The 56159-nt window shown below is 73.2% G+C and carries 50 protein-coding genes (2 of these 50 cut by a window edge); 24 read left to right on the forward strand and 26 right to left on the reverse strand.

Features of this window, described 5'->3' with window-relative positions:
• Both egtC and egtD read left to right on the forward strand, forming a co-directional pair.
• Window positions 1-416 carry the 3' portion of an ergothioneine biosynthesis protein EgtC gene (gene egtC / locus ACIBG6_RS32285; RefSeq protein WP_399226274.1) on the forward strand. The gene continues 337 nt to the left of window position 1, outside the view, so only the last 416 of its 753 coding nucleotides appear in the window; the start codon falls outside the window, past its left edge; its stop codon occupies window positions 414-416.
• Window positions 413-1378, forward strand: coding sequence for an L-histidine N(alpha)-methyltransferase (gene egtD / locus ACIBG6_RS32290; RefSeq protein WP_399226276.1), 966 nt, complete (start codon window positions 413-415; stop codon window positions 1376-1378). Before egtC ends, egtD begins: the two co-directional genes overlap by 4 nt.
• Here the strand turns inward: egtD and ACIBG6_RS32295 are convergent.
• The 3 genes from ACIBG6_RS32295 to ACIBG6_RS32305 form a co-directional block, all read right to left on the reverse strand.
• A complete protein-coding gene (locus tag ACIBG6_RS32295) occupies window positions 1273-2370 on the reverse strand; it encodes a 1-acyl-sn-glycerol-3-phosphate acyltransferase (protein WP_399226277.1) in 1098 nt (365 codons plus the stop codon). The two genes, egtD and ACIBG6_RS32295, sit on opposite strands and share 106 nt — an antisense overlap.
• Window positions 2367-3230 (reverse strand): GNAT family N-acetyltransferase, encoded by an 864-nt coding sequence (locus tag ACIBG6_RS32300; RefSeq protein ID WP_399226278.1) that lies wholly within the window; start codon window positions 3228-3230, stop codon window positions 2367-2369. The genes ACIBG6_RS32295 and ACIBG6_RS32300 overlap by 4 nt, the downstream gene beginning before the upstream one ends.
• Before the next feature lie 138 nt (window positions 3231-3368).
• Window positions 3369-4616 (reverse strand): extracellular solute-binding protein, encoded by a 1248-nt coding sequence (locus ACIBG6_RS32305; protein WP_399226279.1) that lies wholly within the window; start codon window positions 4614-4616, stop codon window positions 3369-3371.
• 278 nt (window positions 4617-4894) lie between these two features.
• Here ACIBG6_RS32305 and ACIBG6_RS32310 point away from each other — a divergent pair, with 278 nt between their 5' ends.
• Entirely contained in the window at window positions 4895-5110 is a 216-nt protein-coding gene (locus ACIBG6_RS32310; protein ID WP_384146145.1) for a dodecin, read from the forward strand.
• A 103-nt stretch (window positions 5111-5213) separates the two neighbouring features.
• Here ACIBG6_RS32310 and ACIBG6_RS32315 read toward each other — a convergent pair whose 3' ends face one another.
• Window positions 5214-5702: an HAD family acid phosphatase gene (locus tag ACIBG6_RS32315; RefSeq protein ID WP_399226280.1), complete on the reverse strand. Its 489-nt coding sequence runs from the start codon at window positions 5700-5702 to the stop codon at window positions 5214-5216.
• Window positions 5703-5813: 111 nt separating this feature from the next.
• On the opposite strand from ACIBG6_RS32315, the gene ACIBG6_RS32320 reads away from it, so the two are divergent.
• Genes ACIBG6_RS32320 through ACIBG6_RS32330 form a run of 3 tightly spaced genes read left to right on the forward strand, consistent with a single transcriptional unit; the run spans window position 5814 to window position 11484 of the window.
• A complete protein-coding gene (locus ACIBG6_RS32320) occupies window positions 5814-6875 on the forward strand; it encodes an MsnO8 family LLM class oxidoreductase (RefSeq protein ID WP_399226281.1) in 1062 nt (353 codons plus the stop codon).
• Between the two features lie 13 nt (window positions 6876-6888).
• Window positions 6889-9252 (forward strand): ATP-binding cassette domain-containing protein, encoded by a 2364-nt coding sequence (locus tag ACIBG6_RS32325; RefSeq protein ID WP_399226282.1) that lies wholly within the window; start codon window positions 6889-6891, stop codon window positions 9250-9252.
• A gap of 42 nt (window positions 9253-9294) precedes the next feature.
• Window positions 9295-11484, forward strand: a complete 2190-nt coding sequence (locus tag ACIBG6_RS32330) for a protein kinase (protein ID WP_399226283.1) — start codon at window positions 9295-9297, stop codon at window positions 11482-11484.
• An 11-nt stretch (window positions 11485-11495) separates the two neighbouring features.
• Here the strand turns inward: ACIBG6_RS32330 and ACIBG6_RS32335 are convergent, their stop codons facing one another.
• From ACIBG6_RS32335 to ACIBG6_RS32345, 3 genes are read right to left on the reverse strand one after another with little or no spacing between them, the layout of a single operon-like run.
• Entirely contained in the window at window positions 11496-12242 is a 747-nt protein-coding gene (locus ACIBG6_RS32335) for a succinate dehydrogenase/fumarate reductase iron-sulfur subunit (RefSeq protein ID WP_399226285.1), read from the reverse strand.
• Complete coding sequence (locus tag ACIBG6_RS32340) at window positions 12239-14185, reverse strand: fumarate reductase/succinate dehydrogenase flavoprotein subunit (RefSeq protein WP_399226286.1); 1947 nt, start codon at window positions 14183-14185, stop codon at window positions 12239-12241. The genes ACIBG6_RS32335 and ACIBG6_RS32340 overlap by 4 nt, the downstream gene beginning before the upstream one ends.
• Entirely contained in the window at window positions 14186-14911 is a 726-nt protein-coding gene (locus ACIBG6_RS32345) for a succinate dehydrogenase (RefSeq protein ID WP_399226287.1), read from the reverse strand.
• Between the two features lie 96 nt (window positions 14912-15007).
• Here ACIBG6_RS32345 and ACIBG6_RS32350 point away from each other — a divergent pair, with 96 nt between their 5' ends.
• Complete coding sequence (locus ACIBG6_RS32350; protein WP_399226288.1) at window positions 15008-15919, forward strand: LysR family transcriptional regulator; 912 nt, start codon at window positions 15008-15010, stop codon at window positions 15917-15919.
• A 123-nt stretch (window positions 15920-16042) separates the two neighbouring features.
• Entirely contained in the window at window positions 16043-18220 is a 2178-nt protein-coding gene (locus ACIBG6_RS32355; RefSeq protein WP_399226289.1) for a hypothetical protein, read from the forward strand.
• A 140-nt stretch (window positions 18221-18360) separates the two neighbouring features.
• Here ACIBG6_RS32355 and ACIBG6_RS32360 read toward each other — a convergent pair whose 3' ends face one another.
• Together ACIBG6_RS32360 and ACIBG6_RS32365 are read right to left on the reverse strand one after the other, a co-directional pair.
• Window positions 18361-20526, reverse strand: a complete 2166-nt coding sequence (locus tag ACIBG6_RS32360) for a putative bifunctional diguanylate cyclase/phosphodiesterase (RefSeq protein WP_399226290.1) — start codon at window positions 20524-20526, stop codon at window positions 18361-18363.
• The gene (locus ACIBG6_RS32365) at window positions 20523-21335 is read right to left on the reverse strand and encodes an SAM-dependent methyltransferase (protein ID WP_399226291.1); all 813 of its coding nucleotides are present in this window, start codon (window positions 21333-21335) and stop codon (window positions 20523-20525) included. Before ACIBG6_RS32365 ends, ACIBG6_RS32360 begins: the two co-directional genes overlap by 4 nt.
• 606 nt (window positions 21336-21941) lie before the next feature.
• Between ACIBG6_RS32365 and ACIBG6_RS32370 the strand changes: the two genes are divergently transcribed.
• The 3 genes from ACIBG6_RS32370 (at window position 21942) to ACIBG6_RS32380 (ending at window position 24061) form a co-directional block, all read left to right on the forward strand.
• Window positions 21942-22550: a hypothetical protein gene (locus ACIBG6_RS32370; protein ID WP_399226292.1), complete on the forward strand. Its 609-nt coding sequence runs from the start codon at window positions 21942-21944 to the stop codon at window positions 22548-22550.
• Window positions 22551-22565: 15 nt separating this feature from the next.
• On the forward strand, window positions 22566-23330 hold the full coding sequence (locus ACIBG6_RS32375; protein WP_399226293.1) for a hypothetical protein: 765 nt from the start codon (window positions 22566-22568) through the stop codon (window positions 23328-23330).
• A 167-nt stretch (window positions 23331-23497) separates the two neighbouring features.
• The gene (locus ACIBG6_RS32380; RefSeq protein ID WP_399226294.1) at window positions 23498-24061 is read left to right on the forward strand and encodes a hypothetical protein; all 564 of its coding nucleotides are present in this window, start codon (window positions 23498-23500) and stop codon (window positions 24059-24061) included.
• A gap of 102 nt (window positions 24062-24163) precedes the next feature.
• Here ACIBG6_RS32380 and ACIBG6_RS32385 read toward each other — a convergent pair whose 3' ends face one another.
• Window positions 24164-24682: a hypothetical protein gene (locus ACIBG6_RS32385; protein WP_329619790.1), complete on the reverse strand. Its 519-nt coding sequence runs from the start codon at window positions 24680-24682 to the stop codon at window positions 24164-24166.
• A gap of 417 nt (window positions 24683-25099) precedes the next feature.
• On the opposite strand from ACIBG6_RS32385, the gene ACIBG6_RS32390 reads away from it, so the two are divergent.
• Window positions 25100-25762: a class F sortase gene (locus ACIBG6_RS32390; protein ID WP_399226295.1), complete on the forward strand. Its 663-nt coding sequence runs from the start codon at window positions 25100-25102 to the stop codon at window positions 25760-25762.
• A gap of 65 nt (window positions 25763-25827) precedes the next feature.
• Here the strand turns inward: ACIBG6_RS32390 and ACIBG6_RS32395 are convergent, their stop codons facing one another.
• Entirely contained in the window at window positions 25828-26694 is an 867-nt protein-coding gene (locus tag ACIBG6_RS32395; protein ID WP_399226296.1) for a polysaccharide deacetylase family protein, read from the reverse strand.
• 104 nt (window positions 26695-26798) lie between these two features.
• On the opposite strand from ACIBG6_RS32395, the gene ACIBG6_RS32400 reads away from it, so the two are divergent.
• Window positions 26799-27260 (forward strand): universal stress protein, encoded by a 462-nt coding sequence (locus ACIBG6_RS32400; RefSeq protein WP_399226297.1) that lies wholly within the window; start codon window positions 26799-26801, stop codon window positions 27258-27260.
• A gap of 55 nt (window positions 27261-27315) precedes the next feature.
• On the opposite strand, the gene ACIBG6_RS32405 is transcribed toward ACIBG6_RS32400, so the two are convergent.
• Window positions 27316-28542, reverse strand: a complete 1227-nt coding sequence (locus ACIBG6_RS32405; protein ID WP_399226298.1) for a CapA family protein — start codon at window positions 28540-28542, stop codon at window positions 27316-27318.
• Between the two features lie 260 nt (window positions 28543-28802).
• Here ACIBG6_RS32405 and ACIBG6_RS32410 point away from each other — a divergent pair, with 260 nt between their 5' ends.
• From ACIBG6_RS32410 to ACIBG6_RS32420, 3 genes are all read left to right on the forward strand, one after another.
• On the forward strand, window positions 28803-29360 hold the full coding sequence (locus tag ACIBG6_RS32410; RefSeq protein WP_399226299.1) for a sigma-70 family RNA polymerase sigma factor: 558 nt from the start codon (window positions 28803-28805) through the stop codon (window positions 29358-29360).
• 22 nt (window positions 29361-29382) lie between these two features.
• Complete coding sequence (locus ACIBG6_RS32415; protein WP_399226361.1) at window positions 29383-29796, forward strand: PaaI family thioesterase; 414 nt, start codon at window positions 29383-29385, stop codon at window positions 29794-29796.
• 251 nt (window positions 29797-30047) lie between these two features.
• The gene (locus ACIBG6_RS32420) at window positions 30048-30551 is read left to right on the forward strand and encodes a hypothetical protein (protein ID WP_399226362.1); all 504 of its coding nucleotides are present in this window, start codon (window positions 30048-30050) and stop codon (window positions 30549-30551) included.
• Here the strand turns inward: ACIBG6_RS32420 and ACIBG6_RS32425 are convergent.
• The 5 genes from ACIBG6_RS32425 to ACIBG6_RS32445 all read right to left on the reverse strand — a co-directional run bounded on the left by ACIBG6_RS32425 (window position 30543) and on the right by ACIBG6_RS32445 (window position 35764).
• The gene (locus ACIBG6_RS32425) at window positions 30543-31748 is read right to left on the reverse strand and encodes a sensor histidine kinase (RefSeq protein ID WP_399226300.1); all 1206 of its coding nucleotides are present in this window, start codon (window positions 31746-31748) and stop codon (window positions 30543-30545) included. The two genes, ACIBG6_RS32420 and ACIBG6_RS32425, sit on opposite strands and share 9 nt — an antisense overlap.
• Before the next feature lie 69 nt (window positions 31749-31817).
• Complete coding sequence (locus ACIBG6_RS32430; protein ID WP_399226301.1) at window positions 31818-33551, reverse strand: cation acetate symporter; 1734 nt, start codon at window positions 33549-33551, stop codon at window positions 31818-31820.
• Between the two features lie 22 nt (window positions 33552-33573).
• Complete coding sequence (locus tag ACIBG6_RS32435) at window positions 33574-33963, reverse strand: hypothetical protein (RefSeq protein WP_399226302.1); 390 nt, start codon at window positions 33961-33963, stop codon at window positions 33574-33576.
• A gap of 129 nt (window positions 33964-34092) precedes the next feature.
• A complete protein-coding gene (locus ACIBG6_RS32440; RefSeq protein ID WP_399226303.1) occupies window positions 34093-34860 on the reverse strand; it encodes a LytR/AlgR family response regulator transcription factor in 768 nt (255 codons plus the stop codon).
• A gap of 31 nt (window positions 34861-34891) precedes the next feature.
• On the reverse strand, window positions 34892-35764 hold the full coding sequence (locus ACIBG6_RS32445) for an Fpg/Nei family DNA glycosylase (RefSeq protein WP_399226304.1): 873 nt from the start codon (window positions 35762-35764) through the stop codon (window positions 34892-34894).
• A 60-nt stretch (window positions 35765-35824) separates the two neighbouring features.
• On the opposite strand from ACIBG6_RS32445, the gene ACIBG6_RS32450 reads away from it, so the two are divergent.
• Genes ACIBG6_RS32450 through ACIBG6_RS32460 form a run of 3 tightly spaced genes read left to right on the forward strand, consistent with a single transcriptional unit; the run spans window position 35825 to window position 39629 of the window.
• Window positions 35825-36496, forward strand: coding sequence for a response regulator transcription factor (locus ACIBG6_RS32450; RefSeq protein WP_399226306.1), 672 nt, complete (start codon window positions 35825-35827; stop codon window positions 36494-36496).
• Complete coding sequence (locus ACIBG6_RS32455; protein ID WP_399226307.1) at window positions 36493-37863, forward strand: sensor histidine kinase; 1371 nt, start codon at window positions 36493-36495, stop codon at window positions 37861-37863. The genes ACIBG6_RS32450 and ACIBG6_RS32455 overlap by 4 nt, the downstream gene beginning before the upstream one ends.
• Before the next feature lie 53 nt (window positions 37864-37916).
• A complete protein-coding gene (locus ACIBG6_RS32460) occupies window positions 37917-39629 on the forward strand; it encodes an alpha/beta fold hydrolase (RefSeq protein ID WP_399226308.1) in 1713 nt (570 codons plus the stop codon).
• Window positions 39630-39654: 25 nt separating this feature from the next.
• On the opposite strand, the gene ACIBG6_RS32465 is transcribed toward ACIBG6_RS32460, so the two are convergent.
• From ACIBG6_RS32465 to ACIBG6_RS32475, 3 genes are all read right to left on the reverse strand, one after another.
• Window positions 39655-41007 carry a wax ester/triacylglycerol synthase family O-acyltransferase gene (locus ACIBG6_RS32465; RefSeq protein ID WP_399226364.1) on the reverse strand — a complete coding sequence of 451 codons (1353 nt, stop codon included), beginning with the start codon at window positions 41005-41007 and terminating at the stop codon, window positions 39655-39657.
• A gap of 213 nt (window positions 41008-41220) precedes the next feature.
• Window positions 41221-43200: a SpoIIE family protein phosphatase gene (locus tag ACIBG6_RS32470; protein ID WP_399226365.1), complete on the reverse strand. Its 1980-nt coding sequence runs from the start codon at window positions 43198-43200 to the stop codon at window positions 41221-41223.
• A 286-nt stretch (window positions 43201-43486) separates the two neighbouring features.
• Entirely contained in the window at window positions 43487-44704 is a 1218-nt protein-coding gene (locus ACIBG6_RS32475) for a DUF6777 domain-containing protein (RefSeq protein WP_399226309.1), read from the reverse strand.
• A 216-nt stretch (window positions 44705-44920) separates the two neighbouring features.
• On the opposite strand from ACIBG6_RS32475, the gene ACIBG6_RS32480 reads away from it, so the two are divergent.
• Genes ACIBG6_RS32480 through ACIBG6_RS32490 form a run of 3 tightly spaced genes read left to right on the forward strand, consistent with a single transcriptional unit; the run spans window position 44921 to window position 47872 of the window.
• Window positions 44921-45892 (forward strand): YndJ family protein, encoded by a 972-nt coding sequence (locus ACIBG6_RS32480; RefSeq protein WP_399226366.1) that lies wholly within the window; start codon window positions 44921-44923, stop codon window positions 45890-45892.
• Window positions 45889-46443: a DUF1990 family protein gene (locus ACIBG6_RS32485; RefSeq protein ID WP_399226310.1), complete on the forward strand. Its 555-nt coding sequence runs from the start codon at window positions 45889-45891 to the stop codon at window positions 46441-46443. The genes ACIBG6_RS32480 and ACIBG6_RS32485 overlap by 4 nt, the downstream gene beginning before the upstream one ends.
• Before the next feature lie 22 nt (window positions 46444-46465).
• The gene (locus tag ACIBG6_RS32490; protein WP_399226311.1) at window positions 46466-47872 is read left to right on the forward strand and encodes a lipase maturation factor family protein; all 1407 of its coding nucleotides are present in this window, start codon (window positions 46466-46468) and stop codon (window positions 47870-47872) included.
• Window positions 47873-48004: 132 nt separating this feature from the next.
• On the opposite strand, the gene ACIBG6_RS32495 is transcribed toward ACIBG6_RS32490, so the two are convergent.
• From ACIBG6_RS32495 to ACIBG6_RS32505, 3 genes are all read right to left on the reverse strand, one after another.
• Window positions 48005-48175, reverse strand: coding sequence for a hypothetical protein (locus ACIBG6_RS32495; protein ID WP_314614228.1), 171 nt, complete (start codon window positions 48173-48175; stop codon window positions 48005-48007).
• A 270-nt stretch (window positions 48176-48445) separates the two neighbouring features.
• Window positions 48446-49930 carry an SDR family NAD(P)-dependent oxidoreductase gene (locus ACIBG6_RS32500; RefSeq protein WP_317601346.1) on the reverse strand — a complete coding sequence of 495 codons (1485 nt, stop codon included), beginning with the start codon at window positions 49928-49930 and terminating at the stop codon, window positions 48446-48448.
• Between the two features lie 66 nt (window positions 49931-49996).
• Window positions 49997-50740 carry a (2Fe-2S)-binding protein gene (locus ACIBG6_RS32505; protein ID WP_399226367.1) on the reverse strand — a complete coding sequence of 248 codons (744 nt, stop codon included), beginning with the start codon at window positions 50738-50740 and terminating at the stop codon, window positions 49997-49999.
• A gap of 245 nt (window positions 50741-50985) precedes the next feature.
• Here ACIBG6_RS32505 and ACIBG6_RS32510 point away from each other — a divergent pair, with 245 nt between their 5' ends.
• A complete protein-coding gene (locus ACIBG6_RS32510; RefSeq protein WP_399226312.1) occupies window positions 50986-51978 on the forward strand; it encodes a DMT family transporter in 993 nt (330 codons plus the stop codon).
• Here ACIBG6_RS32510 and ACIBG6_RS32515 read toward each other — a convergent pair.
• From ACIBG6_RS32515 to panD, 3 genes are all read right to left on the reverse strand, one after another.
• Window positions 51859-53292 carry a transglycosylase family protein gene (locus ACIBG6_RS32515; RefSeq protein WP_399226313.1) on the reverse strand — a complete coding sequence of 478 codons (1434 nt, stop codon included), beginning with the start codon at window positions 53290-53292 and terminating at the stop codon, window positions 51859-51861. The two genes, ACIBG6_RS32510 and ACIBG6_RS32515, sit on opposite strands and share 120 nt — an antisense overlap.
• Window positions 53293-53676: 384 nt before the next feature.
• Window positions 53677-54072, reverse strand: a complete 396-nt coding sequence (locus ACIBG6_RS32520) for a GNAT family N-acetyltransferase (RefSeq protein ID WP_399226314.1) — start codon at window positions 54070-54072, stop codon at window positions 53677-53679.
• Window positions 54041-54466: an aspartate 1-decarboxylase gene (gene panD, locus ACIBG6_RS32525; protein ID WP_317601339.1), complete on the reverse strand. Its 426-nt coding sequence runs from the start codon at window positions 54464-54466 to the stop codon at window positions 54041-54043. The genes ACIBG6_RS32520 and panD overlap by 32 nt, the downstream gene beginning before the upstream one ends.
• Window positions 54467-55225: 759 nt before the next feature.
• Here panD and ACIBG6_RS32530 point away from each other — a divergent pair.
• Window positions 55226-56159, forward strand: the 5' portion of a protein-coding gene (locus tag ACIBG6_RS32530; protein WP_399226315.1) for a hypothetical protein. 362 nt of this gene lie beyond the right edge of the window; 934 of the gene's 1296 nt are visible here — the first part of the coding sequence; it begins with the start codon at window positions 55226-55228; its stop codon lies off the right edge, out of view.

Consider the following 56159-nt stretch of genomic DNA (forward strand, 5'->3'; position numbering starts at 1 on the left):
GCCACAACGGCGCCGTCCCGGGCTGGCCCGGCTCCCTGGCCGCGATGGCCGGCACGCTCCCGGCCGACGCGCTGCTGCGCCTGGAGGCGCGCACCGACTCGGCGCTGCTGTGGGCGCTCGTGCTGCACCGACTGCGGGCCGGGGACGCGCCGGGCACGGCCCTGGCCGACACCGTGCGGGAGGCCGCCGCCGCGGCGCCCGGTTCCTCACTGAACCTGTTGCTCACCGACGGCGCCACCATCGCCGCGACGACCTGGGGGAACAGCCTCTGGTACCTGACGGGCCCCGGCCGCGTGGTCGTGGCCTCCGAACCGTACGACGACGATCCGCGGTGGCGGGAGGTCCCCGAGCACACGCTCGTGGCCGCCGACCGCGGCGATGTCACCCTCACCCCGCTCAAGGAGCCGTCCGCGTGAGTCCGTTCCAGCTGACCCGTACCCTCGCCCCCGACGCCGCGGGCGCCGATCTGCGCGCCGACGTCCTCCACGGGCTGACCCGCTCCCCCAAGGCGCTGCCGCCGAAGTGGTTCTACGACGCCCGGGGCAGCGAGCTGTTCGAGGAGATCACCCGGCTGCCCGAGTACTACCCGACGCGGGCGGAGCGGGAGATCCTGATCGCGCGGGCGCCGGAGATCGCCGCCGCCACCGGGGCCAGGTCCCTCGTCGAGCTGGGCTCCGGCTCCTCCGAGAAGACGCGGTTCCTGATCGACGCGCTCCTTCCCGGTCTGGACGCCTACGTGCCGGTGGACGTGAGCGAGTCCGCGCTGACCGGGGCGGCCGAGTCGCTGCTCGCCGACCGGCCGGAGCTGCACGTGCACGCGCTGGTCGCCGACTTCACCCGGGGGCTCGCGCTGCCGGGGACACCCGGTCCCCGTCTGGTCGCGTTCCTCGGGGGCACGATCGGCAATCTGCTCCCCGAGGAGCGGCGGACGTTCCTGCGCTCGGTCCGGTCGATGCTCACGCCGGGCGACGCCCTGCTGCTCGGCACGGATCTGGTGAAGGACGAGGGGACGCTCGTCGCCGCGTACGACGACGCGGCCGGGGTGACGGCGGCGTTCAACAAGAACGTGCTGTCCGTGATCGCCCGGGAGCTCGGCGCCGACGCGGATCCGGACGACTTCGAGCACGTGGCGGTCTGGGACCGGGACCGGGAGTGGATCGAGATGCGGCTGCGCGCGCGGCACGCGCTCACGGTGAAGATCCCGGAGCTGGATCTCGTCGTGCCTTTCGCGGCGGGCGAGGAGGTACGGACGGAGGTGTCGGCGAAGTTCCGTCAGGCAGGGGTGCGGGACGAACTGGCGGAGGCGGGACTCGACCTGTCCCGCTGGTGGACGGACGACGAGGGCAGGTTCGCGCTGTCGCTCGCGACGGCACGCTGAGCGACGACGCGGGATCCGAGGGCGCGCGGTACGAGGGAACGCGGTACGAGGGAACGCGGCGCGAGGGAACGCGGCGCGAGGAGGCGTGGTGCGAGGGCGTGCGGTACGAGGGTGCGCGGCCTGGCGACGCGCGGTGCGAGGTCGCGCGGCCTGAGGGTGTGCGGTGTGGCGGCGGCTTCCGTGACGGCCCGCTGCGCCGCGGCGGCCAGGGACCGCCGGTCCGGGAAGCGCGTGCCGGATATCGGATCCAGGATCCGTACGTCGGCGGTGACTCCGCGCGTGGCGGCGAGCCGCCACAGGGAGGCGCCCAGGGGATCGTCGCCCACGAAGGCCGCCGCACCGGTGGGCCGGTAGTCGATCCGTACGGGCTGGACGTCCGCCCCGCCGTCCAGCGCGGCCTGGAACGCGGCGGGCCGGAAGCGGCCTCCTGCCCGGCCGCACCAGGTCGACCCCTCGGGGAAGACGATCACCCGGCCGCCGCCGGCGAGCACGGCGGCCATCGCGCGCACGGTGCCGGGCAGGGCCCTGAGCCGGTCGCGGTCGATGAAGAGCGTCCCGCCGAGCGCGGCGAGCGTGCCGAGGACCGGCCAGCGGCGGACCTCGGCCTTGGCGACCATCCGGCCGGGGAGGACGGCCGCGAGCAGCGGGATGTCCAGCCAGGAGACGTGGTTGGCGACGACGAGGAGCGGTCCGTCGGCCGGGGCTGCGGCCCCGTCGAAGCGGACGCGCACGCCGAAGGCGCGGACCACGGCCCGTACCCAGTACCGGACGAGGGCGAGCCGCACCGGCGCCGGCAGGAGCGCGGTGGCCGGCATGCACAGGACGCCGAGGAGGACCGTGCCGATCCCGGCGGCCAGCCGCACCGCGGCCAGCGCGGCACCCGCCGCGCGGGCCGCCCCGTGGCAGGCGACCGGGTCCGGGTGGACGGCGCAGCGGCCCGGGGTGCAGGGCGCCGTGGGGAGCCACGGCGAGGGCGCCGTGGTCCCGTTCACCGGGCGGGGGCGAGCGACAGGAAGTGGTTGAGGTAGCGCGGGTTGGTGCGGCGCAGGGAGAGCAGGACGTACAGGTCGGCGACGCCGAAGTCGGTGTCGTGGGCGGGGGCGCCGCAGACCCAGGCGCCGAGGCGGAGGTAGCCGCGCAGCAGCGGCGGGAGTTCGGTGCGGCCCGCGGGGCGGGCGATGCCGTCGGAGTTCCAGAGCTTGTGCGGGGTGACCCAGTACTCCTCGGGGGCGAGGTGCTTGGCCTTGACGGTGTCCCAGGTGGAGGCGGCGAGGGTGCCGCCGTCGGCGAGGGGGACCGAACAGCAGCCGGCGAGCCAGTTGTGGCCGGTCCGGGTCATGTAGCGGGCGAGGCCGGCCCAGATGAGAGAGATGACGGCGCCGTTGCGGTGGGCGGGGTGGACGCAGGACCGGCCGACCTCCACGAGGTCGTGGCGGACGGGGGCGAGCCGGGTGAGGTCGAACTCGCTCTCGGAGTAGAGGCGTCCGGCCACGGCGGCCCGCTCGGGCGGCAGGATCCGGTAGGTGCCGACGACGTCGCCGGTGGCCTCGTCCCGTACGAGCAGGTGGTCGCAGTACGCGTCGAAGGCGTCGGAGTCGAGACCGGGCTCCGGGCCGTCGAGCCGGGCGCCGAGTTCGCCGGCGAAGACCTGGTGGCGCAGCCGCTGGGCGGCCCGTACGTCCTCCTGGTCACGGGCGAGGCCGACCACGTACCGGGGCGTGGGCTGCCCGGGCCCGGGCTGGGGCTGGGCGGGGACGGATCCGGTCAGGGTGGGGACGGTGCCGGTGCCGGGCGCGAGGGGAACGGCCTGGGCTCCGGCGGGGACGGCGAGCGTGGGCGACGGTGCGGTCATGTCGGGCTCCTCCGGCGGGCGGAAGGTGAAGGGGCGGGACCGGGCCGCGTGAGCGGTGGCCCGGCTCCTTACTTCTTCCGTCACCGGCTGGATTCGACATGACCGTCCGGGGGCTCGCGGATGTGCGAACGCTGAATGCTATTCGGCGAGGGTGTCCGAGATCTCCGCCGAGGCCTTCGCCGCGGCCTGTGCCGGGTCCTCTCCCTGGAGGACGGCCGTCATGTACGGCTTGATGGGGTTGTCGGCCTCGACGTCGGCCCACTGCGGGGAGTTGGGGGTGGCGCGGCCGCGGGCGGCGGCCGCCGCCATGACGGCGGTCGCCTCCTGGCCGGAGACGACGGAGGCGAGGCCCTTCTTGTTGGGCACGTACCCCATGGCGCGGGCGAGTTCGGTCTGCCACTTCTCGCCGGCGAGCGCCTTGACGACGTCGAGGGCGGCGCCGCGCTGGGGTGCGTTCTCCGGGATGATGAGGTCGGAGCCGCCGGTGAAGACGGCGCCGGGCCGGCCGGCCTTCTTGCCGGGTATCGCGAAGAAGCCGAGCTTGTCCTTGAGGTCCGGGTTGGCCTTCAGGATCGGTGCGACGGCGCTGGTCGTGGCGATGATCTGGGCGACGTCGCCCTTGGCGAAGACGTCGGCCTGCGGCGGGTTCTGCTCGTCGGCGTTCTTGGGGCCGGTGCCGAGGGACTGGAGGTCCTTGTAGAAGGCCATGCCGCGCAGGGCCGCGGGGCTGCCGAGGGCGCCGGTCCACTCGCCGCCCTTGTCGACGGCGAGTTCGCCGCCCTCCTCCCAGATGAATCCGGAGAGGGTGTACCAGTCCTGGCCGGCGAGGTAGATGCCCTGGGAGCCGCCGCGGTTGAGCTTCTCGGTGTCGGCGAGCCACTCGGCGCGGGTGGTCGGCGGCTTGTCGATCCCGGCGTCGCGGAACAGGTCCTTGTTGTAGATCACGATGCGGTTGGCCGCGTACCAGGGAATGCCGTACTGGGATCCGCCGATGCGGCCCGGCTGGGCGAGACCGGGCAGCCAGTCCTCGCTGCCGAGGTCGCGGACGGACTCCAGGGTGAGGTCGTAGAGCTGCTCGGTGTCGGCGTACTGGGCGACCTGGGTATTGCCGACCTCGATCACGTCGGGTCCGCCGGAGCCCTTGAGGGCCTCGGTGACCTTCTTCCCGATGCCGGTCCAGTCCTGGATCGTGATCTTGAGGTCGACGCCGTCGTGCTCCTCCTCGTAGGCCTCGGTGAAACGCGTGAGGAAGTCCTCGCTGGCGCTGTCGCGCATGAGCCAGATGTTGACGGTCTTCGTCTGGCCCCCGCCCGGCAACATCCCGCAACCGGCGAGCGCGAGCGCGGTGGCGGCTGCCAAGGGGCATGCCAGATGGCGGTTCTTCACGTAGGTCACCTTCTGCGGTTCTGCACAGGTTCGTGCGGCATTGGGGGCTGACCCGACGTGGGGGGACCGAACGGGGTGTTCGCGCGGGTATGTGGCCTGGATTCTGGTCTGGACCAACGAAGTGGTCAAGTCCTTGACCATCTCGTTTCAGCCTCCGGACGGACGATCCGGAGGCTTACCTTCGGTAATCGAGCGCACGCCGTACGGAGGCCGTCCTGTCGCGCGCCGACCCGGCCTGGGGCACGGTGGAGGGACGCACCGAGAGGAGTTCGGCCCCCATGTCGAATCACACCTACCGCGTCACCGAGATCGTCGGGACGTCCACCGAAGGCGTCGACGAAGCCATCCGCAACGGCATCAGCCGCGCCGCGCAGACGCTGCGGGGCCTCGACTGGTTCGAGGTCACGCAGGTCCGCGGTCATATCGTCGAAGGCGCCATCGAGCACTACCAAGTGGGGCTCAAGGTCGGCTTCCGTCTGGAGGACGAGAGCTGACGGACGGCGCGGGAGCGCCGTCCTGGGAGCGGCCGAGGAGCGGCCCGAGGCCGACCGGCGGCAGGGCGCCGGCCGGGAGGCGGCCAAGAGGCGGCCGGGAGGATCAGGTCCGGCCCTCCCTCTCCTGTGCGTCCGTCAGCACCTCCGACGGGACCGCCCAGTGGGCACGCACGACGCGGAATCCGGCCGCCTCCGCCGCGTCGCAGACCAGCGCGTCGTCGTCGACGAGCATCCTGATCTCGCGGTCGGCGGCGAGCCGCCGCAGGACCTCCACCTTGGTCACCCTGGCCGGCCGGAAGTCCCGGTCGCCCCGCATGTGGATCCGGCCCTCGGGCAGCCCCTGCGCGGCCAGCCAGGCCACGGTGGCGCGCCGGCAGCGCTCCGGCCGCCCGGTCAGATAGACCACCTCGCACTCCTCGGCCGCCTTCCGGCACAGCTCGACGCCCTCCGCCAGCGGCGGATCGTCAGGCGCCGCCGCGAAGAAGCCGCGCCAGTCCTTGGGCCGCGCCTCCAGGAAGTGCTGGCGGTGGGCGGTCGCGGAGAGGGTGTTGTCCAGGTCGAAGACGGCCAGTGGCCGGGTGTCGCGTGTCACGGCCCCAGCGTAGGAGCAGGCGCGCGCCGCCGCCGCACGCGTTCCGGCCCACGCCGCGGGCACCACACCCCATGCCGGGAATCCCTGGCCGCTCAAGACGTTGGACCGTACGTGAGCACCTTCCTCGACGGCATCCGTTTCTCCGTCCTCGACCGCTCCCGCACGCGGGAGGGCGAGGACGCCCCGCGGGCGCTGCGCGACACCGTGCGCCTCGCCCAGGAGGTGGAGGCCCTCGGCTACCACCGGTTCTGGGTGTCGGAGCACCACAGCGTGCCCGGGGTCGCCGGCTCGGCGCCGACGGTGCTCGCCGCCGCGGTCGCCGCCTCGACGTCCACCGTGCGGGTCGGCACGGGCGGCGTGATGCTGCCCAACCACCAGCCGCTGGTCGTGGCCGAGCAGTTCGGCGTCCTGGAGTCCCTCTTCCCCGGCCGGATCGACATGGGCGTCGGTCGCTCGGTCGGCTTCACGGACGGCATCCGGCGGGCCCTCGGGCGGGACAAGGAGGACGCCGACCGGTTCGGGGCGCAGCTCGACGAGCTCCTCGGCTGGTTCACCGGCGAGCAGACGGCCCATCCGCAGGTGCACGCCCGGCCCGCGGAGGGCCTGCGGGTCCCGCCCTTCGTCCTCGCGACGGGCGAGGGCGCGGCGATCGCCGCTGCGGCCGGACTTCCGCTGGTCATCGGCGACCTACGGGGCCGGGACCGCGTCCTCGCCGCCGTCGACACGTACCGCTCCGCCTTCCGTCCCTCCCCGTGGTCCGCCGAGCCGTACGTGGTCGTGGCGGGGACGGTCGTGGTCGCGGAGAGCGAGGCGGATGCCCGCCGGCTGCTGATGCCGGAGGCCTGGTCCCTCGCGTACTCCCGCACCCGCGGCGTGTTCCCGCCGCTCGCCCCGCCCGAGCGGATCGAGGAGCTGGCGCTGACCGGCGGAATGACGGAGAAGCAGCGCGGCTTCTACGAGTCCGGGCTCGGCGGTCATGTGCACGGCACGGAGGAGCAGGTGGCCGAGGCGCTGGAGCGGGCCGTGAAGGAGACCGGGGCCCAGGAGGTGCTGGTGACCACGAGCACGTACGACCGGGCGGCGCTGAGCGACTCGTACCGCGGGCTGGCGCGTGCCGTCGGCCTGACCGCCCCGGTCACCCCCCACCCGACCGGGGCAAACATGGAGCAGTAGCTAATATCGACGTATGCGTGACAGACCCCACGATCCGTACGTCCGTGTCCGCGGCGCCCGCGAGCACAACCTCGCCGGGGTCGACGTCGACATCCCGCGCGACGCGCTCGTCGCCTTCACCGGGGTGTCCGGTTCGGGCAAGTCGTCGCTCGCCTTCGGGACGATCTACGCGGAGGCGCAGCGGCGCTACTTCGAATCGGTCGCGCCGTACGCGCGGCGGCTGATCCATCAGGTGGGGGCGCCCGCGGTCGGCGAGATCAGCGGGCTGCCCCCGGCGGTCTCCCTGGAGCAGCGCCGGTCCTCGCCCAACGCCCGCTCCTCGGTCGGTACGGTGACGACGCTCTCCAACTCGTTGCGGATGCTGTTCTCGCGGGCCGGCCACTACCCGGCGGGCGCGGCGCGGCTCGACTCCGACGCCTTCTCGCCCAACACGGCGACAGGCGCGTGCCCTTCGTGTCACGGCATCGGCCGGATCCACGAGACGAGCGAGGAACTCCTCGTTCCCGACCGGGATCTGTCCATCCGTCAGGGTGCCATCGCCGCCTGGCCGGGTGCCTGGCAGGGGAAGAACCTGCGGGACGTCCTGGACACCCTCGGGTACGACGTCGACCGGCCGTGGCGCGAGCTGGCCACGAAGGACCGGGAGTGGATCCTCTTCACCGAGGAGCAGCCGGTGGTCACGGTGCATCCGGTGCGGGAGGCGGGGCGCATCCAACGCCCTTACCAGGGCACGTACATGAGTGCCCGACGGTACGTCCTGCGGACGTTCGCGGACTCGAAGAGCACGACGCTGCGGGCGAAGGCGGAGCGGTTCCTGTCGAGTGCGCCCTGCCCGGTGTGCGGCGGTAGCCGGCTGCGCCCGGAGGCGCTCGCGGTCACGTTCGCGGGGCGGACGATCGCCGAGCTGGCCGCGCTGCCGCTGACGGTCCTGGCCGGGCTCCTGTCGGCGACGCCCACGGACGGTGCGGAGACGGGCACCGAGGAGACGGCGCGCGTCCTCACCGAGGACCTCGTCGCCCGGATCGCCACGGTCACGGAACTCGGTCTCGGCTACCTCAGCCTGGACCGCGCGACGCCGACCCTCTCCAGCGGGGAGCTCCAGCGGCTGCGGCTCGCCACCCAGCTGCGTGCGGGGCTCTTCGGTGTCGTGTACGTGCTCGACGAGCCGTCCGCCGGTCTGCACCCGGCCGACACCGAGGCGCTCCTCGTGGTCCTCGACCGGCTGAAGGAGGCCGGGAACTCGGTCTTCGTCGTCGAGCACCACCTCGACGTCGTGCGTCACGCCGACTGGCTCGTCGACGTCGGGCCGCGCGCCGGGGTGCACGGCGGGCACGTCCTGCACAGCGGTCCGCCGCAGGAGCTGGCGGCCGTCGAGGCGTCCGCGACCCGGCGTTTCCTCTTCGACCGGCGGCCCGCGCCCCCGCGGACGGTGCGCACTCCGTCGGGCTGGCTGCGTACGGGGCCGGTGACCCGGCACAATCTGCGGGCGGTCGACGCGGCCTTCCCGCTGGGTGTCCTGACGGCCGTGACGGGTGTGTCGGGCTCGGGCAAGTCGACCCTCGTCGGCGCGTTGACCGAGGAACTCCCCGGTGTGGGACGCCTGGTGACGGTGGACCAGCGACCAATCGGACGGACCCCGCGCTCCAACCTCGCCACGTACACGGGCCTGTTCGACGTCGTGCGCAAGCTGTTCACCGAGACGGAGGAGGCGCAGGCGCGCGGCTACAAGGCGGGCCGCTTCTCCTTCAACGTCTCCGGCGGGCGCTGCGAGACCTGCCAGGGCGAGGGCTTCGTCTCGGTGGAGCTCCTCTTCCTGCCGAGCACCTACGCGCCGTGCCCCGACTGCCACGGCGCCCGGTACAACCCCGAGACGCTTCAGGTGCGGCTGCGCGGGCTCACGATCGCCGAAGTCCTGGACCTCACCGTCGAGTCGGCGGCGGAGTTCTTCGACGACGTCCCGGCCGCCGCCCGGAGCCTGCGGACCCTGCTGGACGTCGGTCTCGGCTATCTGCGGCTCGGGCAGCCGGCGACGGAGCTGTCCGGCGGCGAGGCGCAGCGCATCAAGCTCGCCTCGGAGCTTCAGCGCCCGCGCCGCTCCGCCACGCTGTACGTGCTGGACGAGCCGACGACGGGGCTGCATCCTGCGGATGTCGAGGTCCTGATGCGCCAGCTCCACGGCCTCGTGGACGCGGGCCACTCCGTGATCGTCGTCGAGCACGACATGGACGTGGTCACCACCGCCGACTGGGTCCTCGACCTGGGCCCGGGCGGCGGCGACGAGGGCGGCCGGGTGGTGGCGGAGGGGCCGCCGGCGGAGGTGGCCTCCTCCCCCGCGAGCCGGACGGCTCCGTACCTGGCCCGGGCGCTCGCCGGCTGACCCGGTACGCTCTCCCGCACACGGGACGGGGGGCGGGGCGACGTGGCGCTGCGGGACAACGATCCACGGGAGATCGGCGGTTACGCGCTGCTCGACCGGCTGGGCGCGGGAGGCATGGGCACGGTCTTCCTGGCGCGGGCCGAGTCCGGGCGCCCGGTCGCGCTCAAGGTCGTCCACGAACAGTTCGCCGCGGACGCGGAGTTCCGTACGCGCTTCCGCCAGGAGATACGGGCGGCCCGCCGGGTGAGTGGCGCGTTCACCGCGCCGGTGGTGGACGCGGACCCCGACGCGGCGCGGCCGTGGATGGCGACGACGTACGTCCCCGGGCGGACGCTCCGCTCCCGGGTCGAGGCCGAAGGTCCGCTGTCCGGCGCGGAGTTACGGCTCCTCGCGGTGGGCCTGGTGGAGGCGCTCCGGGACATGCACCAGGTGCGGGTGATCCACCGCGATCTCAAGCCCGACAACGTCCTTCTGACGGAGGACGGCCCCCGGGTCATCGACTTCGGCATCTCCCGGGCGGCCGACCACCAGACACTGACGGTCACGGGCCGCATCCTGGGCACGCCCCCGTTCATGTCCCCGGAACAGCTCTCGGCCCCGCACCGGGTGACCCCGGCGTCGGACGTCTTCTCACTGGGCGCGGTCCTGGTGTACGCGACGACGGGCCGGGGCCCGTTCGACGCGGGCAGCCCGTACATGACGGCGTACAACGTGGTCCACGAGCCTCCGGAGGTGGCGGAGCTCTCGGGCACGGTCCGGGAGATCGTCCAGTGGTGCCTGTCGAAGGAGCCGGGGGAACGTCCGGGTCCGGAGGACCTGCTGTCGGCGTTCCGTCAGGCACCGGAGGAGGAGTGGGGCGCGCGCCCGGGGCCGCGCTCCGTCGACGGGAACCCGCCCCCGCCCGTGGCCTCGGCCGAGGCTTCCCGCCCACGGCCCCGCCGACGGAGGCCGCTCACGACCCTGGCGGTGGCCGTGGCGCTGGTGGCGGGGACCGGTGGGTACGTGGCGTGGCAGAAAGGGGCGAGGCTCCCCGGCGCCACGGGTGCGTCCCAGGGGTCCGGCTCGGCATCACCGACGGCGAAGCCGGCCCGTCTCCCCGCCGCCTCCGTACTGTCGAGTGACGGCGCGTATCTGCCGGTACTCGGCGGGGACCCCGGTGGCACCTCCGCGTACAGCGACTCACCCGCACGGCGCCCCACGGGATGGCACCAGTGGAAGGGAGGCGCCGGCGCCGGTCCCTGCGTGTTCGCGGCGTCGTCGCTCCTCTGCGCGTCACGGCCCGGACTCGAGACGTCCGAGTCTCTCGTCAGGCTGAACGCCGCTGACGGGAAGAAGATCTGGGCGACCTCCCCGCACTCCGCCGCGAACGGCTCCTCACCCGTCGTCGTGGAAGAGACCGTCGTGACCTTCCTGGCCGACGCGGTGGTCGGCTTCGCGCTCGCCGACGGGAAGCGGCTGTGGAAGATCCCCATGGATGCCCCCGTGGCCTCGCTGACGGCCGACACGTCCCGCGTCTACGTGGTCGATGTCTACGGTGCGGTCTCCGGTGTGGACGTGGCCGGGCGGCAGGTGGCCTGGCAGCGTGCGACGGACGCGTCGAACGGCGCCGGAACCCGCCTCCGCGTGACGTCGGGGCTGGTTCACCTGATCTCCCCGGGCGGCCGCATGACCTCGATGCGCGCCAAGGACGGCGGCGCGCCCACCAGTCTGCTCCTCGACTCCCCGTGCCTTCACGACGCGTTCGCGGCCACGCCGCTGCACCGCCTGCCGCTCGCCTACGTCTGCGGCTCGGGCTCCCCCACAACAGGGGGTGGGGCCGTTCTGGCGCGCGCGCCGAAGGCCCGTTCCGGTACGTACCTCCCCCTCCCCCGCGATGGGTCGCTGGTCGTGGCCGACAAGCGCCTGCTCACCTTGGCCCCCTCGGGCAACGGCACCCTGCTCGCGGAGGTCGACCCGCAAGGCGGCACTCGTTGGCAGACGAGGCTTCCGCTCCTCTGCGAGGAGGGGGCGCCACCCGCCGTCGTCACCGGCCGCAGGCTGTACCTGGCCTGCCGTACGCGCGGAGTGGTGGTCGACCTCGCGACCCACGAGGTGGCGTCGAGGTTCGACCTGCCGGCCGGCACGGGAATCCCCGTGGAGAGCGATCTCACCCCGCTCGTCGCGGGCGGGGTGCTCTTCGTTCCCGGTTCGAACCACTGGGTCTCCGTCGACCCGTACGCGGCCCCCGCCTGACCGACGGGCCCCTACCCCTTCACCTTCCTCCGCGCCCGCAGCCACTCCCTGTTCATCGCCGCGATCGACGGCAGCGGGATCCCCTTCGGGCACGCCGTCGCGCACTCGCCCGTCAGCGTGCAGCCGCCGAAGCCCTCCGCGTCCATCTGGGCCACCATGTCGAGGACCCGGGTCTCGCGTTCCGGGGAGCCCTGCGGGAGGACGTTCAGGTGGTTGATCTTCGCCGAGGTGAAGAGCATCGCCGAGCCGTTGGGGCAGGCCGCCACGCAGGCGCCGCAGCCGATGCACTCCGCGTGCTCGAAGGCGGAGTCCGCGTCGGCCTTCGGGACGGGGGTCGCGTGGGCCTCGGGCGCCGAGCCCGTGGGGGCGCTGATGTAGCCGCCGGACTGGATGACGCGGTCGAAGGCGGAGCGGTCGACGACGAGGTCCTTGACGACGGGGAAGGCCGCCGCACGCCAGGGCTCGACGTCGATCGTGTCGCCGTCGCGGAAGGACCGCATGTGGAGCTGGCACGTGGTGGTGCGCTCGGGGCCGTGCGCGTCGCCGTTGATGACGAGGCTGCACGCCCCGCAGATGCCCTCGCGGCAGTCGTGGTCGAAGGCGACGGGGTCCTCGTCGCGCAGGATGAGGGCCTCGTTGAGGGTGTCGAGCATCTCCAGGAACGACATGTCCGCGGAGATGCCGTCGACGTCGTAGGTGGACATGGCGCCGGGGGCGTCGGCGTTCCGCTGGCGCCAGACGCGCAGGGTGAGCCTCATGCGTAACTCCGCTGGGTGGGGTGGACGTACTCGAAGGTGAGGTCCTCCTTGTGGAGGACGGGGGATGCGCCGGTTCCGCCGAACTCCCAGGCCGCCGCGTACGCGAACTCCTCGTCGCGGCGCGCCGCTTCGCCGTCCGGCGTCTGGGACTCCTCGCGGAAGTGGCCGCCGCAGGACTCCGCGCGGTGGAGCGCGTCGAGGCACATCAGCTCGGCGAGCTCCAGGTAGTCGACGATGCGGTTCGCCTTCTCCAGGGACTGGTTGAACTCCTGGCCGGTGCCCGGGACCTTGATCCGGCGCCAGAACTCCTCCCGGATCTCGGGGATCCGGGCGAGGGCCTTGCGCAGGCCCTCCTCCGTGCGGGCCATGCCGCAGAACTCCCACATGAGTTCGCCGAGTTCGCGGTGGAAGGAGTCGGGGGTGCGGTCGCCGTCGACGGAGAGGAGGAGGTTCAGCCGGTCCTCGGTCTCGGCGAGGACGTCCCGTACCGCCGGGTGGTCGTCGGTGACCGGCTCCGCGTGCGGGTGGCGGGCGAGGTAGTCGTTGATGGTGGCGGGGAGGACGAAGTAGCCGTCGGCGAGGCCCTGCATGAGGGCGGAGGCGCCGAGCCGGTTGGCCCCGTGGTCGGAGAAGTTGGCCTCGCCGATCGCGAAGAGGCCGGGGACGGTGGTCTGGAGGTCGTAGTCGACCCAGAGTCCGCCCATCGTGTAGTGCACGGCGGGGTAGATCCGCATGGGGACCTCGTACGGGTTCTCGGCGGTGATCCGCTCGTACATGTCGAAGAGGTTGCCGTACTTCTCCTCGACGGCCTTGCGGCCGAGCCGCCGGATCGCGTCGGCGAAGTCGAGGTAGACGCCCTGGCCGCCGGGGCCGACGCCGCGGCCCTCGTCGCAGACGTTCTTCGCGGCGCGCGAGGCGATGTCGCGGGGGACGAGGTTGCCGAAGGAGGGGTAGATCCGCTCCAGGTAGTAGTCGCGCTCGTCCTCGGGGATGTCGGCCGCCGGCCGCCGGTCCCCGTGGGCCTTCGGGACCCAGATGCGGCCGTCGTTGCGGAGGGACTCGCTCATCAGGGTCAGCTTGGACTGGTGGTCGCCGGTGCGCGGGACGCAGGTGGGGTGGATCTGGGTGAAGCAGGGATTGGCGAAGTACGCGCCGCGCCGGTGGGCCCGCCAGACGGCGGTGGCGTTGGAGTTCATCGCGTTGGTGGAGAGGTAGAAGACGTTGCCGTAGCCGCCGCTGGCGAGGACGACCGCGTCCGCGTAGTGGGTGGAGACCTCGCCAGTGATGAGGTCGCGGGCGACGATGCCGCGGGCCCGGCCGTCGACGACGATCAGGTCGAGCATCTCCGTACGGGCGTGCATCTCGACGTTGCCGGCGGCGATCTGCCGGGACAGCGCCTGGTAGGCGCCGAGCAGGAGTTGCTGGCCCGTCTGGCCGCGGGCGTAGAAGGTACGGGAGACCTGGACGCCGCCGAAGGAGCGGGTGTCGAGGAGGCCGCCGTACTCGCGGGCGAAGGGCACGCCCTGGGCGACGCACTGGTCGATGATCTCGACGGAGATCTGGGCGAGGCGGTGGACGTTGGACTCGCGGGCGCGGAAGTCGCCGCCCTTGACGGTGTCGTAGAAGAGGCGGTGGATCGAGTCGCCGTCGTTGCGGTAGTTCTTGGCGGCGTTGATGCCGCCCTGGGCGGCGATCGAGTGGGCGCGGCGCGGGGAGTCCTGGAAGCAGAACTGGACGACGTGGTAGCCCTGTTCGGCGAGGGTGGCGCTGGCGGAGCCGCCGGCGAGACCGGTGCCGACGACGATGATCCGGTGCTTGCGGCGGTTGGCGGGATTGACCAGCTTGGCCTGGAAGCGGCGGGTGTCCCAGCGTTCGGCGATGGGCCCCGCCGGGGCGGTGGTGTCGGCGAGCGGCTCGCCGACGCGGTAGTCGAGGTAGGTCATTCAGCTCACCACTCCGGTCATGACGGCGACGGGTACGGAGACGAAGCCCGCGGTCAGGACGAGCGCGAGGATGTTCGCGACCGCCCTGAGGAGGCGCTCGCGGCGGGCGTTGCCGACGCCCAGGGTCTGGGCGGCGCTCCAGAAGCCGTGGCGGACGTGGAGGCCGACGGCGAGCATGGCGACGATGTAGATGACGTTGCCGTACCAGGTGGAGAAGGTGTCGACGACGTTCTGGTAGGGCTTGCCCTCCTCGAAGCCGCCGGGGTGGACGGTGCCGGTGGTGAGGTCGAGGATGTGCCAGACGATGAAGAGGGCGAGGATGATCCCGCCCCAGCGCATGGTGCGGGTGGCGTACGAGGCGCGCTTGCGGCGGTGGACGTACGCGGTGGGGCGGGCCTTCACGTCGCGCCGGCTGAGCTGGTACGCGGAGACGGCGTGGGCGCCGACGGCGGCGAGGAGCACGATCCGGACGATCCAGAGGGCCCACTCGTGGTGCAGGACGGGGGCGCCCATCACCCGCAGCCAGTGGCCGTAGGCGTTGAACTCCTCGGGGCCGAAGAAGACCTTCAGGTTGCCGGCGACATGGGCGACGAGATAGCCGAGCATGAGCAGCCCGCTGACGGCCATGACCGTCTTCTTGCCGAGGGTCGATGACAGGAATCCGCGTGACGGTGTGGGGGACGGCGGGCGGCCCGTCGTCCGGTCCCTCGTGGGTGCCAGAGCCATGCCCACGACGCTAGGGCCGAACGACCCGAGAGGTCCAAGACATGGTCCGGCTGATCTCGATAGGCATCACCTATTCATGTCCCTTACCCTGGGGTCATGCAGTTCCAGCAGCTCCTCTACTTCGTCGCCGTGGCCGAGACCCGTCACTTCACGCGGGCGGCCGAGCGCGTCCATGTCTCGCAGCCCTCGCTCTCCCAGCAGATCAAGGCTCTGGAAGGGGAGTTGGGCGCGGAGCTGTTCAGCCGGGCCCGGGGGAACATCACGCTCACCGACGCGGGCGAGGCCCTGCTGCCGCTCGCGCGCCGGATCCTCGCCGACACCGAGACGGCCCGGCTCGAAGTGCAGGAGCTGGCGCAGCTCAAGCGGGGCCGGGTGCGGCTCGGCGCGACGCCGAGCCTGTGCACGGGGCTCCTTCCGGACGTGCTGCGCGCCTTCCACGACCTGCACCCGGGGATCGAGCTCCTCATCGAGGAGGGCGGCTCGCACGATCTCGTACGGGAGCTGGCGCGCGGCGCGCTCGACCTGGCCCTGGTGGTACTGCCGCTGCCGTCCCCGTCGCCGGCGCTGACGACGGTCGAGCTGCTCCGGGAGGACCTGGTGGTGGTCTCCGCGGCCTCGGCTCCGGCGCCGGGGCGTCCGGTGCGGATCAAGGACCTGCGGGACCAGCCGCTCGTGATGTTCCGGCACGGCTACGACCTGCGGGAACTGACCGTGGCGGCGTGCCGGGCGGAGGGCTTCGAGCCGACGTTCACCGTCGAGGGCGGAGAGCTGGACGCGGTGCTCGGTTTCGTCCGGGCGGGGCTCGGGCTCGCGGTCGTCCCGGCGATGGTCGCGGCGCGAGCGGGCCGCGATCTGCGGGTGACCGCGCTCGCCCGGCCGGGGCTGCGCCGCACCATCGCCCTGGCCCACCGCAGCGACGTGGCGCCACCCCGGGCGGCCCGGGAGCTCCAGCGGGTCCTGCTCGCCTCGCGCCGGAGCGGCCCGGACCAGGCCGCGGCCACGGTCTGAGGCGGGAGGGTCCTGAGGCCCGAGCCACGGTCCGACGCCGAAGGGGCCGGCGCCGGAGCCACGGCGGTCTGCGGCCCCGAAATCCGCGTGCGGCAGGCGGCGCGCGGCTGCGAGCATGCCTCCATGGTCCACGCTCTCGAACACCTGGTCGTCCGGCACACCCTCCGTCTCCCCTCCCCCACCGGTCCGGCCGGGGACGGGGCCGCAGCCGCGCGCAGGTTCGACGCGGCCCTGATGACCGCGGGGTTCAAGCTGTCGGGCGACCTGGTCGAGCGCCTGTCGGGGCTGGCCGGGCCGACCGTCGTCAATACCGCCGTCCGCACGCTCGCGACCGTCCGTGACATCGTCGGCGACCACGTCCGGCACAACGTCTACTTCGTCGACTTCCCGGACAACGTGCCGGACACCCTCGACTTCTGGAGGGCGTGCGTGGCCGAGGCGTTCGCCGACGGCGACGCCCGCGCCCATGCGCTCGACCAGCTGAGCGCCGGCGTCCTCGACCTGCTGACCCTCCCGTCGTACGGCCGCTACCAGCACACGTACGAGGAGATGCTCGCCGTCCACGACGAGCTGATCGCGGCGGCCGGCGACCGGCTGACGGTGCTGCACCTCGGCGCGGACGCGGACACCGAGGTCACCGCGCTCTATCTGGCCCTGGCCGGCAGCGCGACCCCGCTCGGCGAGGAGCATCTGCGCGATCTGGCCGTGCTCGCCGAGCACTGCGCGGACGGCCCCCAGCCCGAGACGATCACGGTCCGGGAGAACCGCGCCGTCGTCAACCATGCCCGGCTGCGGGTGGGCGCCGCCCCACTGCTCGACACCGTGACCGACGTCCTGCGGCTGGCCTGCGCCCTCGCGGAGGGCGATGTCACCCTGCGCGAGCCCACCCGGTTCCGCGCACTGTCCCGCCCGCACCGCCGCACCCTGCTCGCGGGGCTCGACGCGGTCGTGGCCGCGTCGCCGGCCAAGCTCGCGGACGTGTCCGCGCACGCGGAGGCGTGGAAGCGGCTCGGAGAGCGGCTGCACCCCCACGAGTACCCGCACTGGCCGCACGCCGCCGAGGTGTTCGCCGTCGCCCGGGGCGAGCGGAAGGCACCGTCGTTCGACAGCCGCGTGGAGGAGATGCTCGGACGGGGTGATGTCACGGCCGCCGCCGAGCTGCTGGCCACCGCGGCCCCGGGGCGCCTGTTCCGCGCCCTGGACCGACTCCTGCGCGGCGCGGCGGAGGGCAAGGAGCGGGAAGCCGTCCTCGCGGCCGTCGAGCGGGCCGCGCCCGAGGTGTCGGGCCGGGTCGTCCTGTCGGTGCGCGAGCATCTGGAGAACCGCGCGGGCGGGAGCGGCGGGGAGCGCCGGGTGTTCGTGAACCGGGAGGGCAAGGCCTGGGTCACCGACGACACGCGTCCGCCGCTGGAGGACACGGACCGCGAGCGGCTCATCGCGGTCCTCGACGCCGAGATCCGGCGCCGACTCCCCTCCCCTGGGCGTCTGTTGATCGACCCCGATGTCCTGAGCGTCGCCCTGCCGTTGAGCGGACGGGCGGCCTCGGCGGGGCTCGGCGTGCTGCCGCGCGGCTCGGTCTCACCGGTCGAGGGGGAGCTGCTGCGCTTCTTCATGTACTGGAGGCAGACGCGGTACACGACCGACCTCGACCTGTCGGCGCTCGTCCTGGACGCGGACTACGCGACGGTGACCTGGCTGTCGTACACGGCGCTGACCGACGTCGAGGGCCGGCACTCGGGTGACATCACCGAAGCGCCGGACGGGGCTTCGGAGTTCATCGATCTGCGACTCGGCGCGGTGCGCGGCACGTTCATCGTCCCGCAGGTGCACGTCTACTCGGGCGAGGACTTCGACCAGGTGGCGGAGGGCTTCTTCGGCTTCATGCTGCGCGAGTCCGAGCAGCAGGGCCGGCCGTTCGAGCCGCGTACGGTGCGCTTGAAGTCGGATCTGCGCGGCCCCGGCCGGGTGGCCCTGCCGCTCGCCTTCCGGCGGGACGACGAGGGCCGCTGGCACGCCCACTGGCTCAACCTCTGCCTGCGGGGCGCGCCGTCGGCGAACCAGGTCGAGGGGCACCGGGTGTCGATCGCGGTCCTGCTGCGCGGCCTGCTGGGGCGCACGTCCCTGACGGTCGGTCATCTCGTGGCGCTGATGGAGGAGTCGGGGGCGCGGACGACGCTGTGGGACGGCCGGACGGTGCCGGACGCCCCGGTCACGTACATCGGTCTGGAACGTCCGGAGGGCCTGGCTCCGGGCTCGCGTGTGTTCACCCCGGAAAATCTGCGCGACCTGCTGCCCGCCTGAGTGTTACGGTCGTTCCGGGGCGAGGCCATGGAGAGGCTTCCTTCTCATCTTCCATGAAATAGCCTCTCCGCTTTCCTCCCCCGTACCTCTTCCCGGCCTCCCCGCTTCGCGTGGGGAGGCCGGTTTCGTACGTCCGGGTCTCAGACCGCGTCCGCCAGGAGCAGCGAGTGGATGCGGTCCGGGGCGCCGGGACGGGCGTAGTACCAGCCCTGGGCCGTGTCGCAGCCGAGCTCGCGGAGCTGGCGCGCCTGGGCGCCGGTCTCCACGCCCTCGACCGTGACGGCGAGCTCCAGGCTGTGGGCCAGCGAGACGATGCCCTCGACGATCTTGAGGTCGACCGGGTCCACCGGGTGCTGCTGCATGCCCCGGGTGAAGGACCGGTCGAGCTTCAGGACGCTCACCGGCAGACGGCGCAGGTTGGCGAGGTTCGAGTAGCCGGTGCCGAAGTCGTCGAGCGCGATGTCCACGCCCATCTCGGCGAGCTGCCGCAGCGGCTTCAGCAGGTCCTCGTCGGCGCCGATCAGCGCCGACTCGGTCACCTCCAGGCAGAGCGCGCCCGGTTCGAGCCCCGACCGTTCCAGGACGTCGACGGTGTCGGCGACCAGCCGGGGGTGGTGCAGCTGGGTCGGGGACAGGTTGACGTTGATCCGCAGCGGGCCGCCGTCGGCGTGCCGGGCCTGCCAGAAGCGGGCCTGGCGTACGGCCTCCTGGAGCACCCAGCGGCCGAGCGGCACGATGAGGCCGGTGTCCTCGGCGAGCGGGATGAACCGGTCGGGGCCGAGCACCCCGTGCTGCGGGTGGCACCAGCGGACCAGCGCCTCCGCGCCGTGCACGCTGCCGTCGCCGAGGTGGACGAGCGGCTGGTACTCGATGAAGAACTCGCCGCGCTCCAGGGCCGTGGGCAGCGCCGTCGTCAGGCCGTGCCGGGTGATGGCGCGGGCGTCGGCCTCGGGGTCGGCGAGCTCGAAGCGGTTGCCGCCCGCGGACTTCGCCCGGTACATGGTGATGTCGGCGCTGCGCAGCACCTCGGCCGGGGTCCGCTCCCCCGCCGGTCCCTCGACCACGCCGAGGCTGCCGCGGACGGTCAGTTCGCGGCCGTCGATGCGCAGGGGGGTGGAGAGGGCGCCGAGGATGCGGTCGGCGAGTTCGGTGACCTCCTGTTCGCCGGCGCAGCCGGTGGTGAGGGCGACGAACTCGTCCCCGCCGAGCCGGGCCACCATCTCGCCCGAGCTGGTGACGCAGCTCTGCAGCCGGTCGGCGACCTCGACGAGCAGCCGGTCGCCGGTGGAGTGGCCGAGGCTGTCGTTGATGACCTTGAAGCCGTCGAGGTCGAGGTAGCAGAGGCCGAAGCGGGAGTTCTCGCCGGAGACGAGGGCCTTCTCCAGGCGTTCGAAGAACAGGGTCCGGTTCGGCAGTCCGGTGAGCGCGTCGTGGGTGGCCTCGTACCGCAGGCGCAGGTGGAGCAGCCGCCGTTCGGTGGTGTCCTCCATCAGGGCGAGCTGGTACTGGGGCCGTCCCTCGGCGTCGCGGAGGAGCGAGACGGTGAGGTTGGTCCAGAGAACCGTTCCGTCGCCGCGGTAGTAGGGCTTCTCCACCCGGTAGGACTCCCGCTCGCCGCGGACGAGCTCCTCGTACAGCTTCCAGACGTGCGGGCCGTCCTCGGGGTGGACCCACTCGCTGACGTTGCGGCTGCGCACCTGGCCCTCCATCCCGCCGAACATGCGGGTGAGGGTCTCGTTGACCTCCAGGACGTTGCCGTCGAGGTCGGCGATGCCGATGCCGATGGCGGCCCCGTCGAAGACCGCGCGGAAGCGGCTCTCGGTGGCGTGGAGGGCGATCTCGGCGGCGCTGCGGGCGGCGAGCGCGGAGCGGGCGATCGCCTCCTGTTCGGCGCGGGTCCGCTCGCGCAGGGCCTGCGCGTAGCCGGTGGCCATGGCGTGCTGGAGGCGGGCGCAGCGGGCGCGGAGCTCCTCGGCCGGGAGGTCCGAGTCCGTGCCGCAGTACAGCACCAGGTACGAGTCGACCACGCCGAGGCTGCGGCCGAGGGCGTCGGGGTCGGTGCAGTGGGCTGCGACGAGGTCCGCGCCGGCGCGTTGGGCGGGGGCCGTGTCGAAGGGCCGGGCGTGCAGGGCGTCGCACAGGGTGCGGGCCAGCGGCAGCAGGTGCCCCTCGAACTCGGCGCGGGTCAGCGAGGTGGCCGTCACCGGGAAGATGGCGCGGCTCCAGATGGTGACGAACCGCCTGAGTCTGTCCTCCGGACCGTCTGCCTCGGCGACGGAACCGGTGGGCTGCGACGGGACCTTCACGCCTTGCGCCCCACCCCTGCGAATCCGGAGAAGGCGTAGGGATCCTCCTCCTCGACCGGACTGTCCGGTCGCCAGGCGGGCATCGGGACCAGCCCGGGCTCGACCAGCTCGGTGCCCGCGAAGAAGCGGGTGATCTCCTCGCCCGACCGCATCACCAGGGGGCTGCGGATGTTGCGGTAGACGCCGACGGTGCCGCCCGCCTGCTCCTCGGTGAGCGGGATGCCCTCGTACGAGGCGTGGGTGACGACGAGGAGGCTGCCGGGCGCGAGCGCGTCGATCAGCTCGGCGACGGCCTCGTAGGGCCGGTCCTCGTCCTCCAGGAAGTGGAGGACGGCGACGAGGAGCAGGGCCACCGGCCGGTCCAGGTCGAGGAGTCGGGACACCTCGGGGCTGCGCAGGATGTCGGCCGGCTTGCGCAGGTCGGCGGCGACGACCGCGGCGGCCTCGTCCCCCTCCAGGACGGCGCGGCTGTGGGCGACGGCGACCGGGTCGTGGTCGACGTAGACGACCCGCGCGGCGGGGTCCGCGGCCCGGGCGACCTCGTGCACGTTGCCGAAGGTGGGTATGCCGGAGCCGATGTCGAGGAACTGGGTGACGTCGTTGTCAACGGCGTGGCGGACGGCACGCCGCATGAAGGCACGGTTCGCCTGCATGACCTTGGGGAGGCCAGGCATGAACTCCATGGCCTTGCGCGCCGCTTCCCGGTCCACTTCGAAATTGTGCGAGCCGCCCAGATAGAAGTCGTACATACGGGACACGCTCGGCACCGAAATGTCGATACCCGGCGGAGCCCAGGCGGGACGCTCCATCAATGTCTCCAACAAGTCGCCATGGGGGATGCGGCCATGTGTTCGCGGCCGGTGTTCGAGGTGAGGCTACTGATCGCCCGCCGGGAGAGCGAGTAGAAACGGAAATTAGCGGTCCGTTCTTGGTCACACGTCATTGGCACATGCTCGTGGAGCGCAGAGTTCACGCCTTCAGGTCGTGCAAATTCACGTGCATATGAGTGTGCGTCGACTTCCCGGCCGACCTCAGCCGCACCTTACGGGGGCGCAGGCCCTTGGCGCACCTCGGTCGTTGCCCCCGAGGACGCGCCGAGGACGCCGCGGGATGCCGTGCCGTCGGACGCCCATGACAGGGCGACAACCGGACAGTTCTCGTACCGGAGCCCCGACGGACTCCCCCGGAGGCCCGGTGAACTCCTGACGGGACCCTGACTAAGTCAGGTCGGGGGCCCGCCGAAGCGGAGAGGAGCGCCGGCGGCGAATCGCACGGCTCGGCGGTACCCGGGCATTCCGCCGAATCCGCCTCCGGAGCGGCGAAACGTCAAACCACGCGTCGTGAGAACCGCTCCATCCGGCGAATCCCCGCCGATTCCGCCCCGGTTCGCCGCGGCTGTGATCAAGCTCGACGGCGTGTCTCTGTACGGATCACCCCTCGCGCGGTCGCTGGCGGCCCTCGGACTCGTGTGGCTGCTCGCCGCACCCGTCCCCGCCGCCGCCGACTCCTGCGCCTATGCCACGACCGGCCCCGACGGTTCGCACACCTCGGTGGCGGTCATCGGGCCGGGCGCGTGCTCACCCACCCCCGCTCCGCCGCCGCCTCCGCCGCCGACGACGAAGCCCACGACGCCGGCGCCCCGGCCCACGACGCCGAAGCCGCAGCCTCAGCCCCCGACCGTCCCGGCGCCACCCCCGCCTCCCGTACGGACGACGACGCCGCCGCCTCCGCCGGTGACCACCCCCGCACCGCGCCCGGAGCCCGCCTCCCCCGCACCGGCCACCCCGATCCCACCGGAGCGCACTCCGGCGCCCGCGCCGCCGGCGTCATCAGCCGCCCCGGCGCCCGCGCCCGCGCCCACCGCGGGGCCCCGGCCCCCGGCCCACGGGCCCGTCGCACTCCCGCATTACCGCCGCACCGCGCGGCCCCAGCCGAAGGGCGGCACGTCCGTCGTCACGATGACGCTGGTGATCATCGCTCCCGCCGTGCTCGCGACCGCGATCCTGCGCCCCCGCTCCCGCTGATCTCCGAGGTATCCCATGTCCGAATGGCTCGTACTCACCCTCGCGATGGCCGCCGCGTGCGCCGTCGTCCTGACCATCGTCGTCATCAACCACCGTCGTATCCCGGAGGACGACGACCCCAGTGAGACCCCCGACGTCATCGAGTACATGACGATGATGATCGGCGTGATCTACGCGATCGTCCTCGGTCTCGCCATCGCCGGCGTCTGGGAGGCCCGGGGTGCCGCCCAGGAGACCGTGCGGCAGGAGGCCCAGGCGATGCACGAGATCTCGGCCCGCGTCGAGGTCTACCCCCTGGACGTCCGCACCAAGATCCGCGCCGATGTCGACGCGTACGTCGCGTACGTGGTCGACGAGGAGTGGACGCACATGTCCGAGGAGGGCGAGCTGAGCGAGCAGGGCACCGCGCTCCTGGAGCAGGTGCGCCGGAGCGTCACCGACTACCAGCCCGCGAACGACTTCGAGGGGCAGGCCTACCAGCCGCTGGTCGACCAGGTCGCGGCGGCCGACGACGCCCGGGGCGCACGTGGGCAGAGCGCGGGGGCGACGATGCCGGGGGTGGTCTGGTTCGGCCTGATCATCGGCGCCCTGGTCACCGTCGGCCTGATCTTCACGCTCCAGATCCGCAGGACAGGACGGGAGTTGCTGCTCGCCGGGCTGTTCAGCGTGCTGATCGCGTTCCTGTTGTTCCTCATCTGGGACTTCGACGCGCCGTTCGGCCGGGGCATCTCCGCCACCGCCACGCCGTTCACCGATCTGTTCCCGCAGGTCACAGGGTGAGCGCAGGCGACCGAATGGGCCGCACGAGGGACAAGAGTGCCCCATTCGCACGCCTGGGATCGCGGCTGTGGTAGTGCGCTCCTAGCGTTTCGGGCATCGAGGTGCACGCAGGCCCTTCGCGGAAATCCCGTTTCGCGGCTGCCCCTCGGAACCCGGAGGGATTCACCATGCGCGCGATACGTGCCGCGTCCACTGCCCTGTTGGGGGCGGCTGCCATCGCCCTGGCCGCCCCCGCCACCGTCGCCCTCGCGACGGAGGGTGCCCCCGCCACCAATCCGCGGGCACCAGGAGCCAAGGCACCGGGCGATTTCGTCGTGTCGCCGTCGCTCGTCGCCCCGGGCGGCCGGGTGACGCTGAGCGCCCCCGGCTGCGCCAGTACGGCGACGGCCTCGGCGGGCATCTTCGACACCGTCACCATCGCACCGGGGTCGGCGGCCATCGCCACCGTGGACGCGGACGCCCGACGAGGCGCCGTGTACACGGTGTCGTTCAACTGCACCGGTGGTGTGCAGGACACCGTGGATCTGACGATCAGCGGTATTCCCACGGCCACCCCGACCATCAGCTCCACGCTGCTCACTCCCCCGCGCGGGGTGCAGGGCGGTGTCGGCGGCTCGGTGGACGAGGTGGACGGCGGAATGCTCGCGGCCGGTACGGCTCTGGTGCTGGCCGCCGCGACCGGTGTCGTGTACGTGGTCCGTCGCCGCTCCGGCGACTCCCGTCGCCACTGAACGGGGAGCGGGGGCGGGCGCCCGCGGACGCCCGTCGCCCCCGGGTCCCGGCAGGGACTCGGGGGCGACGGGCACAGCGGGCCGACCGGGAGGTTCGACCGGTCAGACTCCCGCGCCGGTCATACGGCGACGGCGGATGATGAACAGTCCACCACCGAGCGCGGCGGCGGCGACCAGGCTGCCGCCGACGGCCATCTCCGTGGAGCTGGGTGCCAGCGAGCCGCCGATGCCGCCCTGGGCGCCGCGACCCGGGAGGACCCGGAACGGTTCCGTGACCACGTTGGAGCCGCCGTTGCACCTGACGGCCAGGTTGTAGTTGCCGGGAGTGGCGTGGTTGTAGACGCGGGCGACGGCGGTGGAGACGCCATTGCCGCCCGAGAGGGTGGCGTCCGGGAAGGCGTTGGACGTGACCGTGCCGCCACGGTTGCAGCCCCTGGCGGTGATCGTGAGCGTCGACCCGGGGTGGACCTCGAAGGGGCTGACAGTGACGTTGCTCGGGCTGTTGTTCGAGCCACCGCTGACGACGTTGCCCGGACCGTAGGTGGCGGCGGCGAGGGGGGCCGCGAGGCCGACCGCCGCGATCGCGGTGGCGGTCACCGCCAGAGTGCGTGCAGCACGCATGGTTGAACCTCCAGTGGAAGGACGCCCCAAAGCGGTGCTCCGGGAAATTCGACGAGTACGCCTTCCATGACGAACCATCACAAGTCGGGGCGAGCCGTGCACGTCGGCACTGGTCCACCCCAGTGAGACGACACGCCCGGAAATCGCCCCGCGCACGGCAAGGAACCGCAGGTCACAGCGGTCCGGGGTGCTTATCTGACGAATACTCGGATGGGCCAGCCCCGTGTCACCCGGCTGTCCCCACGGGGAGGTCACCGGGCCCTCGGCGCGCGTCCGGCGCTCCGCGCTCGCCGGTTCACGGGCCGCTCTCCCCCGCCCTGCACCCGTCCGGCGGCGGCCCCCACCCGTTCGCCTCGTCCGGGGCGACGGCCCCTCCCGCCGCCCTTACCGTTCTGACGACGCCACGAAGGGAGAACCATGCCCGCGAAGGACTTCCGCGTCTTCGAGCGCAGGAGACGCCGACCCTGGGGCGTCCTGGCCCTCGCCATGCTGTCCGGACTCGCCATGATGCGCAACGGGGTCGACGTCGCCCTCGGACCGCCCCAACCCGCCGCGGCCGCACGGCCCGTGGCGCGACCGGTCGTCCCGCCGCCGACGGAGGAGACAGCCGGTCTGGAGCCGCTGCCCTTCGCACCGGCCTCACGGATCAAGATCCCCGCGATCCGGGTCGCCGCGCCGATCATGGACGTGGGCCTGGACGCGGACGGCTGGGTGGCGGCCCCGCCCCCGCAGGACGCCAACCTCGCCGGCTGGTACCAGAACGGCATCTCCCCCGGGCAGCGCGGGACTTCGGTCGTCGTCGGCCATGTCGACAACGAACGCGGTCCGGCGGTCTTCTACGGCCTGGGATCGCTGGAGAAGGGCCAGCACGTCGAGGTCGAGCGGTACGACGGCCGGGTCGCGGTCTTCGAGATCTACGGGGTCGAGGTCTACTCCAAGAACGACTTCCCCGGCGTGCAGGTCTACGCGGACACCGGCCAGCCCGAACTCCGGGTGATCACCTGCGGCGGCGGCTACACACGGGCGCGCGGCTACGACGGGAACGTCGTCGTGTACGCCCGCATGGTCGGCTCCCGCTGACGCTCGCGGCACGGCGAAGGGCCCCGGCACCCACCAGTGCCGGGGCCCTTCGCGTACGACCGCCGTCAGCGCCTCGGCACGGTGATGTGGTAGCCCGCGTCGAGGAGTTCGGGCAGATAGCGGCGGAGCGCGACCACGCTCTGGGAGCGGTCGCCGCCCGCGTCGTGGGAGAGGACGACGGCGCCGGGGGCGGCGCCGTCGAGCACGCGGCGGACGATCGTGCCCGTGCCCGGCTCCTTCCAGTCGAGGGTGTCGATCGTCCAGGCGAGCGGCTCCATGCCCAGCTCGGCGCCGATCTCGAAGGAATGCCGGTTCCAGGCTCCGTAGGGGGCGCGGTACCAGAGCGGCGCGGCGCCGAGGGTCCGCTCGACGACCTCGCTGGTGGAGCCGAGCTCGTCACGGATCAGGGAGGGCCGGAGTTTGGGGATGAGGGGGTGGGACCACGAGTGGTTGCCGACGACGTGCCCGTCGGCGGCCATCTCCCGCAGCAGGTCCGGGTTCTCGACGGCCATCTCGCCGCACACGAAGAACATCGCCCGGCAGCCGTACCGGCGCAGGGTCTCCAGGATGGCGGGGGTGTAGCGGGGGTCGGGGCCGTCGTCGAAGGACAGCACCATCGAGCGGCCGACCCCGGACATGCTGAGGAAGGGCCGCTGCCGGACCGGCGGCACCGCGCGCCGGAAGGCCGGGGGCGCGTACGCGGTCATCGGCTGGAGCCGGTACGAGGACGGGCTCAGCCGGGCCGCCCGCGCGGCCTGCGGACCGGCGGCCGGCCCCGCCGCGGGTCCCGCGCCCGGTGCGCCCTGGGGCGCGGGGGCGGCGCCCGTGGGCCGCTCGGGCGCGGCGAGCCGGTCCGCCGCGAGGTATCCGACGGTGGCCGTGGCGCCGAGCGCGGCGGCGAGGCGCAGCACCGCCCGACGCCCAATAGGCATCTGATCCTTTTTCATGACTAATGGTTCATACGGGCGAGGGCCCCCCGGCTCATCGACACTGGCCCCCTGTCCGAAAACACCCGATGAGCCGATAGCCTCGCGGGGTGACCGCACAGCAGCCCACCCGGTTCGAACGGGGTACCGACGGCCCGAAGGTGATCATGGCCGGGGTCGACGGCTCCGCCTCCTCCCTGCGCGCGGCGGCGTACGCGGCCGGGCTCGCCCGACGGCAGAACGCCCTGCTCGCCCTCGTGTACGTGCAGCCGGTGTACCCGGCGGGGGCGGCGCTCGGCGCGCCCGTCGCGGGGACGACGGAGGAGATCGCCGAGGACATCGCCGCGGAGATCCGCGCGTCCACGGAGAGGGTGAAGGACCTCTGGCAGGTGCGCTGGGAGTTCCACACCTTCAAGGGCGACGCCTACGCGGGCCTGGTCCGGGCGGCCGACGAGATGACGGCGGACGCGGTGGTGGTGGGCGCCTCGGAGTCGGCGGGGCACCGGTTCGTCGGCTCGGTGGCCGTCCGGCTGGTGAAGGCGGGGCGCTGGCCGGTCACCGTCGTGCCGTGACCGGCCCCCGTACCGGAGAACGTCCTACTGGCCCCTCGCCCTCTTCCCCATCGTCCTACTTCCCCATCGTCAGGCCGTCCTTGTCCGCTCCCCTGCCGAGCACGACCTGCCGGATCGTCTCGCGGATCGAGGAGTGGCGCGGGTCGCCGCCACCCGCCGCGCCGAGGTTGACGACCCGCCCGCGGCCGGTGTCGAACCACTGCGGGACGAACTCGGCCTTGGTGACCTCCCAGCGCGCTCCGGGCTTTTCGGGCGGGGCGAAGGTGAAGCGGCCGAGGGTGCCCTGGTTGCCCCGGGGGTCGAAGGCACCCTCGTGGTTGATCATGTCCCCGGCGATCTGGTCACCCATCCCGTAGACGACCCACGTGCCGTTGACCTTCTCGTACGCCTGGGGAACATGGGCGTGTGTACCGATGATCAGATCGACGTCGGGGCGGCCGTCGCTCATGGAGGCGGTGAGCGCCCGCCCGAGGGAGAGCTGCCGCTCGTCGGCGCCGGTCTGCCACTCGGTGCCCCAGTGGACGCTGACCACGACGACGTCGGCGCCGGCCGCGCGGGCCGCGCGCGCGTCGGCGATCACCTTGCGCTCGTCGAGCAGCTGGACCGCCCAGGGCTGCCCCTCGGGCAGCGGGTACCCGTTGGTGTCGTAGGTGTAGGCGAGCTGGGCGACCGTGGCGCTGCCCGCCTTCATCAGCGTGGGCCGCGCCGCCTCCTCGGCGGTACGGGCGGAGCCGGCGTGCCGGATCCCGGCCGCGTCCAGGGCGTCCAGCGTGCGGCGGAGCCCGGCCGCGCCGTCGTCGAGGGTGTGGTTGGACGCGGTGGAGCAGGAGTCGTACCCGGTGGCCTTGAGGGCGGTGGCGACCTCGGGCGGCGACTTGAAGGCGGGGTAGCCGGTGTAGGGGCCGCCCTCCTTCCCGTACACGGTCTCCATGTGGCAGATGGCCAGGTCGGCGGGGGCGACGACGCTCTTGACCCCGGCGAGCATGGGGCCGAAGTCGTAGCCGTCGCCGCCGGCGTCCTGGGCCGCGCGTCGGATGATGGAGTCGTGCGGGAGGACGTCACCGGAGGCGACGAGGGTGAATCCGGCGGCTGCGGAGGCTCCGCCCGGGGCGGCGGACGGCGCGGCGGGCGGTGCCGCGGTCCGACCGGTGGCGGGCTGCCCGGCCGAGAGCCCGGGGGCGGGGGCGTCGCCGCCCGGGGCGCTCCCTTCGGTGCAGCCGGTGGCCGCCGCGACGAGGAGGGCGGCGACCGCCACCACGGCCGGTCTGGTGCGTGAGGTCATCTACGGCACTCCGCTCAGCTCTTGCTATGAACACCTGTTCTGAAGAATTGATCGCGCAGGAAAGCCGCAGTCAAGGGTCAAGGCCGCACAAGCACACGAACCCCGCTGAAACGGACGCAACAACTCCGCCTGACCGTTCGCCGTACCATTCGCCGCTCTGTGCGACCGTTCGTCGCAGACCGATGTCCCTTCCCTGTCACTCCTCTTCCGGATGCGTTCGTATACCGCCGGGACGACGAGCCGAAGGAGAGGCGGGGAGCATGACGACGGCGACGACCGACGAACGGAACCTGGAGCAGCTGCAGCGGGACCACGGCCCGGCACTGCTCTCCTTCCTGCTCGGGCTGACCTACGGCGACCGGCAGCGCGCCGAGGACCTCGCCCAGGAGACCCTCGTACGCGCCTGGCTCCACCCCGAGGCCTTCGAAGGGCCCTACGAGTCCATGCGGCCCTGGCTCTTCACCGTGGCCCGCCGACTGGCCATCGACGCCCGCCGCTCGCGCCTCGCCCGGCCCGCCGAGATCGGCGACGGCGTCCTCGCGGTGACGCCCGACCCGGCCGACGCCACCGCCACCGCCGAGGCGGCGCTCGACGTACGGGCCGCCGTCCGCGAACTGAGCCCCGAGCACCGGGAGGTGCTCGTCCGCATCTACTTCCACGGTCTGACCGTCAACGAGGCCGCCGTGGACCTCGGCATCCCCGCCGGGACCGTCAAATCCCGCTCGCACTACGCCCTGCGGCAGCTCGGCCGGTCCCTGCCCGGCTACCACCCGCACCGCGCGGGCGTTGCCCGCCCGCGCGCCACGGCCTCACAATGACGCCGTGACGACTCCCGACGCCGTGGCGCTGACGCCCACCGCCGCCGAAAAGATCCTCGCCGACAACTTCGCCCCCTGGGTGCTCGACCTGGGGCTCTCCGTCGCCTCCGTCGACGGAACCGGGGCCGTGCTCCGGCTCCCCTGGTCCGACCGGCTCGCCCGGGAGGGCGGCGGCCTCTCCGGCCAGGCCCTGATGGCCGCGGCCGACACGGCGACGGTCATCGCGGTCACCGCGGCCCGCGGCGGCTTCGTCCCGATGACCACCGTCCAGCAGTCCATCACCTTCCAGCGGGCGGTCGTCGGCAGCGACGTCCTGGTGCGGGCCCGGCTCACCAAGACGGGCAAGCGGATGGCCTTCGCCGACATCACGATGACCGCCGACGGCACGGAGGAGACCGCCGCCCACGCCACCGCCGTGTACGCGCTGCTCGGCTGAACCGGCCACGGCTCGCCGCCGCTCCCACCCCGTACGCCACGCCTGGCAACACCTGCCCCACAGGTACCTATCCGGCCGGAAAACGTATCCGAAACCACACGGGCGAGTTGAGCAAAGCGGGACCCGCGGAGGCCCTTCACGGTGGAGGCTCTCCCCCGGGCCCCTGACATCCGGGCCCCTCACGTACGGGCCCTGGTGTACGGGGTCCCCGATGTACGGGTCCCCATGTCCGGGAGAAGAAGGTGGGAGCGTTGCTGCCCGAGAGCACGAACGGCACCGGCGGCACGAGCGGCGGCGGACTCGCCGTCCCGATGGCCTGGCTGTGCGCCGAGTACCAGGCCGACGAGGTCCTGCGGTCCGCCGCGCTCGTGGCGCCCGGCTCGCTGGAGTACCGGGCCGGCCTCCAGGCCCTGGCCCTCACCGTCCATCTGTCGGAGGACCCGGACCCCGTACCGGTCGAGACGTTGCTGCGCCGCACGGCGTACGACCGGCCCTGGCCGTCCTGGGTCGAGGAGCGGCTCGCCGGGCGCCTCGCCGTGGAGCGGGACGGGCCCGACCTGGCCCTCGCCCACAGCGCCTGGCGTGGTCTGCGCGACACCTGGGTGCGTGCCGCCGATGTGGACGGCCCGGCGGCCGGCGAGGCCGGCTCGGCGGCGGACGCTCCCGGTTCACCGGTGGACGAGAAGGTCCAGGTCTGGCTGCCCGCCTGGAAGCTGGGCCTGCCGCTCGCCCACCTGTCCCTCTACCTACGCTGAACGGTGCACGCCCGGGCGGTACTTGGGAATGCGTACCGTCACCTTCATGCCCGCGCCGACGCCGGTCTCGATGACGAGACCGTGCTCCGGCCCGTACACCTGGCGCAGTCGCTCGTCCACATTGGACAGACCGATGCCGGACCCCGCCGGGTGCTCCCCGCGCAGGACGGCCCGCAGCAGCTCCGGGTCCATGCCGACGCCGTCGTCCTCGACGGTCACCACGGCCTCGGCGCCCGCGTCCCGGGCGGCGATCGTCACCCGGCAGCCCCGCTCCCGCTCCTGGAGGCCGTGCTTGACGGCGTTCTCCACCAGGGGCTGGAGGCAGAGGAAGGGCAGGGTCACCGGCAGCACCTCGGGGGCGATCTGCAGCGTCACCTTGAGCCGGTTCCCGAAGCGCGCTCCGGCGAGGGCCAAGTACTGCTCGATGGAGCGCAGTTCGTCGGCGAGCTGGGCGAAGTCCCCGTGCCTGCGGAACGAGTACCGGGTGAAGTCGGCGAACTCCAGGAGGAGTTCCCTGGCCCGCTCGGGGTCGGTGCGGACGAACGACGCGATGGCGGCGAGGGAGTTGAAGATGAAGTGCGGGGAGATCTGCGCCCGCAGGGCCCTGATCTCGGCCTCCACGATCCTGGTCCGCGAGCGGTCGAGCTCGGCCAGCTCCAGCTGGACGGAGACCCAGCGGGCCACCTCGGTCGCGGCCCTCACCAGGACCGCCGACTCCCGTGAGCCGTAGGCGACGAGCGCGCCGAGTACCCCGTCCTCGCCGGTGAGCGGGGCGATCACCGCCCAGCGCAGGGGGCACGCCGGGTCGTCGCAGTCGGTGTGCGCGGACCGGCTGCGGCCCGTGTCGAGGGTGTCGGCGGCCAGCGCGGGGACGTGCGCCCGGTGGTGGTCCCCGCCCGGACCGTCCCAGGCGAGGACCGCGCCCCGGTCGGTGAGGCAGAGCGCCTCGGTGCCGAGCAGCGAGCGCAGCGTGCTCGCCGCCTTGCGGGCGGTCTCCTCGGTGAGCCCGGCGCGCAGCGGCGGCGCGGCGAGCGAGGCCGTGTGCAGGGTGTGGAAGGTGGCCCGTTCGACGGGGGTGCCGAGGTCGGGGTCGGCGGTGCGGCCGCCGCGCCGCGCGGCGAACCGCCCCAGGACGAAGCCCGCCGCGAGGAGCACCGCCCCGGTGGCGGCCGCGGCGGCGAGCGCGATGCCGGTCACGGGCGTACCTCCGGGGCGGCGGGGTCGGTGCCGGTCATCGGCATCCCCCTCGGGAAGGAACGGAGCCGGTCATCGGCGTACCTCCTGGGAGGGGACGGAGCCGGTGAACTCCTCCGGCAGGTGGAGCCGGGCGAGGAGTGCCGGGGTGCCGGGCGGGATCCGGCCGGAGGTCGCGAGCGAGACGAGGATCATCGTCAGGAAGCCGAGGGGGACCGACCAGACGGCCGGCCAGGCCATCAGGGTGTGCGGCCAGCCCTCGGGCGCGAGCCCGGCCCGGGTCGCCATCACGGCCGCGAGGGCCGAGCCGCCACCGAGCAGGAGCCCGGCCATGGCCCCGGGCGGGGTGAGCCGCCGCCACCAGATGCCGAGCACGAGCAGCGGACAGAAGGAGGAGGCGGAGACCGCGAACGCGAGGCCGACGGCATCGGCGACCGGCACCTTGGAGGCGACCACGCCGACGCCGAGCGGGACTGCGGTGGCCAGCAGGGTCGCGAGGCGGAAGTGACGCACCCCCCGGGAGGGCAGCACGTCCTGGGTGAGGACACCGGCGACGGACATGGTGAGTCCGGAGGCGGTGGAGAGGAAGGCCGCGAAGGCCCCGCCCGCCAGGAGCGCGCCGAGGAGGTCGCCGGCGGATCCGCCGAGGATCCGCTCGGGCAGCACGAGCACCGCGGCGTCGGCGGAGCCCGTGAGGGCGAGCTCGGGGGCGTAGATCCGGCCGAGGAATCCGTAGAGCGGCGGCAGCAGGTAGAAGGCGCCGACGAGCCCGAGGACGACGAGGGTGGTCCGGCGGGCCGCGCGGCCGTGGGGGCTCGTGTAGAAGCGGACGGCGACGTGCGGCAGGCCCATGGTGCCGAGGAAGGTCGCGAGGATCAGTCCGTACGTGGCGTACAGCTGGTGTCCGTCGTGTCCCCCGGCGAGCGGCTGGGACCAGCCGAGGGGGTCGGTGCCGCTGGCGGCCCTCTCGGGCAGGACCGCCCCCGGGGCGAAGGCGAGTTCGGTGTCGGCGAGGACGTGGTGGGTGCCGGGGGCGAGGGTGACGGTCCGGTGCTCGTACGGGACGGTGTCGACGCGGCCGGTCACGGTGAGGGTGAGCGGGGCGTCGAGGCGGATCCGTACCGTGTCGGCGACGCGGACGACGGTGTGCTCGCGGAGGACGGCGGGGGCGTCGAAGCGGGCCCGGGGCGCGCCGTCCCCGTACCAGGCGGCGAGGAGGAAGAGGACGGGGACGAGCAGGGCGGTGAGTTTCAGCCAGTACTGGAAGGCCTGGACGAAGGTGATGCTCCGCATGCCTCCGGCGGCGACGGTGCCGGTGACGACGAGGGCGACGAGCAGCCCGCCGACCCAGTCGGGGGCGCCGGTGAGGATCTCCAGGGTGAGCCCGGCGCCCTGGAGCTGCGGCAGCAGGTAGAGCCAGCCGATGCCGACGACGAAGAGGCTGGCGAGGCGGCGGGCCTGCGGGGATTCGAGGCGGGCCTCGGCGAAGTCGGAGAGCGTGTACGCGCCGGAGCGGCGCAGCGGGGCGGCGACGAGGACGAGCAGCACGAGGTACCCGGCGGTGTAGCCGACGGGGTACCAGAGCATCGCGGGGCCCTGGACGAGGACGAGCCCGGCGATGCCGAGGAAGGAGGCGGCGGAGAGGTACTCGCCGCTGATCGCGGCGGCGTTGAGGCCCGGCCCGACGGTCCGCGAGGCGACGTAGAAGTCGGAGGTGGTGCGGGAGATGCGCAGGCCGAGGGCGCCGATGAGGACGGTCGCGAGGACGACGGCGGTGACGGCCGCGACGGCGTAGGTCTGGTTCACGCGGGGTGCTTCACCGTTTCGGTCACCGTTCGACGAGGCGGGTGAAGTCGCGCTCGTTGCGCTCGGCGCGGCGGACGTACCAGTGGGCGATGCCCCAGACGACGGGGTACACCCCGGCGCCGAGCGCGGCCCAGACGAGGGCCTCGGGCGCGGGCAGCGCGAGCAGCAGGGGCAGCGAGCCGACGAGCAGGGCGAGCGCGCCGAGGGCGGTGAGCGCGGCGCGCAGCTGGCTGCGCATCAGGGAGCGGACGTAGGTGTGCCCGAGGGTGGTCTGCTCGTCGATCTCCGAGCGGGCCGGGGCGTGCGCGGGGGGCCGCCGCCGGGCGGGTCCGGGGACGGCGCCCGCGCCGTGGGCGGAGGCGTACGTGACGGTCTCGCGCCGGGGTCTGCGCGGCGGCTGGTGCTCGGACATCGGCGTCCGCTCCGGCATCTCTCGGACGGCTGCACGGCGGGCAGTCGGGCCGTCGGGCAGGCGGGCCGTGGGGCCCGGGACGCGTGGAGTCTACGCAGCACTCCCCGGCCACGACAGACCCGCGGGCGATCAGCCCCTGGCCCGGCGCATCAGCAGGTCACGGAGGTGGCGGGCGTGGCGGCGGCTGACGGCGAGGCCGGTGTCTCCGAGCCGTACCGAGGTGGCGCCGCCGTCGAGGCGGAGTTCGTCGATCCGGTCGAGGGCCACGAGATGGCTGCGGTGGATGCGGACGAAGCCCCGGGCGGCCCATCGCTCTTCGAGGGCGGAGAGCGGGATGCGGACGAGATGGCTGCCGTGGTCGGTGTGGAGGCGGGCGTAGTCGCCGTGGGCCTCCACGTACGCGATGTCGTCGACGGAGACGAAGCGGGTGACCCCGCCGAGCTCGACGGGGATCTGCTCGGGCGCGGCGGGCCCGGAGGTCACGGCCGGCGCGGCCGGCGCGGTGGCGTGGACCAGGTCGTGCACGCGGCGGACGGCTTCGGCGAGGCGTTCACGGCGGACGGGCTTGAGGACGTAGTCGACCGCTTTGAGGTCGAAGGCCTGGAGGGCGAAGCCCTCGTGGGCGGTGACGAAGACGACGAGCGGCGGGCGGGCGAAGCCGGCGAGCAGCCGGGCGACGTCGAGTCCGGTCAGGCCGGGCATGTGGATGTCGAGGAAGACGACGTCGATCCCGTCGTCCCCGTCGGGCCCGGTCTCCAGGGCGCGCCCGATCCTGCGCAGGGCGGCCGTCGCGTCGCCCGCGCCCTCGGCGGTGCGCACCCGCGGGTCGGCGCGGAGCAGATAGAGCAGCTCCCCGAGGGCGGGCTCCTCGTCGTCGACGGCCAGTACGCGCAGCATGCGGCGGAGTGTAGTGCGATGCCCGGCGCGGCTATTTGAGCAGCTTCGACATCCGCCGGTCGGCGAGCGGCTTGCCGCCGGTCTGGCAGGTGGGGCAGTACTGGAGGGAGGAGTCGTGGAAGGAGACCTCGCGGATGGTGTCGCCGCAGACCGGGCAGGGTTCGCCGGTGCGGCCGTGGACGCGCAGGCCGCTCTTCTTCTCGGCCTTGAGCTTGCCGGCGGCGAGGCCGTGGGAGCGTTCGACGGCCTCGTGGAGGGTGGTCCGCATCGCCGTCCAGAGAGCGGTGGTCTCCTCCGGGGTGAGGTTCTGGGTGGGTTTGAAGGGCGACATCCTCGCGGCATGGAGGATCTCGTCGCTGTAGGCGTTGCCGATGCCCGCGATGAGGCTCTGGTCCCGCAGGGCGCCCTTGATCTGCCGCCGTTCGCCCGCGAGGAGGGCGGCGAAGGCCTCGGGGCCGAACTCCTCCGCGAGCGGGTCGGGGCCGAGCCGGGCGACGCCCGGCACCTCCTGCGGATCGTGGACCAGGTGGACGGCGAGGCGTTTGGTGGTGCCGGCCTCGGTGAGGTCGAAGCCGTCGCCTCCGGTGAGCGCGGTACGCAGCGCCAGCGGGCCCTTGCCGGGCTTCGGCGGCCCGGAGGGCAGCGGGTCCTGCCAGCGGAGCCAGCCCGCGCGGGCCAGGTGGATCAGGAGGTGGAGTTCGCCCACCGCGCCGGTGGTGGTGAGGTCGAGGAACTTCCCGTGCCGGCCGACCGCGGTGACCTCGGCGCCCTCGACGGCGGTGAGGGGCGGGTCGTACGTCTTGAGGACGCTGATCGCGACGGGGAGGACGCGGGCGATCTCCTTGCCCACCAGATGCGCGTCGAGGAACTCGCGCAGCGCTTCCACTTCGGGCAGTTCGGGCATGGCTCCACCCTGCCGCAGGGTCGGCGGGGCCGCGCGCCGGGACGCTTTAGGCTGTGTGACGTGCGCGTACTGCTCGTCGAGGACGACGAAGACCTCCGGTTCGGGGTGGCCGCCGCTCTGCGGGCCGCCGGGCTCGCCGTCGACGAGGCGGCCGACCTGCCCGGGGCCGACGAGGCCCTGTTCGTCACCGCGTACGACTGCGCGGTCTTCGACCGGATGCTGCCGTCGGGGGACGCCGCCGCCTACGTCGAGGAGCTGCGGCGCGGCGGCCGCGACGTGCCCGTCCTGTTCCTCACCGCGCGCGACACCGTCGCGGACCGGGTGGAGGGCTTCGCGAGCGGCGGCGACGACTATCTCGTCAAGCCGTTCGCCGTGCCCGAGCTGGTCGCCCGGGTGCGCAGCCTGTGCCGCCGCTCCGCCGTCGTACGCCCGCCGGTGCACCGTGTCGGCGACCTGGAGGTCGACACCGCCCGCCGGCACGTCCGCCGGGCCGGGGTGCTGCTCTCCCTCACCACCAGGGAGTTCGCCGTCCTTGAGGTCCTCGCGACCCGCGCCGACCAGGCGGTCTCCCGCGCCGAGCTGATCGAGAGCTGCTGGGACGAGATGGCCGAGCCGCAGTCCAACGTCCTGGAGGTGCTCGTCTCCCAGCTCCGCCGCAAGCTCGGGATCCCTCCGCTGATCCACACCGTGCGCGGTGTCGGCTACCGGCTCGCGCCCGACGACGCCCGGTGAGGCGCCTGCTCCCCCGCCGGACGGGCCCGCTCACGCCGACCGCGCGGGTGCTGCGGCTGCGTCGGCGGATCAGCCTGCTGTTCGCGCTGACCAGCGCGGTGGGGCTGATCGCGATGGCCGTGTTCGCCGTGCGGAGCGACAGTGCCCGCTGGCGGGAGCAGCTCGACCACGCGATGGACGCGGACGCCAGCTGGGCCCTCGGTCTCCTGGAGACCGACGAGAGCGGGCGGCTGGCCACGGATGTCCTGGCGGACACCGTGAACACCGGCTGCCCGCCGCTGACGGTGCTCCTCGTGACCGGCGACGACCGCGACGGCGGCCCGGGCGACCCCGCGGGCCCGGACGACCCGGGCGACCCCGCCGGTCCGGGCGACCTGACCGTTCAGCACGCGCCGCCCGCGCCGTGCCTGTCGGTGAGTAACGGGGTGGTCCTGGAGGCCGGGCGGGCGGCGGCGCGGACCGGGGAGGCGCGGGGCTTCGACCGGCGTACGACGGACGGCGCACCGGTGCGGGTGTTCGCGTTGCCCTTCTACGCGCCGGAAGCCGCGGAGGACGAGGCGCCGCAGGGCGTCCTGGTGACGACGGCCGACGCGACGGCCCAGCGGGACGACCACCGGCGGCTCGTGTGGATGGTGGCGGGCGGCTGCGCGGTGCTCGTGCTGCTGTCCGCCGCCGTCGGGCACGTGCTGTCGGGGCGGGCGGTCCGGCCCGCGCTCTCCGCGCTCGGTCAGCAGGAGGCGTTCCTCGCGGACGCGGCGCACGATCTGCGGACCCCGGCCGCCTCGCTCCGGACGCTCGCGGAGACGGCGCTGCGCGGCGAGACGGACAGCACGGACGTGCACCGGCGGACGCTGCGTCTGGCGGAGGGCATGGGCCGGCTGGTCGACGGCCTGCTCACCCGGGCCCGGCTCATGTCCGGTACGGCCACGGTGGCGCGGCAGCCACTGCGTCTGGACCAGTTGGCGGAGGCCGTCGCCCAGGAAGCCGTCGAGGGGTCCACGGAGGGCCACCGCGTCCGGATCGAGGCAGAGGACACGATCGTCGTCGCCGATCCGGATCTCGTACGCCGGGCGGTCGGGAACCTCCTGGGAAACGCGCTCGCGCACGGCCACGCGCCGGGCGTTCCGGCGGACGTCCTGATCACGGTGGCCCGGGACGGCACGCTGACGGTCGAGGACGCGGGCCCCGGCCTGCCGCCGGAGGTCGCGGACGCCCTGTTCGAGCGTTTCCGCAGTGGATCCGGTTCCACGGGCCTCGGCCTGTCGATCGCGTCCTGGGTCGCCCACGTCCACGGAGGCACGCTCACGGCGGGGCTCGGGGAACGCGGCGGCGCCAGGTTCGTGCTGGGGCTCCCCGGCCAGGGCTGAACCTCCGCCGCTCGGTCTGCACCGCCGCCTCAGCAAATCCTCAGCATCCGCGCGTGATCCTTCCCTGGACCGACCACCCATGGGAGTACGCCGTGATCACCGCCCCCACCCGCCGCCGGACCCTCGTCCTCGCCCTCGCCGTCCTCGGCGCCACCTCACTGGCGGCCTGTACGGCCGGAACCGGCTCGGACGGGAACCGGCCGAGGACCTCGGCCGCCCCCGCCGACCCCGCCTCCCGCCCCGACCTGCGGCGCTTCTACGACCAGAAGCTCGACTGGCGGCCCTGCGGCGACCACCGGTGCGCCTCGCTCACCGTCCCGAGGGACTACGCCCGCCCCGGCAACGGCAAGACCTTCGTCCTGCCGGTGGCGAAGGCCGTCACCGCGACCACGGGGAAGCGCGTCGGATCGCTCGTGCTCAACCCCGGCGGCCCGGGCGAGCGGGGAGTACAGCTGGTCAAGGACGGCGTCGCCGACGACATAGGCCGGGGTGTGCGCGAGCGGTTCGACATCGTGTCCTTCGACCCGCGCGGAGTCGGCGGGAGCAAGCCGGCCCTGACCTGCACGCCCGCCGACTCGGCGGAACCGGCCGAAGGCGGGGAGGAGTCCCCGGACGACTCCACCGCCGACGTGCCGCTCCACCCCCGGACCGCCGCCGAGCGCGCCGACGCCCTCGCGAGCGCCCGGGCGACGGCCGCCGGCTGCCGGGCCGCCAGCGGTCCGCTGCTCGCCCACGTCGGAACGGACGACGCCGCGCGTGACCTGGACGTGCTGCGGGCGGCCCTCGGCGAGCGACGGCTGACGTACGTCGGCTGGTCGTACGGGACGAGCCTGGGCACCTCGTACGCCGAGCAGTTCCCGCGCCGCGTACGGGCGATGGTCCTGGACGGGGCCGTCGACCCGTCGCTCGACTGGCGGCAGCGCATGCTCGGCCAGTCCACGGGGTTCAGGAAGGCGGTGGAGGAGTACGCCGAGTCCTGCGCCGAAGCGGTCGGCGACGCCTGCCCGGGTGCGACGCCCGCGGAGATACGGGCCCTGATCGACCGTCTCCTGGAACGGACCGAGCGCGAGTCGCTGCCGGTCGACGACTCCGCGTACGGTCTCGACGCCCCGGCCCTCGTCTCGGCGCTCAGCCTGTCCATGTACACGCCGGAGGCGCAGTGGCAGGACCTGTCCGAGGCACTGGCCGCGGCGAACGGCGGGGACGGAACGAGGCTGGCGGCCCTGGCGGCGGGACAGGATGAGCCTGAGGACACAGGCGCGGACGCCTCCGACGGGTCCTCGGACGCGGACGGCTCCGAGGGTCCCGCGGAGAGCGAGCCGTCCGGCGCGCCCGAGGACGACGTGCCCGAGGACAACACCGACGCCGCCCTGATCGCGATCAACTGCCTCGACGTCCCTCATCCGCGCGACGCCCGGGCCTACTGGGACGCCCTCGCCCCCGCGGAGAAGGCCGCGGGTGTCTACGGCACCACCGGCGTGGTCAACGAACTGGTCTGCAAGGACCTGCCGGCCGGTCCCCAGCGCCCGCACCGGGTGACGGCCGAGGGCGTTCCGCCGGTGCTCGTCGTGGGGACGGCGGGCGACCCGGCCACGCCGTACGGGGAGGCCGTGAGCCTGGCACGCCAGTTCCCCGGCGGGATGCTGCTGTCGCTCGACGCCCCCGGCCACACCGGCTACGGCCGCAGCACCTGCGTCGACAGGAGGGTCGAGGCGTACCTGATCTCCCTCACGAAGGTCCTGCCCGGCACGACGTGCACGGAGTGACGGAGCGACGGAGTGATCCTTGCGTCTACGGGGCGTCCGAAGGATCAAGGAGGTCGAGTTCGGCCGTGAACGCGGCGGCGAGCGCGTCGAGGTCGGGGACCGCCTCGCCGTCGGCGACGAGACCGATGTGGACACTGCCTCCGTAGGGGGACATGGCGACGGCGAGGGACTGGCCACGGGCGAGCGGCGCCATGGGGAAGAGCGCGCGCAGCGGGGCGCCGCCGAGCGAGAGCGCGGAGCGGGGCAGCGGCACCTGGGTGACGAGGAGGTCGAAGAGGAGCCGGGCGGCGCCGGAGGCGAAGGGCGCGCCGAAGCGGTGGGCGAGCGGGGGGAGCCGGTCGGCCAGGAGGGCGACGGCGCCCGCGCCCTTGAAGGGGCCTGCGGCCTTGTTCCGGTCCATCGCGTGCCGTACGGCGGCGAGTCGGGCCGCCGGGTCGGGTTCGGTGACCGGCAGGTCGACGAGGTACCCGGAGAGGCTGTTGCCGGGGCCGGGGCCGGGGGCGGCGCCGGGGCGGCGGCGGGAGACGGGGACGAGGGCCTGGGGGTCGGCGCCGGGGAGCGGCAGTCCGCGCCCCTCGAACCAGCGGCGCAGGGCTCCGGCGGCGACGGCGAGGAGGACGTCGTTCGCGGTGCCGCCCGTGGTGCGGCGGATGCGGTGGACGCGGTCGAGGGGCAGCGTCGCGGTCGCGAGCCGGCGCGTACCGCTGGATTCGGCGGCGAGCGGGGCGGCGGGGCCGTCGAGGCGGCCGGCGCGGACGACGGAGGCGCTGACGACCGAGGCACCGACCTCGACGGCCCGGCCGAGGTCGCCGAGCCGGTCCCGGGCGAGGTCGAGGAGGCGGCCGGGGCCGGGGAGCCAGGAGCGCGGGGGTACGGGGCGGGGGCGGCTTGCGGGGCGGCGGCCGGCGGCGATCTCGTCGAAGATCCCGGCGCCGATGGCGACGGCCCGCATGCCGTCGGCGAGGGCGTGGTGGAGCTTGACGAGGACGGCGAAGGAGCCGTCGGGGGCGCCGGTGAGCAGGTACATCTCCCAGGGCGGCAGGCCGCGCTCGACGGGGCGTTCCATGAGCTCGGCGGCGAGCCGGGTGGTCTCGGCGGGGAAGTCGGCGCCGGGAAGGGTGATCTCGCGGACGTGGTGGCGTACGTCGAAGTCCGGGTCGGCGCTCCAGGCGGCGCCGCCGACGGGGAGCAGGACGTCGCGCACGCGCATCCGGAGCCTGGGGACGGCGGCGGCGCGGCGGGCGAGCAGCTCCAGGACGTCCACCGGCGGCTCGTGGCCAGGGGCCGCGGGGACGGGTCCGAAGTGGGCGAGGGCCCCGAGGTGGAGGGGGTGCGTGGGGGATTCCAGGTGCCAGAAGGCCAGATCCAGGGGTGCCAGTAGCTCAGGCGCCGGTGGTTCGGGTGCCGGTGGTTCGGGGGCCGGTGGTTCGGGGGCCTGGAGCTCGGGCGCCAGTGGTTCGGGGGCCAGTAGCTCGCTGCTGCTGCTCACGGGTGGTGTCCTCACGTCCTGCGCGGAGAGGCGGGAGATCGCAGTCAATCGCGTACCGACAGTTACGGTCAAGTACGATCAGTTCACGCTCAGTTAACAGGCTCAGTTCGCCACGATGAACTCGCACCAGACACACTTGCCACCACCCCGCGACTCGACGCCCCACGCATCGGAGATCTGTTCGACCAGGAGCAGTCCCCGACCGGAGACGCCCGCCTCGCCCGCCTCGCGGCGCCGGGGCAGTGCGCTGGACCGGTCCTCGACCTCCACGCGCATCCGCCGCTCGGGCCCGCTCAGCACTCGCAGGGTCACGATCGCACCGCCGTCGGTGTGCATCAGCGCGTTGGTCATCAGTTCGTCGGCGACCAGCTCGATCTCGTCGGCGCGCTCGCCCGCGCCCCAGGCCCGTACCGCGGCCCTGATCATGTGCCGGGCCGAGCTGAGCGCCTCCGGGTCGCTCTGGGCCACATGCTGCTGGAACCGGCCGGCTCCGTGGGTCGCGAAGGCGGCCTCACGGCGCAGCAGCAGGATCGCCACGTCGTCCTCGCCACCGCGGTCGGCGACCACGTCGCACAGGTGGTCGGCGAGCTGCTGGAGGTCGGCGGGGCCGCGCCGGACGAGGGAGGTGAGCCACTGGAAGCCCTCGTCGAGGTCGGCGCCCGGCTTCTCCACCAGACCGTCCGTGTAGAGCATCAGGGTCTGCCCGGGGTCGAGTTCCAGGGCGGTCACGGGGTAGTCGAGCCGGCCGAACTCCGCGGAGAGCCCGAGCGGCAGCCCGCCCTCCACCGGGAGCCTGTGGCAACGGCCGTCGATCTCCCTGACCAGCGGGTCGACATGGCCGGCGCGGACGATCTGGACGACCCCGGTGCCGAGGTCGACCTCGGCGTAGGTGCAGGTGGCGAAGCGTTCGGTGTCGAGCTCGTGCAGGAAGACGGAGGCCCTGGCCATGACGGTGGCCGGGGGGTGCCCCTCGGCGGCGTACGCGCGCAGCACGATCCGCAGCTGGCCCATGACGGCCGCCGCGTGGGTGTCATGGCCCTGGACGTCGCCGATGACGGCGCCGACCCGTCCCCCGGGGAGCGGGATGATGTCGTACCAGTCGCCGCCGATGTCCCGGCCGAGGCGGGCCGAGCGGTAGCGGACGGCCGTCTGCGCGCCCGGCACCTCGGGGATCCGGCGCGGCAGCATCGCCTGCTGGAGCCCTTCGGCGAGGTCGTGCTCCTGCTCGTACAGCATCGCCCGCTGGAGGCTCTGGGCGATGCTGCTGCCGAGGGCGACGAGCAGCGTCCGCTCGTCCTCGCTGAAGCCGGTCTTGTCGCTGTAGAGCAGGCCGAGCGCGCCGATGGGCCGGGCCTGGGCGATGAGCGGCAGATAGGCGGCGGCGGTGATGCCGAGGCCACTGATGTGCGGCCAGAGCACGGGAAAGGATTCGGCGAAGTCCCGGGCCGAGTCGATGAACCGGGGCCTCAGGGTCCGGATCACCTCGCTCATCGGGTACGGCTCGTCCACCCGGGTGAAGCGGGTGCCCGGCACGAAGGCGCCGTCGGGCCCCTCGGCGACCAGATGGATGCGGCCGGCGTCGAGGAGGCCCATGACGAGACTGGCGGCGCCGAAGTGTTCGAGGGCGTGCGAGTCGTTGAGCAGGTCGATGACGTCCTGCACGGTCCGGGCGTAGGCGAGGGCGGCCGTCGTGCCCTCGACGACGCCCGCGCGCTGTCGGCGCCCCTCGTCGAGGCCGAGCCGGGCGGCGGACTCGGTCAGCTCGTGGGTGGCGTCGCGGAGGATGCCCACGATGCGCACCGGGCGGCCCGTGTCGTCGCGCTCGACGAGGCCCTGGGTGTGGGTCCACTGATGGCTGCCGTCGCGGCGCCGGATACGGAAGTACGCGCCGTACTGGTCACTGCCCTCCTTGAGCGCCTGGGCCACCAGCGTGTCGAGGCGGCGGCCCTCGTCGGGCAGGACCCGGGGGCCGAGGCTCTCGGGCCGGTCGTCGTACTCCGCGCGGTCCAGGTCGAACACCTCGAGGGCGGCGTCGTCCATGATCATCGTGCCGGTGAGCAGATCCCAGTCGAATCCGCCCATGCGGAAGGCCGAGCCGTAGTCGTGCAGGATCCGCGCGGCGGCGCGGGACTGCCCCGCCGGCACTGGTTCCGCCGGCACTGGTTCCGCCGGAGCTGCTTCCGCCCGGGTTGGTTCCGCCCGGGTTGGTTCCGCCCGGGCTGGTTCCGCTGTCTCGCCCGGCTCCCCCGGCTCATGGCGGAGCCGCTCGGCCGCCTCCCCGCCCCCTCTGCCCGCGCTCATGGGGCCACGCTAGGCGCAGCCCCGCCCCCGCGCACCACGAAGATCCCTTTCACCTCGTGGCGCCCTCTCATCCCTCGAAGGTCTCGGGCTGCTCCTGCTCCGTGTCGGGCGGGAAGAACTCCTCGGGCGGGAGCTCCCCTTCCGGGGCGTCGGGCGGATAGACGGGCGGCTCGGCGTTCGGGTCGGCGTTCGGGTCGCTGGAGGGATCCTCGTACGGGTCGGGCACCGGCTCCTCGTAGGGGTCGGCGTACGGGTCGGCAGAGGGCTCGGCAGACGGGTCCACGTACGGATCGGTGGGCGGCTCCTCGTACGGGTCGGGGTTCGCGGGAGCGGGGTCCGTCGGATCCGGCGAGGAGGGAGTGGCCGCGTCGGGACGGGAGGGCTCGGGTGTCACGGGGTCCTGGGTCCCGGGGACGGGGGTCGGGGTCACCGGGTCGGGGGTCGCGGGGGTCGGTGCGACGGTCCCGGTCAGGTGGCACTCGTCCGGGTCGCAGTCCGGCTCGACGGCGGGCTTACGGTCCTCGGCCCCGTCACTGCCGGTCCGCCGCTCGATCCAGCTGCTGTCCGCGGCGTTCACGATGACGAGGCTGGTCACGACGGTGGTGGTCGGCCGGACGACGATCACGTGCTCCGGGTCGAAGCCGTCCCAGGGCTCGCCCTGGTGGACACCCCCCTGGGCCGCGGCCGGGCTGCGGAGCGGGTTGCCGCAGGCGCAGCGGACGCGCGGGGAGCCGTACTGGTCGACGAGCACCGCCGTACCGGACTGGAGGACGGACTGGAAGGGGGTGGCGCGGCCACCCCGGTAGCCGTGGTTGGTGACCCGGGTGTCGGCGCGCAGGACGACCGGGGTCAGCCCACGCAGCCAGCCGGAGACGTTCACCTCGGGGATGCCGGCGGCCTCGGCGAAGGCGCGCGTCCTGCCGTGGTCGCCGGAGAGGAAGGAGACCTGCTGCTCGACGTCGCAGCTGGCCTCCGACCGGGTGCCGCCGTAGAGGCCGGGGGTGGAGCCGGTGATCTCGCGGACCTGCTGGACGGAGGCGGCGTCCGGGTCCCGCTCCGGGACGACCGCCCGGCCGGTGATCCGGGCGCTGGACGCGGTGAAGGGGTCGGGGCCCCGCGCGGCGAGCGGCTGGAGGTGGACGTCCTGGGCGGTGGCTGCCGCGGGCTGCTCGCCGTGACTTCCGCTCTGCTCGTGGGAGGAGCAGCCGGCGACGAGGAGAGCCGAGGCGAGGGTCGCGGTGATCGCGGTGGGGGTTCGCCGCGTCCGGCGCAGAGGTGTGCGCACCTGGTTCTCCCGTTTTCTCTCTCCGGGGCCCGGCGCCCGGTTCCGGCCAGTCCCTCATGTCTGTCGCAGCGCACGGGCCCCCGCAAGCGGAGGAAGGCCGACCGGGTCGGCCGCCACCCGGCCGGTCGAACGCCCCACTTGAACGCGTTCAAGAAAACCCCTACGCTCAGGGCGCCAGTTGAACACGTTCAAGTCGGGGGGTGTCTCGTGACCGCACTGTCGATCCTGGTGAACCCGGTCGTGATGATCGGCATGTTCTGGGTCGTCCCGACGGGGCTCGCGCTCCTGGACGGGCCCCGACCACCGGGCCTGGACCCGCTCCGGCGCGCCTGGCCGTTGCTCGCCGCCCCCGGGGCGCTGGCCCTGTGGCTGCCGCGCTCCGGATTCTCGGCGGGGCTCGCCGCCGTCTACGCCCTCGCCACGGTGGCACTCGCGCTCCAGGCCCCGGCCCGCCTCATGCTGACCCGCTCCCTTCGGCCCAGGGAGATCGCCGTGCTCACCGCGCTGGCCGCCCCCTCCGTCGCCGGTCTGGCGCTCGTCGCCGAACGGGCCTCGTACTCGCTCTTCGGCTTCGAGCTGGACCTCCTCGCGCTGACCGTCCCGCACTTCCACTTCGCAGGCTTCGCCGCCGCCCTGGTCGCCGGTCTCGTCTGCCGCGCCGACGACGGCCCCACCGCCCGCTTCGCCGCGCTCAGCGTGCCGGCGGGCACGCTGCTGGTCCTGGCCGGCTACTTCGTCGACGACTGGGCCGAGCTGGCCGGGGCGGTCGTCCTGACGGCCGGCATGGCGGGGGTCGCCGTCCTGACCCTGCGGGAACGCCGCGACCTCGCGACCGGTCGGCTGACGCGCGCGCTGCTCGCCGTCTCGGCCCTGGTCCTCGTCGTCACGATGCTGCTCGCCCTGAACTGGGCACTCGGCGAGGCCACCGGCCTGCCCCACCTCAGCCTCACGTGGATGGCCGCGACGCACGGCCTGGGCAACGCCCTCGGCTTCGCGGTCTGCGCCCTGCTCGCCCGGCGCCGCCTCCGGACGGACGAGACGCCCGAGACACCCGAGACGCCCGAGACGGCCGAGACGGCCGAGACGGCCGAGACGGACCAGACGGACCAGACGGGCCACGCACACGACAGGCACCACCCGCCCCACACACCTCACCCGACCCACCCGCGAACGGAGCTCCCGGCATGACCCGCCTCACGAACAGCCACTCCCACACCACCCGCACCCCGCGCCCGAGCCTCACCTACCGCGAGGTCGGCGCCACCCGCTCCCCGGAGGCCCTCCCCGAGGGCTACCACCACCTGCGGCACAGCGCGGTAGTCGGCCACGGCCGCGCCGCCTTCGAAGCCGCCGGTACCGCCGTCACCACCTGGCGGACGCACCGCGCCTCCGGGGCGACCGTCCGCAGCGAGGCCGTCCGCGCCGAGCCCGGCGTCCGCCTGGAGGTGTCCGCGGGCGTCGGCCGGGTCCGTATCGGCGTCCCCTGCGAAGTGATCTGGACGGCGTACGAGGAGCACCGCACCGGCTTCGCCTACGGCACCCTGACCGGCCACCCGGAGCAGGGCGAGGAGTCCTTCGTCGTCGAGCTGGCGCCCGACGGCACGGTCCGGTTCACGGTCACCGCGTTCAGCCGGCCCGCCGCCTGGTACACCCGGCTCGCCGGCCCATTGGTCCCCGTGCTCCAGCGGGCGTACGCCTGGCATCTCGGCCGGACGCTCCGGCGTCTCGTCAGGGCGTGATCCCGGGCCGATACTGGAAGCGATGGAGTGGTTCACCGCGCCCGACCTCTGGCTGAGCCGGATCGCGTTCCAGCGGGGCCTCGCCGGGCTGTACTGCGTGGCGTTCCTGTCGGCAGCCCTCCAGTTCAGGGCGCTGATCGGCGAGCGCGGCATGCTCCCCGTACCGGAGTACCTGCACGTGGCCGGCCCGCGCCGTACCCCCTCGCTCTTCCACTGGCGCTACTCCGACCGGCTGTTCGCGGCCGTCGCGTGGACCGGGGCCGCGATCGCCCTGGCCCTCGTGGCGGGCGCCGGTGACGCGGTGCCGCTGCCGGTGTCGATGCTCCTCTGGTTCGTGCTCTGGGCCCTGTACCTGTCGATCGTGAACGTGGGCCAGACCTGGTACGCCTTCGGCTGGGAGTCGCTCCTCCTGGAGACCGGATTCCTCGCGGTCTTCCTCGGCAACGACGACACGGCACCGCCCGTCCTCGTCCTCTTCCTGCTGCGCTGGCTGCTCTTCCGGGTCGAGTTCGGCGCCGGTCTCATCAAGATCCGGGGCGACCGCTGCTGGCGGAACCTCACCTGTCTCTACCACCACCACGAGACACAGCCGATGCCCGGCCCGCTGAGCTGGTTCTTCCACCATCTGCCGCGCCCGCTGCACCGGGTCGAGGCCGCGGCCAACCACGTCGTCCAGCTGTTCGTGCCGTTCCTGCTCTTCACCCCGCAGCCGGTGGCCACGATCGCCGCCTGCCTCATGATCGCGACCCAGCTGTGGCTGGTGCTCTCCGGCAACTTCGCCTGGCTGAACTGGATCACCATCGTGCTCGCCGTCTCGGTCGTGGACGCCTCCGCGCTCACCGATGAGCACCCGCGGCCGGACCCGCCGCTCTGGTACGTGGTCGTGGTCGTCGCGGTGACCGCCTTCGTCCTGTTCCGGAGCTACCGCCCGGTGCGGAACCTGCTCTCCCGCAACCAGGCGATGAACCGCTCGTACGACCCGTTCCACCTGGTCAACACGTACGGCGCGTTCGGCACGGTCGGCCGGGTACGGGACGAGATCGTCGTCGAGGGCACCGACGATCCGGCACCGCACGCGGGCACGGTGTGGCGGGAGTACGGCTTCCGGGGCAAGCCGGGCGACCCGCGACGGCTGCCGCGCCAGTTCGCCCCGTACCACCTGCGCCTGGACTGGCTGATGTGGTTCGCCGCCCTCTCCCCCGGGTACGCGCGGGAGTGGTTCGGGCCCTTCGTGGAGCGGCTGCTCGACGGCGACCGCGACACGCTGCGGCTGCTCGCCCACAACCCGTTCCCCGACGCACCGCCGACGCACGTCCGCGCCCGGCTGTACCGGTACCGGTACACGACGTGGCGCGAGCTGCGCGAGACCGGGGCGTGGTGGCACCGGACGCTGGTGCGGGAGTACCTGCCGCCGATCCGGCTCAGGTAGCGACGTATCGGCTGGGGACGTACCGCTGCCCCCGGCCGGAAGGAGGACGGGGGCAGCGGAGTGAAGCAAGGGTTACGTCAGGGCACCGGTTCGGTCGGGATGACGTGGTCGATGAATGACCTGGTCGAAGACTCAGTCGATGCCGGGCAGGATGTGGGGCTCCGCGAGGTCGTCCTCGTAGCCCGCCAGCCGGATCGGGGCCGCGTGGGCCCACACTTCGAGACTTCCGAGCTCGCCGTTCCGGCGGGGCCGGTCCTGGGATTCGGCCGGTCTCGGTTCCTGCTTCGTCAGTTCGGGTGTCACCGCGCACTCCTTTGTGTCGCGTACCAATGGGGCCTTGGTGCCGTCGGTCGCGGTGGCGCCGTTCATCGGGCGGGACCGCGGCCTTGGTGGCAGGCCAGTCCCCGGACCGGCCGTGAGGATGGTGTGTTTACTCGGTGGCCGACCGTGGACATCAGAGTAACCAAATGAGCGCGTCCGCGCTCTACCGGGCTCAGAAGTGTGATGCGATCGAGTGAATGAAGCCGAAAGAGCGCTCTACCAGCAGGTAGAGCGCTCTTTCGGAGTTGCGTTTTACCAGTTGGCGGGGGCGTAGTCCTTGAGGAAGCAGCCGTAGAGGTCCTCGCCGGCCTCGCCGCGCACGACCGGGTCGTAGACGCGGGCCGCGCCGTCGACGAGGTCGAGCGGGGCGTGGAAGCCCTCCTCGGCGAGGCGCAGCTTGTCGAAGTGCGGACGCTCGTCGGTGATCCAGCCGGTGTCGACCGAGGTCATGAGGATGCCGTCGGTCTCGAACATCTCCTGGCCGCTGGTCCGCGTCACCATGTTCATCGCGGCCTTCGCGGCGTTGGTGTTCGGGTGCCCCGCGCCCTTGTAGCCGCGGCTGAAGACCCCCTCCATCGCCGAGACGTTGACGACGTAGGCGCGCCCGCTGGCCGCCTTCTTCGCGGCGTCGGCCATCGCCGGACGCAACTTGCTGATCAGGATGAACGGCGCCGTGTAGTTGCACAGCTGGGTCTCGAGGAGCTCCACCGGGGAGATCTGCTCGATGCTCTGCACCCAGGTGTTGCTCTCGACGACGTCCGGCACCAGGCCGCCCGCGTCGATCGCGGTGCCGTCGAGGTGCCGGGCGATGCTGGCGTTCCCCGCGACCAGGGCGAGGTCGGCGACCTGCTGCGCCTCGAGGCCGCTGACACCGACGGGCAGCGCGGCGGCCGTCCCCAGCTCACCGACCGCACCGGAGTTGAAGGCGCCGATGACGTGGTGGGCCGGGAGCTCGCCCGCGGGCAGCGGGGCGCTCTCGCCGTCGACCAGGGCGGCGTAGGCGGAGGGCAGGCGGCGCACGGTCTGCGTCGCGTTGTTGATGAGGATGTCCAGCGGACCGGCCTCGGCCATCTGGTCGGCGAGGGCCACGGCCTGGGCCGGGTCGCGCAGGTCGATGCCGACGACCTCCAGGCGGTGCATCCACTCCGCGGAGTCGTCCATGGCCTTGAAGCGGCGGATGGCGTCCTTGGGGAAGCGCGTGGTGATGGTCGTGTGGGCGCCGTCACGGAGCAGCCGCAGCGCGATGTACATGCCGATCTTGGCCCGGCCGCCGGTGAGCAGCGCGCGCTTGCCGGTGAGGTCGGCGCCGGCGTCGCGCTTGGCGCGGTTCAGCGCCGCGCAGGGCTGGCAGAGCTGGTGGTAGAAGTAGTCGACCTCGACGAACCGCGTCTTGCAGACGTAGCAGGAGCGCGGACGCTGGAGTATCCCGGCGATCCTGCCCTCCTCCGTGACCGAGGAGGGCAGGATGCCCTCGGTCTCGTCGTCGATGCGCTGCGCGGAGCCGGTGGCCGTGGCCTCGGTGACCGCCTTGTCGTTGGCGGTCTTCGCGGCCCGGCGCTCCTGGCGGCGGCGCTGCTTCACGGTCCGGTAGATGCCGGCGGTGGCGCGCCGGACGACGATCGCGTCCGGGTGGTCGACGTCCAGCTTGTCGAGCTCGTCGAGAACGCTCAGGCAGACGGCCAGGCGCTCGGGGTCGACGCCCGGCCCGTAGTCCTGGTTTTCTTCGGTCACCGTCATGGCCTTCGGGTTCCTCGTTCGCTCGTACGTCGTCGCCGCCGCTCGCGGGCGCTCGAATAGGCAACTTTACGGAGCGGGGGGCCGCGCCTCCAAACCCGTTCGGGGGGCGTGGTCGAAGACACAGTCCCCGCAGAGGCCTCCGCCGGGGCAGCGGTAGTAGAGGCAGCAGCTGGCGCGGCGCAGCCGGGGGCCGCGGACCGTACCGGCGAGGTCCGGGTGGTCGAGGAGTCCGGAGACCAGGACGGCGGCCCGCTCGGCGACCTCCGGCCTGCCCTGCGCACGGGCCCAGCGGGTGAGCTCGCGCAGGGCGCCGGCGAGGGCGGAGCCCGCGTTTCCCCAGAGCAGCCGGGGCGAGATCCGGCCGTCGCGGCGCAGCGCCGCGTGCAGCGGGACGAGGTGGGCCTCCTGGACGGCCGCGCGGAGGGCGTCGACGGTGGCGGGCCGGGTCGCGGAGCCGGACCACCACAGGTCGTCGGGAGAGGTCAGCGCCCCGTCCCAGTGCAGCTCGCCGGGGGCGAGGTCGGGGAAGGCGCCGTACAGCGCGGCCGGTCCGAGCGCGGTCGACCAGAGCCTGGCCGCGAGCCCGAGGTGGGCGACGGAGGCCCCGACCCGCCGCTCGGGAGCGCGGAGCCGGGCGGCGACCCGGTCCACGCGCGCGGTGAGGGGGCCGTCCTCCCCCGCGTACAACCGGGCGAGGGGGAGGTGCGCCCCTCCGGTCTCCGGCGCGGTGGTCCGCAGCGCGAAGAAACCGCCGACCAATGCTCCCCCAGCCTCCGGCCGGGGGTACCCCCATCTCGCTCCGCTCGCCACGAGATCCAGCTCGGGTTCCACGTGCCTGCCCCCACGTCCCTCGGTCCTGCGGCGAAGACTTCCGTACCGCCATGATTCTTCCGCACCGGCGGGAGGGCGCCGGAAAGATCCCGTTCCACCCCTTCCGACCTGCGCGGGTGTACATCTCCGGTCGTACGCGCGGGCCGCGTACTGCGACGGCGGTACCCCCCAAGACGTTCCCTGGTACGACGCCGGATTCGCCCGGAAGAGAGATCGTGGAGGGTATGAGCCCCCTCCTGCTGTCCGTGCTCCTGTCCCTGGTCTCGGCGGTCGCCTACGCGGCCGCGGCGATCGTGCAGGAGCGGGTCGCGGCCTCCGCGGCCGGTCCGCGCTACGCGCCGTTGCGCAGCCCTGCCTGGTGGGTGTCCGTCCTGCTCAACGGTCTCGGCGCGACCCTGCACGTGGTCGCCCTGGCGTTCGGCCCGCTCAGCCTGGTCCAGCCGCTGGGCGCCCTCACGATCGTGTTCGCGCTGCCCATGGCGGCCCTCTTCGTCGGCCGCAAGGCCGGGCGGCGGGCCTGGCGCGGCGCCCTCATGGCCACGGTCGGCCTCGCCGGCCTGCTGAGCCTCACGAACGGCTCCGACACGCAGTCGCTCGCCGACGGGGAACGGTGGCTGCTCGCGGCCGGCACGTCCGCCGTGGTGGCCGTCCTGTTCACGGTGGCCCACCTGGTGGGCCGGTCCGTGCTGCGCAGCGTGATCCTGGCCGCCGCGGCCGGCGTCTCCTTCGGCATGGCCTCGGTCTTCACCAAGTCCGTGGCCGAGGAATGGACCTCGGGCGCGCCGCTCGCCGAGTGGACCGGTCTGCTCGTCCTGTCGGCGCTCGCCGTGACCGGGCTCCTCCTCTCGCAGGCCTCGTACCGGGGCGCGGGGCTCGCCGCCCCGCTCGCCACGGTCACCGTGGTGAACCCGGTGGTCGCGGCGGCCGTGGGCCTCACGCTCTTCGGCGAGAGCTTCCGTTACGGCACGGCGGGCACCGTCGCCGCGCTGATCTGCGGCGCGGTCGCGGCGGGCGGCCTGGTCCAGCTCACCCTGGACCGCATGGCGGTGCCGCCGGAGACCCTGTCGGTGTCATCGGCGACGTCGGCGTCATCGGAGTCAGATAGAGACGCCCCGCGCCCTGAGGTAGGCCAGCGGGTCGATGTCGGAGCCGTACCCGGGACCCGTCCGTACCTCGAAGTGGAGATGCGGCCCCGAGCTGTTGCCGGTCGACCCTGAGCGTCCGATGCGCTGCCCTCCCTGGACCCGCTGGCCCTCGCGGACGGTGAGCGCGGAGAGGTGGGCGTACTGGCTGTAGCGGCCGTCCTCATGCCGCAGGACGACCTGGTATCCGTACGCACCGCCCCACCCCGCGGAGACGACCTTGGCATCGGCGACGGCCTTGACCGAGGTGCCGGTGGGGACGGGGAAGTCGACGCCGGTGTGGTAGCCGCTGGACCAGGAGGAGCCGCGGGTGCCGTAGCGGGTGCCGATGCCGGCGGCGATGGGAGCGGAGTAGCGGTCCTCGTCGGGCGCGGCGGCGGGACGGGGCGTGGACGCGGGCCGACTGACGGGCTTCGTCTGCGTCTTCGGCTTCGGCTTCGGCTTGGCGGCGGGCTTGGCCGGCGGCTTGGCGGCGGGGGTGGCACGCGGGGCCGGGGTCTTGGAGGCGGGCGCCTTCGTGACCGGGGGCTTGACGGCGGCGGCCTTCACCGGAGGGGTGGCCTTCACAGGCGGGGCTGTCTTCACGGGCGGGGGTGGTACGGCCCGCGGGGGCGTCACGGCCCGCGGGGGCGTCACGGCCCGCGGAGGTGTCACGGCCCGCGGAGGTGTCACGGCCCGCGGGGGCGTCTTCGCCTCCGCCGCCTTCTTGGGGGCGGCGATGCGCAGGGTCAGCCGCTGGCCGGGGTGGATCAGGTCGGGGTCGTCGCCGACCACGGGCCGGTTGGACTCGTACAGCCGCTTCCAGCCGCCCTGGACGCGTTCCTCGCGGGCGATCTTCGAGAGGGAGTCGCCGGGGGTGACCGTGTACATCTCGCGGATGGTGGGCACGGTGGTCGGACCGGCGCGCTTGGTGACCTGCTCGGGTAAGACGCGCTGCCCGGGCAGGGACGCGGTGCTCGGCGCGTTCCCCCCGCTGGACGGGCCCTCGGCCGTGCCGCCGGGCGCCTCGCCGCCGCGGGCGAGGCCGGCGCGCGGCCCGCACGAGGGCCAGGCGCCGGGCCCCTGTCCCTTGAGGACTCGCTCGGCGATCGCGATCTGCTGGTCCTTGGAGGCGAGGTCGGCGCGTGGCGCGTAGTGCGTGCCGCCGTAGCTCTCCCAGGTGGACTGGCTGAACTGGAGGCCGCCGAAGTAGCCGTTCCCGGTGTTGATGCGCCAGTTGGAGGAGGATTCGCAGGCCGCGACCTTCTCCCAGACGTCCAGCGAGGCGGCCTGTACGGCTCCCGCGCCGATCAGCGGCAGCGCCATTCCGGCGCCTCCCGCGGTGACGGTGAGCGAGGCACGGTTGATCCGGCTCGGCTGGTGGCGGCGGTGACGTCCGCGTACGCCCATGGGCCCCCCTTGGAACACAGCGACAGCCGTCCAAGTTAGGGGTGGCGCACGCTCCGTGACAAGGGGCGGGGCGGAACATCAAGCCCCTTGTGTCACCTTCCTGTTGACGGCGGGCGGAGTCCCGCGGGGCCGGGCTGGGGCTGAGGCTCGGGTTCCGGTACGGGTCCGCCGGGCTCGGGCACCGGGCTGGGCACGGGGTCAGGCGGCACCGGTACGGGGTTGGGCGGGGGTACCGGCGGCGGGGTGGGCACCGGGGGCGGGACGGGTGAGGGCTGCGGATCGGGGAAGGGGTGGGTCATCACGGACCTCTCGGTGGTCGGGATCCTCCCTCCCCAGGGTGACCCGGCGGACGGGCTCGCGCCCGCCGGATCGCTCCCTTCGGGGTCACCAGAGGCCGGGGGTGGCCTTGAGCTGGAGCTTCGCCGCGCGGACGACGTCCCCCGACGGGACGGGGGCCTCGTCCGGGTGGCGGTCGGCCCACTTGGCGGCGTACGGGCAGAGCGGCACGACGGGCACGCCCGCGCCGGCGGCGATCGTGTAGAACTCGCGCACGAGCGCTCCGGCGATGCCCTTCCCCTCGTGCCCGTCCTCGACGATGGTGTGGACCGCCACCAGGGCGTGGGGGTCGGCGTCGAGGACGAAGTAGACGATGACACCGACGAAGGTGTCCTCCTCGAACGCCTCCAGGCGCCCGTTCGTCCGGTCGTCGCGGATCTTCAACTCGGCCATGCGGCGTCTCTCCCTCGGCTCAGATCTGTGCGGGCACGGCGTGCGGAGCACGGACCGTGTCGCTCCCGGGAACGGGCGCGGAGGCGTCCTCCCCGAGCTCCACGATGCGGTTGTCCGCGTCGACGTGCACGACACGCGGCGTGAACGCCCGCGCCTCGGCGTCCTCGACCTGCGCGTAACTGATGAGGATCACGAGGTCACCGGGGTGCACGAGGTGCGCGGCGGCACCATTGATCCCGATGACACCGGAACCGCGCTCGCCCTCGATGACGTAGGTCTCCAGGCGGGCCCCGTTGTCGATGTCGACGATGTGCACGAGCTCACCGGGCAGCAGATCGGCCGCCTCCATCAAGGCGGCGTCGACGGTGACGGACCCGACGTAGTGCAGATCGGCCTGGGTCACGGTCGCCCGGTGGATCTTGGACTTGAACAGAGTGCGCAGCACTTTGGACTCCTCGAAGACGGCTCCCTGCCTGCTTTGTGCAGGTCAAGGGCGGTCTCGACCTTACACCGACACGCCCGTTCGATGTTTGTGAGGAACATCGCTCCCATCAGGCGATACGGGCCCCCACCTGGGCTTTCGCGCCGTCACCGACACCTGTTCGGGCAATCCTCCGGGAACACCCGAGGGCTCATGCTGACCGAATGCTGACTTACCTGATGATCCATCAGATGCGAGGGAGATCCACACACGGACGACGTGCGTCCACGCACCACCGACCTGTCGGGCACCGATATCCCTCTGGTTCATGGAACACGGTCCCTGCGGCCATCAGCCGATCGACAGCCCCGGAAGTCGGCTCGCTGCCTGCCGCCCGCCCGAGGCCCCTCGGCAGCGTGGAACTCGCGAGCGAGGCGGGGCCAAGGCGTCGACGCCGGTCCGCCCGGGCCGAGCTCCAAGTCACGCGCCCCTGCGCACTTGCGTGCGCCTCTCCTCCCTTCCGTACGGTCCAGCCCGATGGCGAACCACCCGCGCACGCCGTGAGGAGAGCTGTTGAAGCCGACCGACAGGGCGGTGGCCCGGGCGAGGGTGTGGAGGACGTCCCAGAGAGTCACTTCGAACTGCCGGGGCAGCTCCGTCGGCGGGATCGGGTTGAGGGCGGGCTTCCTGCGGAGGGGCTCGTACTCGTTCTTCCGCTTCTTGTCGTCCGCCGCGATGGCGGCCTTCACCTTGCCGACGAGCGCGTCGTCGGAGTGGACGGAGATGTTCGATGGCTGGGTCAGGTTCTGGAGTACTTCCTCGTCGTGGCGCGGTGCGGGCCGGGGGCTGGCGGAGCACTGGGGCGCGCTCAAGTACACCCAGGCCCTGGCCGGCTGCGGAGACTCCTTCCTCGGTCTCACCGAGGAGGGCCATCGCATCGCGGACCACTACAAGTCGCTGCAGTCCGGCGAGCTCGGCATCGGCTTCGCGCTCACCCTCGCCGAGCACATGCTGCGCCGCCGTTTCCCCGGCCACTCGGTGACGATCGTCCCCGCCGACACGGCATTGCGCGCGGGCTGGGCCCTCACCAGCAGGGACAAGGGCGAGAAGGTGAAGTACCGCTACCGGCCCCACTACTTCGCCGAGGTCTGGCGGCCGGGCGAGGCGTCCCGCGTCTTCCCCCTCGCCTGCAAGGGCAACCACCGCAACTCCGCTACCTCCGCCGACCAGCTGGCCTCCGCCTCCGTCCACACCGAAGCGGTCCACATCGGTGCGTGGAACGAGACCCCGGCCCTGCTGTGCAGCACGGAGATCTCGACGGACGGGGCACGATGGCCGTCCACGCCCTTGGCGCCGGGCAGCGGCGGCCGGTTGTCCCCGGCGGAGGGCCGGGAGCCGAACCTGAACGCGTCTCTGACGCAAGCGAACGTGATGCCGGACATCCACCCGCCGGCCAAGGGCCTGGTGGCTCCCGATCCGGTGCGGGGCTGCCACGTGCAGCCGAAGGACTTCGCCTGGTTCCAGGAGTCCCTGGCCCACACCACCGCGGCGGGCCTCATGGCCTTTACGGGCTCCGGCCGCGCCACCGCCCGCCACCTCACCGAGCGGCAGGGTCACAAACGCTTCACCGGCCTCCAACACGCGGCCAGCACGAGTGTGCAGGACGCTGCCCACACGCTCCTGGGGACCGAGTACGTCGGCACCGACCACGTCTTCC

Origin of the sequence: Streptomyces sp. NPDC050842 (genome assembly GCF_044456565.1) — a bacterium.
Classification (GTDB): domain Bacteria; phylum Actinomycetota; class Actinomycetes; order Streptomycetales; family Streptomycetaceae; genus Streptomyces.

Bases quoted from the DNA above. Each gene is read 5' to 3' on its own strand.
- ACIBG6_RS32300 (WP_399226278.1), bottom strand. From the start codon at position 3,230: ATGACCGCACCGTCGCCCACGCTCGCCGTCCCCGCCGGAGCCCAGGCC.
- ACIBG6_RS32310 (WP_384146145.1), top strand. From the start codon at position 4,895: ATGTCGAATCACACCTACCGCGTCACCGAGATCGTCGGGACGTCCACC.
- ACIBG6_RS32325 (WP_399226282.1), top strand. From the start codon at position 6,889: ATGCGTGACAGACCCCACGATCCGTACGTCCGTGTCCGCGGCGCCCGC.
- ACIBG6_RS32335 (WP_399226285.1), bottom strand. From the start codon at position 12,242: ATGAGGCTCACCCTGCGCGTCTGGCGCCAGCGGAACGCCGACGCCCCC.
- ACIBG6_RS32340 (WP_399226286.1), bottom strand. From the start codon at position 14,185: ATGACCTACCTCGACTACCGCGTCGGCGAGCCGCTCGCCGACACCACC.
- ACIBG6_RS32345 (WP_399226287.1), bottom strand. From the start codon at position 14,911: ATGGCTCTGGCACCCACGAGGGACCGGACGACGGGCCGCCCGCCGTCC.
- ACIBG6_RS32350 (WP_399226288.1), top strand. From the start codon at position 15,008: ATGCAGTTCCAGCAGCTCCTCTACTTCGTCGCCGTGGCCGAGACCCGT.
- ACIBG6_RS32355 (WP_399226289.1), top strand. From the start codon at position 16,043: ATGGTCCACGCTCTCGAACACCTGGTCGTCCGGCACACCCTCCGTCTC.
- ACIBG6_RS32365 (WP_399226291.1), bottom strand. From the start codon at position 21,335: ATGGAGCGTCCCGCCTGGGCTCCGCCGGGTATCGACATTTCGGTGCCG.
- ACIBG6_RS32375 (WP_399226293.1), top strand. From the start codon at position 22,566: ATGTCCGAATGGCTCGTACTCACCCTCGCGATGGCCGCCGCGTGCGCC.
- ACIBG6_RS32380 (WP_399226294.1), top strand. From the start codon at position 23,498: ATGCGCGCGATACGTGCCGCGTCCACTGCCCTGTTGGGGGCGGCTGCC.
- ACIBG6_RS32385 (WP_329619790.1), bottom strand. From the start codon at position 24,682: ATGCGTGCTGCACGCACTCTGGCGGTGACCGCCACCGCGATCGCGGCG.
- ACIBG6_RS32390 (WP_399226295.1), top strand. From the start codon at position 25,100: ATGCCCGCGAAGGACTTCCGCGTCTTCGAGCGCAGGAGACGCCGACCC.
- ACIBG6_RS32395 (WP_399226296.1), bottom strand. From the start codon at position 26,694: ATGCCTATTGGGCGTCGGGCGGTGCTGCGCCTCGCCGCCGCGCTCGGC.
- ACIBG6_RS32405 (WP_399226298.1), bottom strand. From the start codon at position 28,542: ATGACCTCACGCACCAGACCGGCCGTGGTGGCGGTCGCCGCCCTCCTC.
- ACIBG6_RS32410 (WP_399226299.1), top strand. From the start codon at position 28,803: ATGACGACGGCGACGACCGACGAACGGAACCTGGAGCAGCTGCAGCGG.
- ACIBG6_RS32435 (WP_399226302.1), bottom strand. From the start codon at position 33,963: ATGTCCGAGCACCAGCCGCCGCGCAGACCCCGGCGCGAGACCGTCACG.
- ACIBG6_RS32440 (WP_399226303.1), bottom strand. From the start codon at position 34,860: ATGCTGCGCGTACTGGCCGTCGACGACGAGGAGCCCGCCCTCGGGGAG.
- ACIBG6_RS32445 (WP_399226304.1), bottom strand. From the start codon at position 35,764: ATGCCCGAACTGCCCGAAGTGGAAGCGCTGCGCGAGTTCCTCGACGCG.
- ACIBG6_RS32470 (WP_399226365.1), bottom strand. From the start codon at position 43,200: ATGGGCGGATTCGACTGGGATCTGCTCACCGGCACGATGATCATGGAC.
- ACIBG6_RS32485 (WP_399226310.1), top strand. From the start codon at position 45,889: ATGACCCGCCTCACGAACAGCCACTCCCACACCACCCGCACCCCGCGC.
- ACIBG6_RS32490 (WP_399226311.1), top strand. From the start codon at position 46,466: ATGGAGTGGTTCACCGCGCCCGACCTCTGGCTGAGCCGGATCGCGTTC.
- ACIBG6_RS32500 (WP_317601346.1), bottom strand. From the start codon at position 49,930: ATGACGGTGACCGAAGAAAACCAGGACTACGGGCCGGGCGTCGACCCC.
- ACIBG6_RS32510 (WP_399226312.1), top strand. From the start codon at position 50,986: ATGAGCCCCCTCCTGCTGTCCGTGCTCCTGTCCCTGGTCTCGGCGGTC.
- ACIBG6_RS32515 (WP_399226313.1), bottom strand. From the start codon at position 53,292: ATGGGCGTACGCGGACGTCACCGCCGCCACCAGCCGAGCCGGATCAAC.